This is a genomic window from Vibrio marinisediminis (assembly GCF_014050145.1).
Lineage (GTDB): Bacteria > Pseudomonadota > Gammaproteobacteria > Enterobacterales > Vibrionaceae > Vibrio > Vibrio marinisediminis.
On sequence record NZ_JACFYF010000001.1, the window covers coordinates 346028 to 403698 of the forward strand.

Genomic DNA, 57671 nt, shown 5'->3' on the forward strand with positions numbered 1-57671 from the left:
TAACATTATCAAACAACAATCATGCCTCACTAATGGGGATCATTATTTGCCCATCGCTACCAGAAAACATGAGCAAATATGAAGAGGTGTATGAAAAGTCACTGCTTGAAAACCTAGATTCTGAAGTTAAGCAATGTGTAAGCAAAAACAACCAAGACGACAGGCGAGTCTTCCCAATTAAGATTGCCAGCGGGGATAAACCTGCCATCAAGGTAATCAAAACCGTTCTCAATGATGGCTGTGATTTGTTGATTAAAGATGCAGAGCCACTTAACGAAGGTAGCGAAGGCTTCAAAGCATTAGACATGAAACTACTTCGAAAAAGCCCCTGTGCCATTTGGTTGAACCGCCCAAGCCCAAAAGATCACGCTAAAAAGAGAGTGGCGGTCGCTATTGACCCGATAGTGGAAGGTCCTGAAGGGAAAAAACTGGCTCTACAACTGCTTGAGGTCTCCCGATCTATAGCAGATAGTTGTGATAGCCAGTTGCACGTTATCTCATGCTGGGAATACGAGCTTGAGAACTACTTAAGAGATCATTCTTGGATTCAAGTTGACGAAGAAAGACTCAACGCTGAAATTGAATCGGTCAGATCAAATCACCGAGAAATTTTGGACTCATTGATTATTGAATCGGGGATCTCTGGAGAGATAACCGTTCACCACATTAATGGTCGAGCAGACGATGAAATTCCACAGTGCGTCGCCAACTTAGAGATTGATATTCTTGCTATGGGTACGATTGCGCGTACTGGTATTAAAGGGCTGGTGATGGGTAATACTGCTGAAAACGTTCTGCAGTCGATCAAATGCTCACTCGTAGCACTCAAACCTGAAGGGTTTATCTCACCTATTCATTAGTGTTGCGCACGTTAGGGGCGTTGATATCGTCGCCCCTATATATATCACTAACATGCAATTTTTCTCACCATTCTCACTGGCGATCTTATAGTTGCATATGTAAAATAACCACCACGGACCACCGAAGGTGCTTTCACTTTCATAAAAAACAAGGAGGTATGCTATGTCTATGTGGTGTTCAATCAACCCACGTCTATTTGGTATTACAGCTCGCTCAAGAGTTTCAGCTATCGCACTGCGATAATCTCGACTTGAGCGAACCTTTACCTTTCGACAAATAGCGTCACCCGAGTACTGCTCCTCAAGCTCGAAGAATTATTGTCAGTTCTGACAACGGCTTTTTACGCCTAAAATTCTTGAGAACATTATGAGTACTTTTTTAACTGCACAATCCTTAACACTAGCCCACACTTCTAACGCTCTATTCACAGAACTTAACTTCACCATTAATCGTGGTGATCGTATCGGTTTAATTGGTCACAATGGCTGCGGTAAAAGCTCGCTACTAAAACTTCTTTGCCACCAAATCGAACCAAGCCATGGGCGTGTTGCTACGGCAAATCACTGCTTGATGCGTTATGTAGAGCAACACATTCCTCACCATATCTACTCAACCAGTATTCTTTCAGCGGTTGCGGAAACATTGGCAGAAGAGGACATTTGGCAAGCCGAATTGCTGCTTGAAGAACTAGGGTTTACCGCGCAAGAATGGAAATTACCCGTTGCACAATGCAGCGGCGGGCAGCAAATGCGGCTGTTACTGGCTCGAGCGATCATACATCAACCCGATTTATTACTGCTCGACGAACCGAGTAACCACCTAGACTTACCCTCACTTCTTTGGTTGCAGCGATTTCTCAGTAAATGGAAAGGCTCGTTTATATTGGTTTCACACGACCAGACCTTACTCGACTCTGTCACCAACAAAACTTGGGTGTTGCGTGACCAAACATTGCACCATTTCAACTTACCCTGTACAGCCGCACGTTCCAGCTTGAAACAACAAGATGAAGCCGATAAGCAGCGACACTTCAGCGAACAAAAAGAAATTGACCGCATAGATAAGAGTGCTAAACGTCTAGCGTTATGGGGGAAAATTTATGATAACGAAGATTTGGCCCGTAAAGCGAAAACTATGGCGAGTAGGAAAGAGCGCCTTCAAGAGGAACAGACAGAACTGAGTCAAACTGCCCCTTGGCGATTAGCTCTAAAAGGAGAAGCACTTGCGGCAAATCGACTAGTCGATATCGCCCCATTTTCAGTGACACCAAAATCAGGAGACATCACCTTATTTGAAATGACAGAAAAGCAGATAAAGAGTGGTGATCGCATCGCTATTCTTGGCGAAAATGGAGGCGGTAAATCCAGCTTACTTAACCAGTTATTCTCTCGCTATTCTGGTGCTTCACTTTCATCGGTTACTTTTCATGACCGTTGTCGATTGGGTTATTACGACCAATCATTAAATCAATTGCAAGACAGTGATTCCATTGTTGATGCTCTACTCGCTTTCTCATCACTCAATAGTGAACAGTGCAAGCGAGCATTGATAAGTGCTGGTTTCGAATACGCAAGGCATTCTCAAGTTGTGGCATCACTCAGTGGCGGCGAACGCGCCCGTTTACTCTTTGTCGGCTTAACGTTAGCTCGTTACCACTTGCTGTTTCTTGATGAGCCCACCAACCATCTCGACATGGAAGGGAAAGAAGAGTTAATCACAACGCTTAATAACTTTGGTGGCGCCGCGCTACTGGTTAGTCATGATCGCAGTTTAATTGAACAAAGTTGTAATCGTTTTTGGCTGATTCAACAAGGAAAACTGACTGAACACCTTTCAGTGGACGAAGCATATACACAAATTGAAAATGGGTATCGACGATATCGCTCTATCAGCGATGAGGACAATATCACCTCGCCCTCTCAATCTCGTCATTTAGAGAGCAAAGAACTATTTCAGTGCAAACCTAATAGCACCACAAACGAAGATCATCTGCTGGAGCGTCTAGTTGAATTAGAAAGTTTGCTTGAAGATGATCTTAAACGCCGACCTAAACGCCAAAAAGTCGCTCTTCAACAGAAATGGCGTGAGGAAATTTCCATCATAACCGAAAAACTCTAACGTTTTTCATGCCGAGGCAATGCCAACTGCCTCGGCTTAACTGCACAATTAAATAGCCATACGGTCCTATTTATCCATCAAGCACAGACATGCCCAAATCGCACCGATTGAATAAAATTCGCATAGTCACTGCGAAAGCCGTAAAATGCGCGCCTATTTTAGTACGTAAGAGACAACACGTGACACGCGATCAATTTGAGTTATTAGCCCCAGGTGGCGACCTAGATTCAATAAAAGCCGCTATTGCAGCTGGCGCAGACGCTATATATTGCGGGCTCGACCGCTTCAATGCGCGCAACCGAGCTACCAATCTAACGCTAGATAACTTAAATGGTGTGTTAACCCTTGCCCACCAACACAGTTGCAAGATTTTCCTTACTCTCAATGTATTGATCTTAGAAAGCGAAATTCCAGCGATTGTGCGCCTATTGAGCCAATTAAACACCACTAGCATTGACGGTGTGATTGTGCAGGACTTAGGGCTTGCCTACATCCTTAAGCATCATTTTCCTGAGTTAGATGTGCATGCATCAACCCAGCTCAATACTCACAATGAAGGGCAGATCTTATTTCTCAATCAGCTCACAGCTAGCCGCGTAAATCTCTCTCGTGAACTGAACATCAATGAAATTCAGCATCTTGCTCAATTTGGTAAACCGCATAACGTGCAAATGGAAGTGTTTGTCCACGGCTCTTACTGCATTGGCTTTTCAGGCATCTGTTATATAAGCTCTGCGCGCAATGGGGCTTCTGGCAACCGCGGGCGTTGCAGCCAACCCTGTCGTGATCAATATGAAACGACCAAAACAGGCAATCAATACCCGCTAAATATGAAGGACAACTCCGCCTTTGGTGACCTTGAAGCTCTAGCAGAAGCTGGGGTTTACTCATTAAAAGTGGAAGGACGCATTAAGAAATCACACTACGTCTACACTGTTGTCGACAATTGGCGCAAACAGATTGACCGCCTATGTGATGGCGAAACACTGTCTACTGATACCAGTGAACTTTACACCGTCTTTAACCGAGATTTCTCCAATGCATTCTTGCAAGGTGAATTTGGCAAGGCGATGTATATTGATAACCCCCGCGATCACGCAGTAAAGCACTTCTCTACCATCTACCAATGCCAAAGTGTCGAAGATGTTCAACAAGTAAAGAAGAAGCTCTATGACGATAAAACTGCCATTATTGAGAACGTGGCGCAAAAGACAGAACATTTCGATGTCACCGGTAGGCACGCCAACGGCAGCAGTTTGAAGGGCGCTATTGATGTGCCAACACTACCCTCACTTGCCACCCCTCCGGTACGAAATGGAGCAGCGACACTATCAGTGTTAATCTCATCCGTTGACGATCTCTCCTTATGCGAAGAGCAAGGCGTTGAAGTTTACTACCAAATGCCGATGGGGCTTAACGATGAGTGGCAACACTTAGTTACGCTGTTTGAGGCAAACCCAAAATTAAAGCCTTGGTTCCCAGCGATTTTGATTGGTGACGATTTCCAAGCCGCCTATCATTTTCTCGCCGCTATCAAGCCATCTACATTGATCACCAATAACGCAGGTGTGGGCATATTCGCCAAACAACTTGGTCTCAATTGGGTGGCGGGCCCGCAAATGAATACGACCAACTCTTACGCTTTAAAATGTTTACAAGAAGAGTTTTCTGCTAGCGGTGCATTTATCTCTAACGAATTGAATATGAAGCAAATGCGACATATCAAACGCCCAGCATCTATGCGTAGTTTTTACAGTATTTACCACCCAAATACATTACTTACCAGCCGCCAATGCTTATTCCAGCAAACGGAAGGCTGTAAGAAAATAAAAGTGAACAAAGGTTGTTTAAAGCGCTGTAGTAAACGCACTTCAATTATCAATCTGAAAGATAACCCGTACGTTGTTCAAAAACAGCGTGGTAGCCATAATGCTATCTATAGTGAACACAACGTGCTGAACTTGCAGGTGCTTAAAGATTTGCCGGATCTGTTTACCGATCTATTAATCGATTTACGCGATATTCAAACTGAAACTTCAATTTCAGCCACTAAACAAGAACTTGTGACTGAATTTGTGGCATTACTGAATCACCCAGCTGAAAACACAGTTGAAAAACTGCATCAGTTAATTCACCCCACCGCCAACGCGCAGTATTTAAAAGGACTGTAGCCCCGCTTTTTGCTTATAACCAACGACTTAGCAAGAGTACGAAACGTGCTCTTGCTGAGAGTGTACGTTGCGAGTAATCACAATAGCGGTGCTTTATCGACTCTGTTCGCCCCCAGAATAAGCTAATATTATTAACCAAACCATTGTCACAAAATTTAACTGTACACATATCACCTTTACCAAGAAGTATTTATCTTAGTTGACGGGGCAATAAGCCTCATATTGAAAGGAAAATACTATGTTTATTTGGTCAATTGCTGGTTTAGTTATCTTTTTTGCTACTCAATTTTTTACTCCATCCTCAACTATCACTACAAAACAAGTGCTATGCGCAATAATGTCATGCGTGCTTGGTCCACTAATGCTCATCGCCGTTGTCGGCTCACAAGTGAATGCGAACATTTGGTTGAAGCGTTCCATCTCTGCTTAATTTAATACCTAATTAAATCGTGTAGAGAATTCATTCAAACGACCTCTCTACACAAATCACCCTCACTGTTTAAAAGATCTAAGCCTATTGTTAGGATCAGTCTATAATCACCACTTCAATAAATGACTGTGGATAGACAATGAACCAAGCTCCAACCAAGATTACCTTCTTTGAGTTTCTGACACCTCTTATCACCTCTGGTAAGAAAACTATCACCATTCGCGATGAAGTGGAAAGCCACTACGTTCCCGGCACACAAGTGGAAGTGTTTACCTTAGAAACAGATAGAAAAGTGTGTGAAATAAAAATCTTGTCTGTAGAGCCGTTACTATTTAATGACATCAACGAGTTCCATGCAGAACAAGAAGCATTGCCATTAGATGAGTTAAAACGCCTCATTGCCGAAATTTATCCAAACTTGGATCAGCTTTACATGATCAGCTACGAGTTAGTGTGATCAAAAAAAGAGGCATGATTGCCTCTTTTTTTAATGGGGTAACAACTTTTTAATCACTATTTCTAACGTGACTATTTGTATAGCTAGCTACCGATTAAATCACCACTGATTGAACAACTACTTAAACCAAAAACGTTCTGCCTGAGCAAAATGACGCCTTCTCGACATCGCGGTAAAAAATACCGTAATCATCAATGGAAGATACCAAATCAACACATCAACAATCCCGTTCGGAGCAAGACTTGGTAGACTGAGTGTGTTTGCAAAAAATTGGCTATCAACAAACACAATCAAAGCGGGTAATGCGTAGTATAAGAACCCACAGAAAGCACCAAGTATGACATACTGTACGACGCTAATCAGACCTGTAAACGTGTTGAGAATTAAGCGAAATATAATTGCAAATACAATACTCAATGTGATCGATTGAAGCAGAGATATGAGTTGTGTAACATCAATAAAACCTGCGCTTGTCAGGTACTCACGAAAACTTGGAAGTTCACTCAAAATTGCGAGAAGAAGCTCGCTAGAATGAGAAATGTACCATTGATTCGAGAAAACCAAGTCATAACTACCAAAAATTAGTAGACCTATCACTAATGCGCTGATTCCACACACGAGTTTATACATGGCTGCCTCTATTTATTCAAAGAACCCATTTACGCGGTCTATCAATAAGCCTGAAAAAAGCGCAATATCCAAGCCTTTCAATCTAAAGTTTTAACCTAGCCCCCATTTCTTTCCGCTATGATTCATTACTCGGTTTGAAAAGCGGGATTAATCGCCCTTTAATAATGAGTCTCTAAATTCATTTACCGTCTCTTTAACCGCACCAATTTGTCAGGAGATACAATGACCTTACCTACGCTTTATATTTTCTCAGGATTACCCGGTAGTGGAAAATCGACACTTGCCAAAGAACTGGCCAAGCAGATTAACGCAACCTACCTACGTATTGATACTGTCGAACAAGGGTTAAGAGATCTGTGTCAGTATAGAGTAGAAGGTGAAGGCTATCGACTTAGCTACCGCATCATCAGCGATAATTTGAAGTTGGGATTAAGTGCTATCGCGGATTGTTGCAACCCCATAGAACTGACACGCGAAGAGTGGCAACAAGTGGCTGTTGAAACCGGCGCACGTTATATCAATATCGAAATAATCTGCAGCGACGAGACTGAACACAAAATTCGAGTCGAACAACGGATAGCTGAAGTTGCAAACCTCAAGTTACCAACGTGGCAGGATGTGGTCAAACGTGAATACCACCCATGGCAAACACCCGTAGTTCGCATTGATACGGCAGGAAAATCCATTCAATCGAGCATCAATGAACTGCGACAGAAATTGAATGGTTAATTTAGCTTTTCAGCCATTGCTTAATCGCAGATTTTCCAGCTTCAAAGCCCAATTGATACGCCATTTCAAGTGATCTCACATCTCGACTTAAGCGCTTCAATTTGAAATTCTCTGGTGGGCATATTTGCACTATTTCCACGCCTACCGGCGGGTTTGCGATCAACTCGAGCGATTGATTATACCGTTGTGAACGGGTAAGCATCGGCGTAATAAGATTCGGCGTATCGCGCAGTAGATACTTGAGTAGCGGTTTAAACTTATCGTTACTTTTACGGTAGCTCGCAGGTCGACTGCGTAAAACCATAATCCTAGTCGCACCTCGTCTTATCGCTTCAGCGACTGGAAGCGCATCAGCAACACCACCATCAACATAACGAATTCCATCAAGTTCAACACCTTGTCGATACATAATAGGTAACGCACTGGATGCTTTCATTGTTTCGGCTAATAAATCGGTGTTAGGCGTTAGGTACTCAGCCCTGCCCGTATTTTGCCGAGTAACCACAAGAAAAAACGGTCGCGGGTCAGCATTGAGCGCCGACTTATCAATACCCAACTCATCAAGCGTGATCTGCCACATCCAATCAAGATCCATCAAGTCTCCGCCACGAATGTATTGTGGTAGGTTGATAAACTCTTTTCGTCGGCTGTAATCAAGATAGATTTTCAGATTTCTCTTGGGCATATTGGCTAAAAAAGCGGCTAAGTTACTTGCCCCTGCCGATACCCCCCAAAAGCTATCAAAGGCTGAAAAGTCTTGCTCTAGAAAATAGTCCAACACACCACATGAGAAGACGCCACGCATAGCGCCACCTTCCACTATTAATGCTCGTTGACCTATTTGCTCGACTGTATCCATACACCTTCTACCCACATATCATTTCCCAACCACACTATACCAACTCACTATAGCAATGGAGCCATTAGCTAATCTAAGTGGTGATTCACACTTACTCATTATATTGATAGAAAATATCGTGTTACAGCCGTGACTCATCCACCCAAGACTGATACTGTTTAATTTCTATTCACTTTTCTGCGGCAATGGAATGTTTGAGCAAGTCATTGGAATACTGTTTCCCGTTTTTGCATTGGTGCTTGTCGGCTATTCCGTCGGACGCTGGATCCGTCCTGATTTTAAAGCGATTAACCGCATTAATATGGATACCTTCACTCCAGCATTAGTGTTCTCATCACTGGTTGCAATGCCGCTTGATACAGAGCAAGTGCCGCTGCTTAGCGCAGCGTTAATCGCTGTTTTGGTTCCTGGGATTGTGATGATTCCGATTTGCAAACTAATGAAGATTGAATATAAGGCTTGGGCACCACCGCATATGTTCCGCAACAGTGGTAACCTAGCCATTCCACTGTTCACTTACACTTTTGGCGAATCTGCACTCGCCTCTGCGGTTTTACTGTTTGTCGTATCCGCTTGTACTCATGTCAGTTTAGGTTTGGCAGTCCTTAGCAATGGCAACCCTTTCAAACAAGTGATTCGGATGCCCGTTTTTCTTGCTACTGCCGCCGCTTTGACTATCAACCTCTCTGGGCTTGTTGTCTGGTCTCCTCTATATGAAGCGACCAAACTGCTTGGTCAGGCTGCTGTACCCGTGATGCTGCTATCTCTCGGCGCACAAATGTGTAACATGCGACTGGCAGGACTAAAGGTTGGTGTTATCTGCACCGCTCAATCTTTACTTACTGGAGCCATTGCGTTTGGTCTGATTTACGTCTTTATTCCATTACCCACCATGCAGTTACAAATGTTGGTACTGTTTGCCATGCTGCCGCCAGCAGTGATGAATTACCTATTTGCCGAGCGATTTCACATCGCACCAGACCAAGTAGCTTCCATGGTTTTGTTTGGTAATTTTTTTAGCATCCTCACATTACCTATTTTGCTTTGGTTTGCGCTATCACTTTAAAGAGGCTCTTCAGGGTTAGTTAGTAGTGACTCACCTGTATGCTCCAATGCTCTCTCATCTTGTGGGTTACGAAGGTTGCAACTTTCCAGAGATAAACAACCACACCCAATACATCCATCGAGATCATTTTGCAGCGCTTTTAACTGCAAAATTCTGTGTTCTAACTGTTCACGCCATTGGGTTGCCATGGCTTCCCACTCATTTTTCGTGGGGGCTTTATGCTTAGGTAGTGCTTCAAATGCTTGAGTAATTTCTTCCAGCGATAAGCCAACCTGTTGCGCCGCTTTGATTACTGAAACGCGACGAATAACACTTCGGTCATAGCGCCGTTGATTGCCTTGATTTCGCCAACTGCTAATTAGCCCTTTTTGCTCATAGAAATGTAGCGTTGAAACTTTTACTCCCGCTCTTTCAGCGACTTGCCCTACCGACATATCCATAGTTACGCCTCCTTTAAAATGAATCAATCATAACATTGCACAAACCGCTTTACCTCAATGTAACTTGAGGTTTTAAGCTATAAGCAACAGAAGATCAGAAATCTACAAGGAAGTTCCAATTATGAAAAAAAACCTTCCCTACTTAAGTGCCCGTTTTTTTGATGGCATCTCATCGGGGTTATTTATGATGGCGTTACCGTGGTTGATCCTAAAAACACCCAATATGGGCACATTTGTCGCACTGACTGCACTCACTTGTACCGTTACGTCTTTTATCATGACTCCCTTCATTTCCACTTTAGTTGACCGACACTCACGTAAAGCTATTTTACTATTGGTCCAAATCGTTCAATCTAGTACCGCAGCACTTGTTGCTGCACTGTTTTGGTTTGATGTCGGCAATGTATGGGCATTAGCCGCCGCGCAGTTGATATTTTGGGTATCAAGCAATTTAGCTTGGTTGACAAATAACGCGTTTACCCAAGAAAACTTTGAGCGCCATGAATATGCAAAAATTTCAAGTTATCAAGAAATTATTTTGCAAAGCACGACCCTTGGGGCTGGAGCTTTAGGAGTCGTACTATTGCAGGTGTGGGATGTTCCACAGTTTGCCCTATTTGCAGCCTCAGCATCTGGACTATCCGTACTTTGTTATATATTTACCCCTTATCGCCGTCAATTGAGAGAGACACAAAATAGCGTCTCCTTCATTAAGCAAGTCATTGAAATAAAATCCATTTTCACCAGCAATACAATACTTTATTCCATTTTGATGTTGTCAAGTTTAACTTACCCTTTGTTAACGCTGCTTGGAAACTTAATGCCTATTGTTTTTTCGGAACGAGGTGTGTCTGGGGAATGGTATGCTGGCTATAACGTGGCATTTGGCTTAGGTTCATTACTAACTGGCTTATTGCTTTCAAAGCTGCTGTCTCTCGGTAACCACTTAAACATCATTTGTGTAACCATGTTCGCAGTTAGCATTGCATTGTTCGGCATTAGCCTTGCCCCGCACCCCATGTTTATTCTTATCTTTACCCTCACCTTTGGGTTCTTTAATGCTCTTAATCGTATCGCTCGTACAAATTGGATGCACATTATCGTACCTATCAATATAAGAGGACGAGTAGAAGGTGGTATCGCTATGTTTACGACCACTTGCCAAAGCGTATTTTATGTCTTGGTTGCCTTACTCAGTCATTTTCAATGGAGCGATTTAGGTTTCACTTTAGGAGCATCAGTTTCTCTAATAGCGGCGAGCATACTACTCATATTGAAAAAACAATATATGTCGCATTATTCAACCCCAGTGAATGGCTGAATGGCCTCTCTAGACAACTTACTTAGGGCAAGCAAGTAGCGAAACCTCATGTAATAAAACAAGGTTAACGATAAGTTAATCGCATTTAATCATTGAGTTACATCGAATTTGCGAGCCATAACTAACGTTGAATCAATCACATATACCTAGCACCTTGGTTTGAATAAAATATGACGGAACATACAAAAGTTTACTAGCCAACCTTGTATTCACATAGAAAAGGCAATTCATGTCTAAACGCGTGCTTTTTTATTCCCAATATCTATTGATACTGTCGCTATTGGCTACAGTGAGCTTTAGTATAAAAGCGGAAACCAGCGCGATCCAACCCGATGGCTATCTCGATGGTCAAGGCGGAGAAATTGCCACGCTGGCACATCTTCGTTGGCTAAGTGAAAACCCCGCCGCTTGGGATGAAGATTGGGTGCAAACCGCCGACATTGATGCTACTGAGACGAAAGAGTGGAATAGTGGGAAAGGATTTAGACCGATTGGTGACGACAGCAGAGGTTCTACATCTAGAGTACGATTTGAAGGTAAGTATGACGGACAAGGACACTCGGTTTTAAACTTATACATTGACTATGACCGCTATGATTATATCGGTTTTTTTGGTCACACATATCGTGCATCCATCAGCAACCTTAAATTAGACAATATTGCTGTATACGGTAAAAAATACGTTGCTGGTCTAATCGGATATGCACGGGAAAGTAACATTCATGCCATTGAAGTAACGGGGATGGTATTTGGTCTTGATTATGCGGGAGGTGTCGTCGGTCAATCCTCTACCTCGACAATCTCATCGGTAAAAAGTGAGGTAAACCTACCTGGGTATGGACTAGTTGGTGGCATTGTTGGGCGACAGGATAGAACCACAGTTATAAACTCTTTCGCCGGTGGTAACATTTCCTCTGGAAAAGCTAAACGTGGTGGCGGTATCGCTGGCTATGTATCAAATTCTATTATAAAGAATAGTTACTCTAATACTCAGATAATCAGTAGTGATCCCAGTTCAGGCTTGTATGGTAAAGAGTACAATGCAACCATCGAAAATAGCTATTTTGATTGTGAGTTAGGTGGTTATACGCCTAATGATAATGACTGCACAACACCAGATTTGCCATCGTTTGGCAGACCCCATGCATTCTTTACCCAAGCCGCAAACTTCCCCAGTTGGGATATCACGAGTGCATGGGCGAAAGGTGTTTGGCAGCTAAAAGATAATAGCCCGCTCGAACTTGCACCAGAAGCGATCCCAATATTTACCCACCCTACATCAATGTTACCAAACTACGTTGCAAAAGAAGACGCACCATTTCAACTTCAAGTCACTGCAATCTCTGCCGAGAACAATCCATTACCTGTTGAATATAAATTAGAAGGGGCACCGAGTTGGCTCACTATTGATGATTCTGGATTACTCTCTGGCACACCAACTCACCTTCACGCAAACCAGACATCCCGCGTTGCTATTTTTGCTCAACAAGGTGCCACTTGGAACGCCTTACCTAGTGCTGATTTTGCAGTTGAAGCAACTAACGACAAGCCGACGGCTCACCCAATTACACTGTCATTAAAACAAGGCATAGTAACCGAACTGCCACTATCCAATTGGATTGTAGATGAAGAAAACGGTCCCTTTGAGTTCTCCATCAGCACAGCACCTAACCATGCTACGCTGCGCAACCTCGATGCTCACGGAAATATCACTCTAGAAACTCCCCTTAACTATTCCGGACCAGATTTGATTAACGTACTAGTTAAAGATGGAAAACATTCTGTTGCCCACACCATTACTCTCGACATTGGGGCAAAAAATATACCCAACGAATTCACTTACTATCTATTTGAAGATAGCAACCAAACCATCGATTTCCGCCTAATCGCGAACGGAGATCAAACACCAAGTGTTGAGATTTCTTCACATCCATCACATGGGGGGTTATCAGAAAATTCACCTCTCGAATATGTCTATCAACCTAATGAGCACTACTTTGGGCACGATAGTTTTACCGCTAAGGTGAATGGTCAAGCTGTAGTCGTTACCCTCGCTATTGTTCAAGTTGTAGACCCAATAACGACAAAACCGTTTTCTGTAAAAACAAATGAAGACCGTTCGATCTCGATTGATTTAAGTCATGTAATAGAAGACCCCGAACAACAACGACTGTCTTACAGCGAAGTCTCTGCGGATAACGGTGCCGTATCACAACTCACAGACTCAACATTTGTCTATACACCTAACGCCGAGTTTTCTGGGCAAGACACCATCACCTTTTCAGTCAATGACGCTCTACGCCCGAAAGTCTCTGCCAACATTGACGTCACGATATTGCCAATCAATGACCCTCCAATCGCGAAACTTGTTCATACATCAACTTATAATTACAAAAGTATTTATTTCAAAGACATCGCTAAAGATATCGACTCAAACAATCTATCTTTTGAAATTTCTAACGAGGCTAAACTAGGAACCATAACTAAATATGCAACATACTTTCGCTACTCAAGAACAAACAGCGAACAGACGGGACACGAAAATATCACCGTACGTGTTAGCGATGGTGAAAACCACATTGAAGTCCCCGTAACCCTCTATGTCACAACAGCGCCAGTTGAGCCCAAAGATTACGATGGACATTCAGGAACAATTACATCGTTGGCTGAGTTACGTTGGGTTAGCCGAAGCATCACAAGTATCGATAAGCATTGGAAATTAGGTGCCAATATCGATGCGAGTGAAAGCCGATATTGGAACTTTCAAAGTGACAATCTTCGCCCAGACAGACCACAAAAAGCGGCAGGTTTCCGACCGATAGCAAACGGACAAGGTCGTTTTTTTACTGGCACATTTAATGGCAATAATTACGCGATCTCCAACCTCTATATGTATCGATTTGCCGCACAGAGTTCTGGGATTTTTGATAGTGTAGAAAATGCCACGATTGAAAATCTACATTTAAATAATGTTGATATAGAAGCGCAGACAATTACAGGCGGACTCACCTCGCGAGCCATCAACTCGACAATTAGAAATGTGCATATAACCGGGAAAATACAAGGCGCAACTCTTGTTGGAGGTATTGTCGCAGACTCAAAAAACTCTCAATTGGAAGATGTGAGCTTTAGTGGGGAAATTGTTGGGGCATTTCAGGTTGGCGGTATTGTCGCTAATCTAAATCAGAGCAATATAAATCATGCTGCCGTCAACGTAACTCTCAATGGCAACAGCTACATGGGTGGTATTGCTTCAACGGCTAGCAACGCGACACTCTCCCACCTCAATGTGACATCAACCATCAAAGGCTATAACTATGTAGGCGGAATTGCCGGCACTATAACCGATTCAAATATTAATCAAGCGGTCTCCAACGCAATAATCTCAGGCCAAAAATTCATTGGTGGTGTCGTTGGAACCACTGCATACACTAGCAAAATCTCCAACAGCTATGTTATAGGTCCTGTTACCGGAAACGAACAGGTTGCAGGTATCATCGGTAGGGCAAACATCTATAACGGAATTTACCCCACCATTGAAAACAGTTACTCAACAGCGAAAATCACAGCGAATAAATATCACAGTAGTTTGTCTTTCGGTAGCGCGAACATCGAACACGCTTTCTACGATTGCCAAGTCGGCTACCTTGATTGCTCCCAAGAAGGGGCAAAAACCACCGCTGAATTGCAAACTATAAACACCTTCCTTGATGCAAATTGGCAACATGCTGATGCATGGAATCAAGGCGTTTGGCTACTGGAAAACGGGCAATATCCAAGACTTCGTCAGCACCCTGTGCCGCTGTTCACCTCCCCTAGCCAAGCGATTGAGCAAATTTCTCTTCCTGAGGGAAGCGCACTCAATCAAAGTATTACCGCTACGCCAGCAATCGCGAATGAACCGCTAAAGTACACACTGTCTGCCAATGCACCGAACTGGTTAACACTGGATGAAAAGCGCGGGCTGCTGTCGGGGAATCCGCTGGAAGCGGATATTGGTGAAAGTAACGATGTAATAATTACCGTCAACCAAGGTGAATTATCTAATGCTCTACCTCCCTTTGATTTACGCGTAGAAAACATTAACTACCCACCCACAGCCGCTACTAGCGCGATGCTGGTTAATGAGGGTGCAGGTCAAACGATTAACTTAGCGGCACTGATCAATGATAGGGACAGCGAAGACAGCCATACCTTTTTCGTTCAACTACCCACCAGCGGTAAAGCCGTCACTACGGTAACAACGCAAGGCATCGCCACCTATACTACCACCGACCCCGATTATGTCGGCGTAGACGAGTTTTACTACTCGGTCACCGATGGCAACAGCCCCCCGGTGAGTGCCAAAGTCAGCGTCATCATCAATAATATCAATGATGCGCCAATCGCTAATGACCACCATATTGAGACGCTACAAGACAGCAGCGTCACACTTGATTTGAACACCATTATCATCGACCCAGATCCGGATGATCGCCATCGGTTCTCTGTAAGCCAGCCAAGCAGCGGGGCGGGAACCGTAACATTAACAGGCAATATGGCAACTTTTACCACTCGTGGTGAGCACTTAGGTCGCGACAGTTTCCAATACTGGGTCACTGACGGTCACAACCAAACCGCGACTGCAGTAGTGGATGTAAGCGTAACCAACGTCAATGACGCACCAAAAATTTCTGGTACTCCCGACACGCTTATCGGAGTAAATAAACACTATTCATTTATCCCAACGGTAATGGACCCAGACCGTAACGACACTCATCGATTCACCATTACCAACAAACCCATTTGGGCATCCTTTAACCGCTCCACTGGGCAGTTAACGGGGACCCCTACTGAAGAAGAGCGCGGGGAGGTAACGGACAACATCACAATTAAAGTCACCGACCAAGCAGGTCTTTCAGACACATTGCCGAGCTTTACTCTCAGTGTAGAAGAAGCGAAACCCATCGCTGTTGATGATGTATTCACATTGATATCCAATGAGGCAGAGCATTACACTCTGTCAGTGCTCAAGAATGATAGTCACTCTAGCGATTTACCTATCTCAATCCAATCCGCCAATAGCAATGATGGTGTCCTTAAGGTCGAGAATGGGCAAATAGTTATTGTACTTGAAGCACCTTTGTCATCGGTCGAAATCGCTTATGTCATTGAAGATGAGCTGGAACAAACAGACTTGGCTCAAGTCATACTAAATATCAATCGCGACGCCGAGCAAAATAAACCTGAAATTCAAGAGCCTGCGGATATCACAGTGTATGCCAACTCGTTGTTTACCCGTGTACAACTCACACCACCGACGGCAAATGACTATCAAGGGAATCCACTCCCTGCCAAACTTCTTGATAATTACACGCCACTGCTGTCAGGTAGACATTATGTGCGCTGGCTAGTCGAAGATAGTCAAGGCAATGACCGCATCGAAACGCAATCCATTGATGTATTTCCTACAGTATCATTTCCCGCTGACGTTACGATCTCAAGCAATAATACCAGCTTCAAAGTTCCCTTCATTCTCAGTGGAGAGGCACCCTACTACCCAATATATGTACCGTATCAAGTAAGCACTCATTCAAATTCAGGTGTTCACCTTTCAGAATCAGGTATTGTAAGCATTCTCGAGGGAACAACCGCCTATTTAGATCTTGCGGTTAGTGCTTCCCCTACGCTAGAGCCAACGCCAGTGATGACCATCACTCTCGATACTGAGCATCCGGATAGGCGCTTAAACATCGGCAGTAAGAATACCTTTACTCTGTCGACTCAAGACCAGGCTCAGCCTCCAAAAGTAACGTCTCGGGTTTATCAAAATGGGCAACAACGCCGTTGGGTGGAGAATGATCACCTTGTTACGTTTAAAACGATAGCAAACAATAATGCCCCCAACATTAGTTACCACTATGATTGGAACTATCAAAACGTCACTGTAATTAGTGAAAATGGAGACGAATTGGTGGTTGACCCAAGCCAACTCACCGAGGGTATCCATAAATTTATGGTCACGGTGACTCGTACCGATGCACCGTCGGTACCAACACCACATGACATTTACTTCGAAATAGGAACGCTTGAACCACTGTCACCTAGCCAAGACAGTGATGGTGACCTGATACCCGACAAACAAGAAACCCACGCGGATGATGACCTAGATGGGATCCCAAATTACCTAGATGCCTCCTCCGTCTGTCAAACCATACCTGCATATGCCGAGATTAAGCACCGCTATTTGGCGGAAGTAGAAGCTGGACTTTGCTTACGAAAAGGCACAACTGTCGCTAATTCAATATCAAGCGGGTTAATCATCCCTGCTGCTCCAGATAACCACCACCAATACATTGGTGGTGTGTATGACTTTGTTATTTCAGGCTTGACCGCCCCCGGTCAAATCACCAATGTCGTGCTACCACAAAAATTATCGATTCCGAGTAACGCTATTTATCGCAAATATCTAAACAGCGTATGGCAAGACTTTGTCGATGACATCAATGGTGAAACTGTCGACCAGACCCTACCAAACGGTGCTGTCAGTTCGACTCGTGGTGAAAATGGATATTGCCCGCCACCAGCAACACCTAACACTGAAGGTTCGCCATGGCAATACGGCTTACAGACTGGTGACTGGTGCGTACAACTGTCAATTCGAGATGGTGGCAGTAACGATGCTGATGATTTGGTCAATGGTGTGATCAACGACCCAAGCGGATCGGCCGCACCAATGTCTTTGAACCGAGCTCCTATCGCCAAAAATGACCTATTTGTGGTTGATCGTAATGAAGTATTCATGCCGCTAGAGGTACTTACGAACGACACCGATCCAGATGGTGATCATCTAACAATTACAGATGCCACCATTTTATCAGGGCTAGCCGATGTTCAGATCGATCATCAGCAGCTTTTGTTCAGCACCACCGAAGATGTGATTGGACAAGTGACCATTTTGTATACAGTCTCTGATGGACACTTACCCGCCACAGCTTCTGTCACGGTCAATATTGAGAGTGCAACCAAGCGACGCAGCGGAGGGTCGTTGCCCCTGATTGCCTTATTGGGGTTATGTATCATCGCCGTTTGGCGATACAAGCAAGGACAACATTGGTAAAAAAAACCAACCTCTTTCGAGGTTGGCTTATCCTCTACCACTTCTAGGCTGGGGGTTAAGGAGCGGGTAGATGATGTTTAAAAACTCAATTTATCAAAAATTTAGATACGACCAAATTTGAAACACTCTGCCATATAAACCGAGCAAATCGGCGACCAAACAGAAGTGTGGAGTTTTCCATCATTTGACTATATCAACGCAATCCTAACCTATCCAAACAAGCGGATGGTTGCAAAACTACAGACAATTGTAAGAGCTCTCTTACAAAAATGTTTATTCACAAGCATCAAATTAACTCGCTAATCGTTGAGAAAATAACCACGACTGGCATCATATTTCTAGCAAGCACAATGGATGGTTGGATAGCTGATGAATGCAAAACAAATTTTAGTCGTGGACGACAATCAAGAACTACGCGAAGCATTAAGTGATTATCTAGGTAAAGCGGGTTTTGATGTTCTAGGCGCTGAAAACGGTACCGCCATGTGGCGAGTTCTTCAATCGCATCAACCTGATCTTATTATTCTCGATATTATGATGCCCGGAGATGATGGCTTTACGCTATGCCAGCAAATTCGTCGCTCCTCTAATGTACCCATTATCATGTTAACCGCGGTCACAGAAGAAGCTGACCGAGTTGCCGGATTGGAAATGGGCGCGGACGACTACATCACTAAGTCTTTTAGCCCTCGAGAATTGCTTGCCCGTATTAAAACTATTCTGCGTCGCAGTATTACCAGCCATAGCGCCAAGTTAGCACGCAAAGTGCGTTTTGAAGATTGGTTACTTGATACCGTCACCCGTCAGCTCACTCATACGCCAAGTGACACCATCAAACAACTCAGTGGCGCCGATCTCTCACTACTTGGTCTGTTCATCTCTAATGCCGAATCCATCCTTTCACGAGATCATATCGCCCGTGAAATATGGGGAAGAGATGCCGATCCATTTGAACGGGGTATTGATGTTCAAATTAGCCGACTTCGTCACCATCTCGATGATAAAGACCGCTCTCTCATTTTAACAGTGCGAAACAAAGGCTACATGCTCACCGCTGGTGTTCAATATGAAGGTTAAAGGTTTAACCAATTCACTTGCGATGCGCACCAGTCTATTTTTGCTGTGTGTCATCATCCTTGCCCAATTCCTCGCGGGGCTAATTTGGTATCAACACAGTAGCGAGAAAGACAAAGAAGGGTTAACCACAACCGTCAATAGCTTAGCGCTGAGTGCCTCCTCAACCATTGCTTTTTTTCAAACTCTACCACCTGAGTATCGCCATTTAGTGCTTAATCAGCTACGAAGCATGGGGGGAACTCGATTCTTCGTCTCTCTCAATAACCATCAAATTCCTGTTGCCCCTTTACCCGCCAGTGACAGAAAAACGATGGTCATTGAAGAGGTTGAGAGTGTGCTTCACCACGAGTTACAAGATGCGCCGGACATTCAAGTGGAGTTTACTCGCCGAGACAAACTCAAAGTCTTCAACAAAGAGCTCTCTATTGACGAACTCCCGATGCTTTGGGGGCATTACTCTCTCTCCTATGGCGATCTTAACCCACCGATTTTAGTTATTCAGGTTAAAGTCGATGAACACGCTTGGTTCTATCTCGCTGCGGTACTACCTGCTCCCTATATCAATCTCGAAACCAGTTATTTTCAAATTCGTGAATGGTTTACTTTACTGCTTTCGGCACTGCTACTACTTATTTGCACATGGTTTGTTGTTCAGCGTGAAATTCGCCCAATTAGACAGCTGGCAAAGGCCGCCACGCTCATGTCAAGTCGATTAAAAGTACCAGAAGTAAAAGAAGAAGGCAGCGCCGAACTAAAGGCCGCAGTGCATGCCTTTAATAAAATGAACCGTCGTATTGATAGCCATATTAAAGACCGCGAAATGCTGTTTAGCTCAATTTCTCATGATCTAAAAACACCGATCGCCTGCTTAAAACTGCGCGCCGAAATGCTTGATGATGATACCGAACGAGAACGTTTTACACGCATCGCTAACGATCTCGACCTGATGGTGAAAGGCGCATTGCAATGTATTAAAGAAACCGATATTCATGAAGATATCGAGCCGATTGATCTCGAACAGCTGATCAACCATGTTACCAGTGCGATTGATCCAAAAAGTGAACGTATCACCATACACAAGACCAAAGTTCATCCCTATGCGGGTAAACCTTTAGCAATCAAACGCTGCATTCAAAACTTAGTCGATAACGCGGTCAAATATGGTGATAAAGCCGACATCTATCTACAACAAAGCCTCGATTCAGTCACAATAAAAATAGAAGACTATGGTCGCTCTCTCGATCCCCATGATTTAGACAAACTCGTTCAACCCTATTATCGAGGACACAGCGTTCAAGAAGGCAATGGGCTTGGTCTGACGATTTCACAAAGTATTGTTAAAGCTCATGGTGGTCAGCTCATACTCGAGATGACTGAACGGGGCGGACTCTGTGCCACGCTTGCATTCCCAAGAGATTAGTTATGAGAAAAACATCATTATTCATCATTCTCGCTAGCCTATCCGCCACCTGCTGGGGCGATGTTGAAATCCTTCATTGGTGGACTTCAAAAGGTGAGCAGAAAGCACTAGATTCTTTAGAGCATCACCTTCTACAACAAGGTATTACTCTAAATCACTCATCAATACTTGGCGGTGGTGGTGACACCGCAATGACGGTGTTACAGGCTAGGGCATTGGCAGGCAACACTCCTGACATTGCACAAATAGAAGGTCCCAGCATTAAAGCCTGGGATGAAGTCGGCATTGTCCACACCATCAACGAAACCGCAAAAAAATATCGCTGGGATGAGCACTTATACTCACTCACCATCGACATCAATAAGACAAGCAATGGCTATATTGCTCTGCCTATTACCTTACATCGCTTAAACTGGTTGTGGGTTAACCACACATTACTTGACCAGCTAGAACTCACCGTACCAAAAACATGGCCAGAAATGTTCCAAGCAATGGAAAAAGCCAAGCAAAAGAATATGATCCCACTCGCCATTGGCGAGGAAGCTTGGCAAATCGCAATGCTTTTTGAAAGTTTGGTTCTCGCAACCGGTGGTGTCGATTTTTACTACAATGCTCTGGTTGAGCTACAACGTGACCATATTGATAGTGAGCAAATGCGTTTAGCGCTGCGCCAACTACGCAAAATTTCCAGCTTAATTGAAGCACAGCATCCAAATCAAAAATGGGATACTGCAACCCAAGCGCTGATAGAAAATAAAGCACTATTCCAATTAGGTGGAGACTGGATATTAGGCGATTTACTCGCATCTGATGTGAACGTCCCTCAAGAGATAGGTTGTTACCCCGCACCACAATCACACAATGCCTTTCTCTACAATATGGATAGTTTCATCTTTATGGATGCTTCTGATTTTACTCAGCAGCAAGCGCTACAAGTTGCTGATGCTCTCGCTGATAAAAACTTTCAAGCCAAATTCAACCGTATTAAAGGCTCTATCCCCGTTCATACCGATATCAGTCTATCGGGCTTCAATCCTTGTCAGATCCAATCTCATCATGATTTTATCCAAGCGACTGAAAAAGGCTTAGCCGTGCCTAGCATGACCGACTCAATGGCCGTCAATCCGGTCGCTCAACAAGCGATTAACTCTGAGATATTTCGTTACTACCGCAATTCAGATGTTTCAGAAGATGAGGTGATAAAGCGTATCATCTCAATTGCTAAGAGCACTTAAAAGATGAGTATCCTTACAACTAAAGCAGAGTTTCGCTTCTAGCGAAAATAGCAACTAGGTGGATACAAAAAAGCCCAACGCCTTGGTTGACGTTGGGCTTGGATTATTCAAGCGCTACTAAGTTTCACATTTAACCAGAGAGCTTGTCATCAGCTTATTCTACTGATGGTGATAATGTCATATTGCTATACTCTGTTTTCGGCTCATTAATATATAAGCTCTTAAGCAAACGCTCTGACTGTGGGCTCCATTTACTGAAATAATCATTGCTAGCAAACGGACTATCACTATCATTACTGTGTTTTGCAAAACCTAAACTGTGTGAGAATTCATGGCTAACTGTTTCAGCATCCCAATTACACTTACCCTCAGTGTTACCATTACCTAGGTTAATCCAACTTAGACCGGTATCTTTAATAAATTGAGTCTCTGGGTCGATGCTAAGGCGCGTGTCACCCTCATAAGGTCTAGTCGTAGCATTGGCACAATAGCCCGCATAATCATTATTAATTACTACAGCAGTATCAAATGAGATCACAAAGCCGCTGGTAGTAATTCCTGCGTCTTGCAGATCTTGGGTAAATTGCGCAGTCGTTATATTCCCATTAGGTTGATTTGGTTTAGCGGGATCTTCATATTTTTTAGTATCAAATGTGACAAATTTCGGCTCATTAAAGAAATCGCCCAATGTACCTTCAAGTATAGCGATACCGTCTGTAACCTTAACCATATTTGCAGCTAGTTCAGATTCATTGCCAACAACATAGATGTCATACTTTACGCCATTGCGCTCCTCAGGTTTTTTCCAGCGCGCAATCCCTGATTGAAGATAAGAGTCAAAAGCATCCATCTGGTTCATGAATTCCAGCAATGTCTTAACCTCGCTGTCATTCAATGGCTGTTGCTTCACTTTGTCAAAAAATGCCATGCCCTTCTCTTGCTCTTTGAAGAAGTACTTAGCTGAATAATCGCCAGTTTCATTGACAATCAACATGTCATCTTGTCCACCAGTGACGGTAAACTCTATTTGTTCATATTCGCCATCTTCTTCAATGCTGATCACATACTTGCCAGTCTGATCATTGAAAGAGTAATCCGCTGTAAACGGCTCATTCGAACCACACTCTTCCATGATAAACTGATTACCCGTTGTAAATGTCACCCTATCGCATTGCCAGAAAGTGCCCGCTGTAAAGTTGTCTGATTTATCATCATAAACGCTGACATACTCATTACCGGGAATGAATCGTGCTTCGTTTGGTCGGTCGTTGTTGAGATTCGACAATAGTATTTCAGCCTTAGCTTGATCTGTGCTTTGCAGCCAAACGTTTTTACTATTACCAGTGCCCGTATGAACCAGTAATTGCACATCAGCGCTTTCATAGGCGATGTCTAACAGTTGGTCTTCTTTAGCATCCATAGCAAACACTAAAGTGCCATCCGCATTCATTTGGTAGCTACCGATAACCCCATTATTAAGGTCTTCAATGTTGCCGTTTTCCAGTTTGCGGTTTAGGGCGTCGTACTTAAATCCGCTTTTATTCCACTGCATCCAATATAGTGGCATGCCTTCATAATTCGCAAAACCCACTCCAGGCTCAGGTAGACTCTCATCTTTTTCTATCGTCAGAGTAAATGAAACAGATGCGGTGCTTTGATTTTCATCATCAATTGCCACAACCTTAATATGGTGAGTACCAATTTGCATAGACGAGCCAACAATCGAAGCGTTTTCAACGGTGATTCTTGCTGGGGCATCTGACAATTGATAGCGATTTTCGCCACCATCTGGATCAGGACCAAAAATAGTAGTGAGATCAATTGGCGTAATCTCTACGCCTTGCTTAACCGTTTGTGCTGGTATGGTTGGGTTCAAAACCGGTGGTAGCGCATTGTCAATAGTAATGGTGACTGTGACTTTGCTTGAGTAGCTGTCTCGGTCTTTGGCATACAGGTGGATCTCAAATGACCCAGCTTGTTCAACAGTGCCCGAGATAATTCCACTCTGCTCGTTGAGCACCAGCCCCTTTGGTAGTGGAGAATTAGGGTCCAAATAGTAAGTCAAATCATCACTTTCAGGATCGCTAAACCAATCAACTACAGAAATAGATGTACTAGCGTCGCCATATTCTAAAACAATATTTTCTGGAGCAGGATTGACTACCTCCGGCGCTTTATTGCCTTCAACTGTCAACGTTAGTGTGACAACCTTTGAACGACCTTTGTTTGCATCGATAACCACAGTATTAATGGTGAAAACGCCAGTAGTCGTCGGTGTGCCGCTAAACGTCGCTGTAGCGGAGTTAAAAGAGATGCCCGCTGGGATCCCTGAATGTTGATAAGTTAAATTGGTGCCAGTTGCAGTTAATGAAACCGGAACCATTGCGCTGTGTTGCTGCACTGTTTGTTCGGTCACCGTTGCAACCAAAGTCGGGCGAGAAGGCTCAGTTACCGTGCCATCAGAGCCAATGGCAATATAGTTTTCATTTAACTCTGTCTCATCAAAGGCTGCAACCGTGGTAGTTATCCCCTCTAACGTATCGATAGGGTTCGCAAGCTCACTAATTGATGGGTTATCAAATAAGGTTTCACCAATAAGGGTGACTTTTTTAAGGGCGAGATCACTCGGTGCACCTTCAGAACTTGCAATATAGTCGCCATAAATGGCGGACAATTCCAAACCAAGATCTGCCATTGCATCAGCAATTAGACTGTCTGCCGCCTCATTAGTCTTTCCATCTGCTATCAAGCGCATTTTGAAATCGGTAAATGGGTTGGCAGTCTCACTGCCGGCAGGTGCTTGCAAAGTAACAATATCCGCTACAGGACCGCGCTGAGCGTCAATAGAGTCACCGGTAGTCACTACGCATAAATTCGCTGTTTTGTACTCTATGGCTAACTTAGCGATGCCCGCGCTATCTGTAGTGCCGATCACTTCAGACTCACAGACGCCATCAAGGTCAACGTCAGCTGTAATATTTACCTGTGACAAATAACCATCTAAAACCCTGAATGTATAATCAGATGATGATATTTCATCGCTATTGTCACCACCACATCCAACTAATGCCAATGCCACAGACGCAGTGAGTAAACTTATTTTTTTCATTGTAATGCTCATAAAACTTTAACTTACACCCAACATAAAAGGTGCAATACTGAATAAACTATTAATAATTTACGCATGAAATGCGGTAAAGGTCAGAATTTATCATGTCAGGCGCATGATAATTTGTGACAGCCCTCGCCTTTTATATATTCAGCTCTAATTTATGATTTTATTGGTTTTTTTTACCGCAATGACAGGTTGTTTAATGAACAAAAGTGCATTCGAGGAGGTTAACTATCCGAAACCAGAAGCATTTGGATTTGGGAGAGGAGATTTTGTCGGAAGTATTCATTATTGACAAAATCAAAAGCGAGTTAAGAAAGTCTCTTAGATAAAACACTACCACTATTAGAGTTTGCATGGACTCATGATTAATCTACTCAATAGATTAATCGCTCATTGTGGAAGACCAAAAATGCCATCGTTAAATACCACGCGCACTGAAAGCTCAGGATTAATAACGATGGCTTAAACCTCTCTAAAATTATTTTTCTAACGATAACCCTACGTTTTCTAAACGCTGTTTAAAGGCATCAATGCTTTCAGCGTGATACGTTGGCGAGCCGTTAAAATAACGCGGCTTCTCTGGGGCTAAAGCGTTTTTAAACGCTTTTTCTTGCTCAAGATCATCATGGTAAACTGTGACTCGGTTAGGAATATCCTGCTTAAATGTCGCCATCATGTTCTCCTTTCATTTGGCTTTCCGTTACATTTAAGCGTAGATAACTCAACTAAAGAGTCAAAGCCTCAAGCGCTCGGTCTCTCCACTGTAATCGCGAATACCTATCGATAACCTTCGTTTTTTTAACGGCTTAGGCTTAATAACTCCAAAAAAGAAAACTTACCCTTTGTGATCTCTATTACACCAACCTAATGCAATAGTTATGGATAATTGAACTGTGCTACGGTTTGTGAACGATTCCGCATTCAACTTTTCCAAACACGCGCTCTCACAGCAAATCGATGACGCAAAAAGTAAGGTTATTCGAACTGGATCACTTTTTGTAAGAGAATTTATTAGGTACTGCACAAATTTTTGTCACAAATAATGCCCTATAGTTCATTATCCAATGACATAAATATAAATGATGCGAATAATGCCAACCAAAAAAAAGATCTGTTAACAACTCTAGGGCTTTGGCGCATCAAGAAGAATGGTGTTCATCAACAAACATGACAACAATAATTTCTCGCCCATATCCATTGGGAGCCACCCTGTGTGAACAGGGATGCAACTTCGCAATATACGCACCAGATTGTGAAGAACTTTACTTAGCGCTATTCGACCCCGAAGGGCAGTATGTCACATACCAATTGACCCAAGAATATGCAGGTATCAAGCATATTTTCATGGAAAATATCACTGCTGGTCAGCGATATGGCTACATCACTACGATTAAAGGGCAAGAGCATTACCTCGCAGACCCATACGCCAAAGCTCTCGAACAACCACTGCATTACCAACCGCCATTCAGTGCGAAGAAAAGCTTTCAACTAGCCAAATGTCTTGTGACCGATGATCACTTCGACTGGCAGGGCGTCACTTCCCCGCGAAGAGCCAAAAATGAAATGGTCCTGTTCGAAACGCACGTTAAAGGTGTTAGCAAACTCAACCTCGAAGTCGAAGAATCGTACCGAGGTCGATATTTAGGCTTAGTCAGTGAAGCGATGCTGAATTTTTATAAACAGCAGAACATTAATACCATTCAACTACTGCCTGTGGCAGCCTGCATGCACGAACCACATCTGCTGGAGATGAATAAGGTCAATTATTGGGGGTACAACCCATATCTATTTATGGTGCCCGACCCTCGCTATGCTGACAAAGATGCGGTTATAGAACTGAAGACAGCCATCAGAGAGCTGCATCGAAATGGCATCGAAGTTATCCTAGATGTTGTTTATAACCATACTGCGGAAGCGGGACCCGATGGCCCTATATTTAACCTAAAAGCACTCGATAAAAACTATTACCTCAAGCATGGGCAACATTTTGCAAACTACACGGGGTGTGGCAACACGGTCGATCTCGCTTTTCAACCCGCACTGAACATCGTAATGGACACGTTGCGCTATTGGGTCAACGAATACCATGTCGATGGCTTCCGCTTCGATCTTGCAGCGACGCTTGGACGTGAAGGTGAAAACTTCAATCCTAACAGTGGTTTTTTCAAAGCCATTGCACAAGACCCGGTACTGCAGCAAACCAAACTGATTGCTGAACCTTGGGATATCGGTCCGAATGGCTATCAAGTTGGGCACTTTCCCTTCGGTTGGAGTGAATGTAACGACCGCTTGCGCGATATCAGCCGCAGCTTTTGGCGAGGCGATCAAGGCTACCTCACTGAACTCGCCACTCGTATTATGGGCTCACGCGATCTCTACAGTGCCTCAAATTGGCCTTACCGACTAACAGTGAACTATGTCACCTATCACGACGGTTTTTGTTTACAGGATCTTGTTTCCTACAAATCGAAACATAACGAAGCCAATGGTGAGCAAAATCGAGATGGGCACGGTGACAACCGCTCAGCCAACTACGGTATAGAAGGACCAACAGATGATCCTTTGATCATCGCTATCCGAGAAAAGCAAAAACGCAATTTAATGACAACGCTACTCTTCTCGTTTGGTATCCCTCATATCTTAATGGCTGATGTACTGTCTCATAGCCAAAAAGGCAACAATAACGCCTACTGCCAAGACAATGAAATCAGTTGGTTAAATTGGCAGTTAGATGAAAACAAACAAGAGTTTAGAACATGGCTAGCACAGCTAATTACAGCTCGACAAGAAATTATGTTGCCATTTATTCGTGCTTTCAGTGGGGATAGCCGTAATAGTAATCGAGTTTACTGGCGTCAACTTGATGGCAGTGCAATCAGCCACGACGACTGGAACCAGCTAACTGCTGTTGGTCTGCATATGGGGATAGGAGAAGATGGCGACCAACTTTTTTATGGTATTAACCAAACTGATGCGCCGGCTCGTTTTAGTTTACCAAGCAAAACCGACCAAGAGTGGTTGATGGTTTGTAACACCAGCTCCACTGAAATGAACCAGCCCGTTGAACGCAAGCAAATTGTTCTTGAACCAACCTCCATCGCCATTTTTTATAGCTCATCAACAATTCAAACAGAGTAACGCTTAAAAGCACGCATCGAGTTGTCATACTCAACTCGATGCTATAAAGCGAGTATATCTGCATTGCCTATCTAATCAAATAGCTTTAAAATACGACACATATCACAATAATTCTAAATAAGTTGGCAATTTCTAACATGGCTTTACCTAAGTTCGTCACACGGACACTTAGACCGTACGTTATACTGTTATCTATTAGTATGTTATACCTCGCGTATGTTCAACTGCAAACTTCAGAACAAAATGCCCATTCCCAGTCACTTGCTAATCTTAATACGGCAGCACATTTAGTCTCATCTCAAGTTGAAGCCGCATCGAGCAAGTTATTCTTGCTCGATGATGCACAATCACTGACTGAATTTGATAACACAGCAAAACGCATTTTAAAGCATTCTCCTATTTATGCTGATATCGTTCACGTCAACCTTGAAACCGGACAATACCGCTCCGCATTGCTCAACCCAACGACGGCAGAGAAAGATTCCGATATTGTATGGACACCGTTGATAAAGTTTTCGCCACACATCGCCATCTCGTCTCTGTATGAAAAGTCACCCGGGTATTGGGTATTTGCCGTAAGATACATACCCAATGCATCAGAGCAGCTTTGGCTAGAGTTCGACTTGAAGCACGCGACTCAAAGTTTACGCGGCTTACGCACTCTGGACGAAGGCTATGTCTTTGTCATTGATAAACATACAGGACGATTGATCTTCCATCCCGATCCCAATCGTATCGGGACACCTTCAATCAGCTACCATAGCGGGATCAGCGAATTGGTTGAGTCTGGTACTAAGTTTGCGGAGTATGAATACTACTATCGCGACCAATTTAAAGTGTCGGTATTTGATGCTGACAATGGCTTCGATTGGGTGTTTATTTCAGGCACCGATCGCTCCGACATCTTAGCGGCATCGTATCAATTTGGCTTAGCAGCAGTTTTTATTGTTTCCCTACTTTACCTTGCGATTGCTATTAGCTATTTAACCAAGCAATTGAGCTTAGCACTTGCCGAACTCAATGGTCAGTCAGATCTGGCTGGATTTAAGCACCAATTACGCTACACCTTAGATCGCTTCATTCCGCATCAAGGCATTCAATTCTGCTTGTATAACAGCCAGCATGGGCATTACTCAACGTTGGATTTTCACGGCAACGGACGTGTTGTCATGGAAGATAAAGCACTAGCCAACCGTTTTTCAGCGGGAAAAATTAGCTACTTAAGTAAATCGGATGCCGATCCACTGGCTCAGAAATTACAAATTCACTCGAATCACTATGTGATTCCGCTGCATAGCCAAGGTGACCTGATCGCCATCATTTATATACAAGCATGGTTACCGAGTTGTGGCAGTATTTTGCGCATGATTCGCAATTATACCGAAGTTGCACTGAGCAACTTGTTGTTGCGTAAGAAATTACTACGTATCGATGTCATGACCAAGCTAGACAGCCAACACACGATGAATGCCTCGATCGATTGCCATCAAAATTCCGATCATGTGTTTTTCGCCCAGTTAGAGATAGATTTCTTCGAGCAAATTTTGAACCATCATGGAACACAGTGCGCCGACAAAATCATTTTAGCGACGGCGGAACTGATGCAAATCTGTTTTCCAAAACCTCGGGCGATCAGCCTGTCTCGCGACGGACTAAACAAATTCTGCATACTATTCCATGCACATGATGCCGATGATGCACTCAATAAATGCGAAGAATTGAGAGTTCTCGTTGAGAAAAACCCTGTCAAGCTAGGCGAAATTAGTATTCCATACACTGTCAGCATCGGCGGTGGCGTGGTAGAAAGCGCTCACCAAGAAACGCTAAATACCGTAGAAAAAGCACTCTATAAAGCAAAAGGCGCAGGTCGTAATCAAGTCAGCTTTAACGCCTACAATAGCTAGCACCTCGATCTATCACACCTCGTCAGTGAAATTCGTAAAAGGAGGCTTTGCCTCCTTTTTATTGTCGTGACACAAGCCCCACCCCATCCACACTCTGGGCTAATTCCCTTGGCGGGAAGGTCGTAGACTGCGACAATGAACATTCATCGCTTGCTCAAGGATTCAGTATGACTGAACAGAAACTCTCCACCTCCCAATTGGCTAAAAAACGAGGCATCAATGCAAAGCAGCTTTTTAGCGATCTTAAACGAGCAGGTTATATCAACCGTGGAGAAGATGGCTGGGTACTGACAGAGATAGGCGCTAAATTTGGTGGTGAGTATAGACAACACACCAAGTTTGGTAAGTTCATTGTTTGGCCTGATAACCTGTTAATTGATGACACTCTCAGTAGCGGTAAGCAGCTTAGCGCTACCCAACTTGGCGAGCGATTAAACCTGAATGCGAAGCGAGTGAATCAATTACTTAGTGAGTTAGGTTGGATCAAAAAGAATGAACAAGGATGGCAAGTGACCCCCGCAGGGTTAACTCATGGGGCACAGCAAAAAACCGATAGAGAGAGTCAGCAACTATTCGTACTTTGGCATGACACCATTACCCGTAATAAACGCCTCAAGCAGACGGTGATTGAATATCTAGGGCAAGATGCCAATGCAAAATCCACCGACAAATCCTTCTCCAGCTTTCAGCAAAAATTTGCAGCCAAGCACCGAACATTAGATGGGCATTACGTTCGCTCTCGCGCTGAGCTGATCATCGATAATTGGCTCTATATGAACGGTATTGTACACGCCTACGATAGGCAACTTCCGATTGAAGAAGATCAACTGAGTGATTTCTATCTGCCTAGCGGGAAAGTCTACTTGCAGTATTGGGGAGATGATAATGGTCCGGCGAGCGAGCGGGATATCGAACGTATCAAGCAACTTTATCAACAGCATCAGTTCTCACTGATAGAAATTTTTTCCGATGACATTGAAAAGCTCGATCACGTGCTACCAAGTCGGTTACGAGAGTTCGGTATTAAAGCTTACTAGTCTTGGTTAATTCTAGTAAACCGAGCTAACACAAACAAAAACGCCGCATTAAATGCGGCGTTATTTCATCTAACCAGTCAATCATTAACGACGTAATGAGTAACGAGCTGCCGCCGCTTCTTCTTTCGAAACCACGGTTTTACCAATAGGCGCGAGTGAAATCACCGCCAACTTAAGGTGCTGAAGCGCAAACGGAATACCAATGATGGTAACAAAGCAGGCAACCGCAGAAAGAATATGACCAATCGCTAGCCAAATACCCGCAAGTAAGAACCAGATAACGTTACCTACCACACCCAATGGGCTGGTACCTATGTCCATTTCATTGGTCAATTCATCACGTGAAATGGCCTCTTGTCCGAATGGGAAGAACGAAAAATTCCCCATAACAAAACAGGCTCTACCCCATGGAATACCGACGATGCTGATGAATGCAAGTAAGCCAAATAGCCACCACATCAACCCCATAACTACACCACCGCAAATAAACCAAATGATGTTCCCTAGTGTGCGCATATATTAAGACCCTCTTTGTAAAAACTGGCAATAAAAGTAGAGAGTGACTATACCCAAGCAATCAATAAAACACTTTATGCTGTTTGAATATGACAGTATTCATATTTTACATGAACCTAGTATGAATCAAACCACGCTTAGACCTTGCCAAACTGCCGTCGCACCACTCAATGAGCATAGCAGCAACGCTCCGATACGGATCTTTTCTTTGGGTAATGCCCCGGTTGTCGCCAGCGCTAATTGATAGCCAAGCCAAGCGGCTGGGATCAATGGAATCGTGATCCATACATGGTGAAGAGTGAGAAAGCCAGCCGGAGCTTGAACAATCAAAGAGATGACCGAACTAAACACAAAAAACGCTGACAAATTACCACGTAACTGGTTCGCCTCTTGATGCTGTAATAACAGCGCCATTGGTGGACCACCTATGGCAGAACTGGTGCCGAAAAATCCGGAAAAGAAACCCGCTATACCCATCCGTATTGGTGTCGGCTCTATACGAAATGGCAGCATACTGACGACAACGGCAAGCAGTACCAAAATACCTAACCACAGCGCTAAAACATCACTAGACACCATCACTAACAATAGCCCGCCAGCAATGGAACCCGGTACGCGCCCTACAAGCGCCATTTTTAGCCCACCGATCTCAACATTGCTTCGGTATTTGTAAGCGTTAAGAATAGAAATAAATAGCGCCACCATCACGATGGGTGAAGGCACGTAAACTGGAGAAACAAGGAAAAGAAGAGGTGCTGCTACGATCGCCAAGCCAAAGCCAATCGAGGTTTGGACGAAAGCACCAACAAAAATCAGAAACGCAGCGATAAGCGCTTCCGATGTGACCCATTCAGAGAACATGGATAAGATCCAACTACAGAAAAGAAGAAAGCCGAGTATAACTCAGCTCTCTTTTAGTCAGTTAATAATAAATTGGTTAGCAATTATGCAGCCGCTAAACGAGCCACTGGCTTATCATTGATAGGGATATGAATCAAAGCCGCCAAAAATGCTAGTACAACAGTAGACCACCAAATAGGGTCATAACTGCCATAATAATCGTAAATTCGACCGCCGACCCATGCACCTAAGAAGCTCCCTACTTGGTGAGTAAAGAAAACCAAACCATAAAGAGTTGAAAGGTAACGCGCACCAAAAATCTGGCGAACCAAACCCGATGTTAGCGGTACGGTACCTAACCAACAAAAGCCAATAGCACCACCAAAGATGGCTGCTGTATTTTCAGTAATAGGTAATGTAACAAAACACGCAATCACAACGGTACGCATCAAATACAAGGCCGTCATAACATAACGCTTGTTGAACTTATCACCCATTACGCCCCAAAAATAAGAGCCAAAAATATTGAAAATACCCACATAAGCCAATGCCATCGCTGCGCTCGAAGCAGGTAAATGTTTATCGGCAAGATAACTCGGTAAGTGCGTAGCAATAAACATCACATGGAAGCCACACACAAAGAAACCAGCGTGGATCAACCAATAACCTTTGTGGTGGAACGCTTCTTTGATCGCTTGTGTTAACGTTAAGTCGTCGTGCGCATGGCTCGTGCTAACCGCATTCACCTTTTGTGAGGTTTTCATAAACAGGCTGAGTGCCATCATCACCGTACAAAGCACGGCAAAGGCTTGCAAAGCTTGCTGCCAGCCAAAATCCGTCATCAACCATTGCGCACCAGGAATCACAGCAAACATGCCAAACGACCCTGCCGCCGTGGTTAAACCAAAGGCTTTTGCTGCATGTTCGGCTGGAACAACCTTAGCCACTGCACCTAAAACAATCACATAACTGGTGGCACTTAAACCTAAGCCGACCAAAGCACCTAGCGATACATACAGCATGCTCGCTTCGCTGGTAATCGAGGTTAAATACAGACCCAACGCATAAGAAAGTGCACCTAAAAAGATAATGCGTTTAGAACCAAATTTGTCTGCCGCCATGCCAATAAATGGCTGAAATACGCCAAATAAGAGGTTTTGCAAAGCAATAGCAAAACTAAAAAATTCACGCCCAGTGCCGAAATGCTCTGAGATGGGCATCATAAAGATACCGAAAGATTGGCGGATACCTAAGCTGGTGATCAAAACACCGATCCCAAGCCATACCAATAATGGAAAACGAAAAATACTCATAACAACCTTAGTGATGATGTGGATGAGAAGAATGTTCTTCTACACCACTTTGTTGATGACAACCCATATCAACCGCTTGCTGTGCCAATAGCTCTAACAACGGTTCGCAGTGATGCACCGCAACCAAGGTCACACCTAACAGCAACACCATTCTGGTTAGCTGAGCAGTCAAAGATTGAGAGAACATACTGTGTCCTAAAATTAAAAGAGCGCGGAGTGTATGGCGCGGCTGACGAAACACCTAATGAAATTTAGTCAGCTAATTTATGCATATTTTGCATATCAAGATTAGCTAGGTAGTAGTTTGCGCATACTCTTTAGCTTTCACTAAGTCAAAACCTTCATCAATCCATCCGGTGATGCCGCCTATCATTTTCTTCACTGGTCTGCCCAATTTAGCCAATCTTATCGCGGCTTTTTCAGTGCCATTGCAGTGTGGTCCGGCACAATAAACAACAAACAATGTCTCAATTGGGTAGCTTGTCAGCGTCTTCTCATTGAGTCGGCTATGAGCAATATTCACCGCCCCTTCAATATGTCCGTTTTCAAATAGCTCGTAACCTCGCACATCCAGTAACACAAAATCTTGCCTGTGATTGCTGATTGCATGGTGCACATCCCAACAATCGGTCTCGAACTCAAGCAAACGGCTAAAATGCGCTAGAGCTTGCGCGCTTGGGGCTGCGGGAACCCTTGAAACTGAACTTGACATAACATCTCCTTACTATTGTTAGCTTTGAAGTTTCCTTTTCAACATCATTATTGGTAGTTGAGCGTTATTTGACCATTGGCTTTCAAGTCAATACTCGCTAACATCAAGCCAACATCAAGAGAGTGCTGCAAAGCACATAGAGGCATAAGACCTTAGTTACAATAAGAGTGGGGTTTTATGCTTAGTGAAGGAGGACAACATTGAACTCAAATAGCCCACGCGTAGCAATATTGTCTCACGCAGACATTTCTTTCTTCGAACTTGGCTGCGCCGTTGAATTGTTTGCCCTGCCTAGACCTGAATTTGAGCACTGGTATCAAACGGATATTGTCAATTTAGATGATCGCCCAATTACCACGACGGGTTCAATCGTCATGCACACTCAGCATGTCGATGATCTTGAGCGCTACGATATGCTGGTCGTGCCAAGCTGGCCAACCCAACCCACTTCCATCGACAACCACCTGCGCCAGCAGATCACCCTATTTGCAGCTCAAAACAAACGCATTCTTTCATTTTGCTCCGGTGCCTTTCTTCTAGCCGAACTAGGGCTTCTTGAGGGTAAGCAAGCCACGACTCACTGGGCATTTGAGCACAAGTTTCGCCAACGATTTCCGCAAGTTAATTACGCCAGCAATGTACTGTATGTCTTTGATGACAAGCTTGGCTGTTCGGCAGGTAGTGCGGCAGGGCTCGATCTCGGCTTGGCTGTAATTAGAGAGGATTTTGGCTATACCATCGCCAACCAAGTGGCAAAACGGTTAGTTGTTTCAGCGCATCGTAGTGGTGGGCAAGCGCAATTTGTGGATACACCTATGCTGCAAGTACCCAACCAGTTTTCACAAGCACTCGACTGGGCAAAAGCAAATTTAACTAAACCGATTCACATCGATACGTTGGCGAGTAAAGCCAATATGTCACGGCGTACCTTTGACCGGAAGTTTCGTAGTAGTATGAACATCACCCCGCAAGAGTGGCTAATTAAGCAAAGAACCGAATTAGCAAAAGGTTTGCTAGAAAGCGAAGAGATCAACATTGAACAATTAGCCCAAAAGGCAGGGTTTAATAATGCCGTCAGCATGCGGCATCATTTCAAGCGCATTGTGGGGGTTTCGCCTAAGCAATACCGAACTCAATTTAACAGTGGCTAACTGGTCCCCACTTAGCACAAATGTTTAAATGCCATCTACACTTAGTGACATGTAAACAAACATTAGTAATGGTGGCACTATGGCGCAGTTAACTATCGTCGCAAATATTGTGGCAAAGCCAGATAAAGTTGAACTGGTAAAGAGTGAACTCATTAGCCTGATCGCTTTTACTCGAAATGAAAATGGCTGTGTAAACTACGATTTGCATCAAGATAACGCGAATCCAGCCATGTTTATTTTCTATGAAAATTGGTTAAGTCGCGAACTATGGCAAAAGCACATGTCTAATTCTCACATCGCTAAATATCTCAGTGCAACCGAAGGGGCGGTAGACAGCTTTATCGTCCACGAAATGACAAAAATTGGTTAGCAGAAGCAATTTTGTTAGCAAAAGCAAAAAGCCCTATCATCATGACAGGGCTTGAAAACATCACAGTTTTAGAGCTTAACTAGACGTTAAGCACCTTCTCTTTTATCACCATGATTACACCATTATTGATGTTGCTAGGCGCACTAAAACGAGCCAATTTCTTAACTTCTGGATGAGCGTTTTCAACAGCGTAAGAGTGGTAACTCGACTTAAGCATTTCCACATCATTAAAGTAATCACCAAAACTCATGGTTTGTTCATGGGTGAAACCCAAAGTTTGTTGCAAGTGCTCAATAGCCGCACCTTTAGATGCCTCAGCATTCATCACATCAAGCCAGATACGGGCACTGACGACCACTTGGTTAGTGTCGCCAAATTTAGCATTTAATAGCGGGTAAACATGCTTTTCTGTGCTATCAAAATGACAGATAGCAATTTTAATAAACTCATCATCTACTTTAAGCAGGTCTTCCACATACTGACATTCGTGGTAGTACTTTTTAAGTTCTGTCAGTGCTTCAACATCTTGTGTTTCGATGTAAGCCGATTGCTTACCACACAGTACAATGAATGCCCCTTCAATTTGACGAGCTTCCGTAATGATCCCCTCAACGACGTCATTACCGAGTGGGCAACAATAGAGCTCCTTGCCTTGGTGCATCACCAATGTGCCATTCTCAGCGATGTACATTATTTCATCTTTAATTGGTCCAAAAGTTTGCTGCAAGCTCGCGTATTGACGACCTGATGCTGCTGCAAAAATGATCCCTCTTTCCGTCAACTGTCGGTAAATATCATAAAACTCAGGGGATAACTGAGAAGACTCATTGAGTAAGGTGCCATCCATATCGGAAGCAATAAATTTAATCGGCTGTAGAGACATTATTCGATACTTTTATAAACGCAGAACCAAGAGGTTGCTTGATCTCATTACGATTGTAAACCCCTAAAGGCGGAGAGACTTTTGCAAACTATATCCGCATTTATTTTCAATTCGGCATTGTTTCCAAAGCCCGCCATAGGTTTTTCTTTCAGAGCTAATATTTCCAGACCAACATTCTATGCCGGAACGAAAAATACTAAGTTAGCCCTACAGCGCTGGGAATAAGCCACACAATATGGATAATGGCTCAAATAGTTATATCACGCAGCATGGTAAGGCAATCTATCATCGTCTTAGCTGTACAAACAGTGATTGAAAGGAATGACATGAACGCAACACAATTTCTCAATGAGCTTAATGCTCACTACCTAACAATTCACCGCACTAAAGAAGATTTCTTTTGGGACACCTATATGGGAATCAGTGACGATCACCAAGGTGCAGCTCAGGCGCAAACGCAATGGACTCAGTTTTTAAGCAGCACAGATAACCTTAGCCAAGTAAAACACTATCTGGCGCTGGTAGACGAGCTAAATGACGAGCACGAAAAACAAGCGACCAAGCATGCGCTCAATGGTTGGCTCACCGTTTTTGAAACTCACGGTATTGAAGACCCGACCACTGCGCAACAGCAAGCAGAGTTGATTCAATTCGAATCTGAGCTGTTTAAAGCGAAGCAAAACCACCCAATGCAATATACCGACGACAGCGGCGAGTCAGTGGAAGGTTCACTGCCTGTTCTCGCTTCGGCAATTCGTACCAGCGACAACGAAAATACGCGCCAATCGGCTCATCAGGCATTACTACAGCTAGAGCAGTGGCTGCTCAATAACGGATTCCTTGAGTTAGTAAAACGCCGTAATCGTTTTGCTCGTTCACTCGGCTACGCCAACTATTTTGACTACTCTGTGCAAAAAACCGAACACATGAGTAGCAATGAGCTGTTTACCATTCTGGAAGATTTTGAGCAACGCACGCGCAGTGGGCATTTAGACGCACTGGCTAACCTAGCCGCTGAAAAAGGTCAATCTGCACTAGCAGGACACAATTTTGTCTATGCCTACTCTGGCGATGCGATGCGCGATCTCGATCCGTATGTGCCATTTTCGCAATCACTACGCCATTGGATCGCTTCATTTGGTCGACTTAACATCGACTATTCTGGTGCAGAGCTCACTCTTGACTTGCTCGACCGCAAAGGTAAATACCAAAACGGTTTTTGCCACGGTCCTATTCCATCGTTTTACGATCAAGGAAGCTGGATCGCAGCGAAAGTAAACTTCACCAGCAACGCCAAACCTGACCAAATAGGCAGTGGCTATAGTGGTATCAATACCTTCTTTCATGAAGGGGGGCATGCGGCTCACTTTGCCAACATCAAGCAAAACTCACCGTGTTTTTCTATCGAGTTTGCACCGACATCAATGGCGTATGCTGAAACTCAATCAATGTTCTGCGATAGCTTATTAAATGACGCTGATTGGCTGAAGCTTTATGCACTTAATAGCCAAGGTGAAGCCGTACCTGATAGCATCATTGAGGCGATCACCACCAGCAAGCAGCCATTTAAGGCTTATGAAGAGCGTTCTATTTTAGTGGTGCCTTATTTTGAGCGTGCACTTTACCAATTAGGTGACGATGAATTGCAACCTGAACGTATCACAGCTCTTGCCCGCGCAATGGAAAAACAGATCCTAGGTTTAGATTGCGGTCCTCGCCCATTGATGGCAATTCCTCACTTACTCTCCGATGAGTCAGCGTGTTCATACCAAGGTTACTTACTTGCCCATATGGCGGTATATCAAACTCGAGCCTATTTCTTAGGTCAGTTTGGCTACTTAACCGACAATCCAAAAATTGGACCACTATTGTGTGAACATTATTGGAAGCCGGGGAATAGCATCACCCACAATGACACTATCAAGAGCCTGACTGGCGAAGGGTTTAATGCCAAGTATCTGGCTGACGAATGTAACCTTACCGCTGAGCAAGCATGGCAAACCCAGCAACAGAAAATTGCAGCGCTAAACACTCGTAGCCAGCAAGAACCTGCAGCGTTGAATGCCAAGATAACCGTGGTTGATGGTGCAAAAGAGCTAGCGACTAATGCCAATTCCAATGCCGAAATGTGTCAGCAATTTGAGCGCTACATAGAGCAAACTTACGGCTGTTGATTTAAGTGGCACACAAGTTAGTGATGGGTCTCAGACCGTTCATCAATAGCCAGTAGAGCCCCCCCCAAAGCCGCTTCCACGCGGCTTTTTTTATTAACATCAAAAGCTCAAATATGAAGCATATTCAACCTGGATAAAGGTTAAGTACTCCACCTATGTCATGAGGAAATCGATTATTTCACTTGAATAGCTATTCATTACTTGTTGATTGATACACTCAGGCCTATGATAGCGACGATCAAAGAAGTGAGTGATTGTATGAATTGTCAGTGGATTAAACAGTGCCGTGTGTTGAGCGTAATGCTTAGCTTGCTGCTTGCCTGTTTGTTTGCTGGCGCAGGTTATGCGGGTACTATTGAAGCACCAAGCGCATCAGCCCCTATTGTAAAACCACTGCTCACCCAGCCGATTGATGTTGCAAGCCACCAGCCTCAGAAAGAATCTTCTGATGCCGCTCGGCAAATAGAGGTGGAGCAGCGCTCTCCAGCAAAATCACTCTCCCCTAATCTAACTTCAATATTACGTAATGGCTCATTTATTCCTGAGCGCATGTACGAATCAGAACCCACTTATGAGCTCGTCGTAGATTTCGCAGAGGTCCATGCCAATACGCTGGTTTGGCGCGTTTATCTCACGCTCGACAATTGGTATGACTGGACACTGCACCCACCCTCGACAATGCACCGCATAGCTGGTTGGAAAGAGTCAAACATTCTTTATCGGTTTATCAGTCAAGCCGACGCCTAACATTCTTCTTTCCCTTTATCGTGCTCTTAAGTGAGCTCGAAGTGTCACTGCTGCGCGTTTAAAAAAGTGCCTCGCGTGACGACTACAACTCATGTTGGCGTATGCCAACGAGAAGAATGTTATGCATAAAAACAAAACCAATCGAACCGTGCTGAACCGTTACGCAGCATGGAAATACGTGGTGCTCATCACCACTATCATCATCATGCTGTTAAGTGCGCTACCATCGTGGTTTGGCGAAGACGCAGCGGTGATCATCAACCACAAAACCTCACCACTCTCTGTTGTCACAGTAAAACAGCAGCTAGAAGCTCATGGCATGGATGTTAAACGCATTGACCAACGAGACGGTGAAACCACCATAGTATTGGCAAGCACAAGCGAGCAAAACCGCGCCAAAACATTTTTGGCTGACTTCACTCCTGAAGATGACGTGGTCACACTCGCTATGGTTCCAGCTGCGCCAAGTTGGTTGCTAGAAATGGGCTTTAAACCGATCAAACTCGGTCTCGACTTACGAGGCGGTGTTCAGTTTCTACTGGACGTCGACATGAACCAAGTTTATCAATCACATGCTCAACAAGCCGAAGAAGCGATCAAAGGTTACGCTCGTGAGCAGCGTTTCCGTGGTGTTCGTGTCGATGTTAGCCGTGACGCTAATCTGTACATCAAAGCGCCGAATGAAAAAGCGTTGGATTCATTACGTCAGTACGTTCGTGAGCAATACCCTCAATGGCAAGTACGCGGTGAAGGCGACCTAGGGCTAAAAATGGCGCTGGTTGATTCAGAGAAACAAACGCTAACCAGCCTAACCGTACAGCAAAACCTGCAAACAATGCGCAGCCGTATTGAAGAACTGGGTATTACTGAAGCCGCTGTACAGCGCCAAGGTGAACACCGCATTCGTATCGAGCTACCGGGTGTACAAGACCCTGCGGCAGCGAAGAACGTAATTGGTGCCACTGCCAGCCTTGCATTCTACGAAGTAAAACCTGAGCGCTCTGTTGGCACTATCATGATCCCTGACCAAAGTGGTCGTCCTATTCACGTAGTGCGTAAACCCGTACTTAGTGGCGAACACATTGTTGACGCTCGTGCTGGGATGGGTGAAATGGGCATGCCAGAGGTAAACATATCTCTCGATTCCACTGGCGGCAAAATGATGTCTGATTTTTCAGGCAAACACATCGGCAAACCAATGGCGACGGGCTATAGCGAATACAGCCGAGATAACGAAGGTAACGTCGAACAATCCAACACCATTATCAGTGTCGCGACGATTCAATCTCAACTAGGCAATCGCTTTAGAATTACTGGTGTCGGTCAACTGAATGAAGCGCAAGATTTAGCCTTATTGCTCCGTGCAGGCTCGCTAACTGCACCAGTAACAATTGTAGAAGAACGCACCATTGGTCCATCTCTGGGCGCTGAAAACATCGAAAACGGTTTTGCCGCACTGGCTCTTGGCTTGAGTTTGACCTTGCTATTTATGGCCGTTTGGTACCGTAAGTTGGGTTGGGTGGCGAACTTTGCCTTGTTGATCAACATGGTGATGCTACTCGGCTTGATCGCGCTGCTGCCAGGTGCCGTACTTACCCTACCGGGTATTGCAGGTTTGGTATTAACCATAGGTATGGCGGTCGATACTAACGTGCTGATCTTTGAACGTATCAAAGAAAAGCTTCGCGAAGGGCGTAGCCTTGCTCAATCGATTGACCTTGGTTTTAGCAGCGCATTCGCGACAATCCTCGACTCAAACATCACTACCCTTATTTCGGCAGGTACGCTATACGCCATTGGTAATGGTCCAATCCAAGGCTTTGCCTTAACTCTCGGTCTTGGTCTGTTGACCAGTATGTTCACTGGCATTTTTGCCTCTCGCGCAGTGATCAACATTATTTGGGGTAAAGATTCACGTCGTGGTGTGAGGGTATAACTATGTTAACTTTAAGCAAACTAACTAAATGGCGTCACGCAGGTAGCCTGCTTTCTTGCCTATTAATCATCGCCTCCCTCTTTGTTCTAGTAACGAAAGGACTTAACTTTGGTCTCGACTTTACTGGCGGTATGATCAGCGAAGTGCGCTTAGACAGCACACTAACCGCTCCGCAGATCCAGCAAAAGTTGGAAGCCGCCTTGCACCAACCAGTATCAGTGGTAGCTACCGGAGATGAAGGTCAATGGATGCTACGCTACGCAGCACCAGAAAACCTACAACAGCAGCCAGAGATCAAACCGCTGCTAGAGAGCTTTTCGAATAAAGTTGAGATGATTAACGTCAGCTTAGTGGGACCGCAAGTTGGTCAAGAATTGGCAGAACAAGGCGGCTTAGCAGTGTTGATCACCCTGTTGGTTATTTTAGGCTACTTAAGCTTCCGCTTTGAATGGCGTTTGGCATCAGGTGCATTAATGGCATTAATGCACGATGTGGTACTCCTATTGGGCTTCTTTGCCTTCACTGGGTTGGAGTTTAACCTTACTGTATTGGCGGCACTACTTGCCGTGCTAGGTTACTCATTGAATGACTCGATCATCATTTCAGACCGCATACGCGAGCTACTTAAAGCCAATGTGACGCTGCCGATTGCAGAGTTAAATAACCAAGCGATCCTCAATACGCTGTCACGAACCTTGATCACTTCAGGCACAACCCTGATCTCTGTCGTGTCACTATGGCTACTTGGTGGTGAACCACTCTACGGCTTCTCAATAACCATGTTTATCGGTATTGTTGCGGGTACATGGTCAACCATGACAATAGCCACCATTATTCCTGAAATGGCGAAGCTTGGACCTCAGCATTATGCACCCGAAGCAATTTCGGATGCACCATAGACCACTTGAGATTACAGCTTCATAAAATAGATACCCTCACCTGTTAGAGGGTATAAAGTGCGAAGTAAAACAGACCCACAATCGGGTCTGTTTTTTTATCTAAGAAATAGCTTGGACAACAATTTTTTCAACGGAATTTGATGTTCCATCAACCAAGTTGATCTAGGTAGCCATGCAGGACTAGTCAGTACCGTTTTGGCTTTAGAAAAGGTACGAAAACCTTCAATGCCATGATAATGCCCCATCCCAGAGTGACCCACCCCACCAAACGGAGCATCTTTAGCAGAAACATGCATTAAAGTGTCATTGATGCACAACCCGCCACTATGAGTTTGGGTACGCACTTGCTCTATCAATTTTTTATCTTTGCTCATCAAGTAAAGCGCTAAAGGTCTTGGTCTGTTTTCAATGTACTCAAAAACTTGGTGGATATGTCGGTAACCCACAATGGGTAATACCGGTCCGAAGATCTCCTCTTGCATCACGACCATGCCATCACTCAAATTGGTTAGTAAATGAGGCAGCATAGTTCGCTCATGAAGAGACTTGGCTTTGATGGTATGAACCGTTGCGCCTTTCTGCTGCGCATCATCAACATAACTGGCTAAGCGATCAAACTGCGCTTGGTTAATAATTTGAGTGAGCGGCTTACCGCTATCAATAAAGATCTCTCGATAACGATTCAAATAGCGCTCAATAAATTGAGCCTCAAGCTCCTGCGGTAACAACACATAATCGGGAGCGACACAGATTTGCCCTGCATTGATCGATTTCGCCATCAACACCGAATCCACGGCTTTATCGATATCCGCATCGGGTGCAATAATGACTGGTGATTTTCCACCTAGCTCCAACGTAACTGGGGTTAAATTTCGTGCTGCTTGCTCTGCGACTAATGTGCCCACTTTGGTTGACCCAGTGAATAAGAGATGGTCGAAAGGCAATTGTGAAAAGTACTGAGCGATCTCAACATCACCTTCCACCACAAACACATATGACTCTACAAAAGAAAGAATTTGGCTAAGAATTTGGTTGGTATTCGGCGTATGTTCACTGAGTTTAACCATCACCCGGTTACCGGCAGCAATGGCAGTCGCGATAGGACCAATACTCAAAAATATCGGGAAGTTCCAAGGCACGATTACCCCGACGACACCGAGCGGCTGATAAATAACTTCCAGTTTAGACGGAGCCAACATTAACCCTGCTCGGCGCTTAGAAGGCTTCATCCAACGCTTCAGATGCTTAATGGTGTAGTTGATATGCTCTACCGCAGGCAGCAAATCACAAATGGTGCTATCAAATTCGCTACGATAACCATAATCATCGCAGAGTGCTTTTTCCAACTCTGGCTGAAACTTCAGCAAAGCAAGTTTCAGCTTCTCTAGCCGTGCTTGGCGTGCCTCAATGCTAGCGTAGGGTTCTGTTTGATATAACGCCCCCATCTCCTCAAACAGAGCTTCTAACTCTGATTGCGACTTAACATGCGCTTTTTGCCAACGATTAAGATCGACCACTTTCTCCATTGCTTACTTTACCTTCACAAATGAACAAAATAAGGGTAGCCATTTTTTTTAGAAAAATCACTGGCGCTCTACTATCCAGCTACCTTTACAAGGACCATTGGTTAAATACCAACGCCCTTCAATCCGGTTGCCAGAAGCTTGACCAGTAAAACGATAATCCCATTGTCGATTGGTGGCATATAGGGTCAATCCCCCTTGCTCATCAATCCAACCTTTCAAAGAGGTTCCATTATAAGTCAGTGTTAGCCGAACCAAACCCTCTTTGACGTTTCCCGTGATCGTTGTACGTTCACAAAGGTTGTTACCAGTGACGTCAACTCGCTTACCAACCCATTCGCCATCAAACTCCTTGGCAACGTCAAAGCCTGGTTGATCAGGTAATTTAGGAAAGCGTTCCGCATTGCTAGAACCGAATAAACCGAATTGGTTACCAACAATCATAAATAACCCAAACCCGATTGCGGTCGCTATCACCACTGCTTTTTTCATTGTCGCCACCTCTTTGATCTCATTGGATTATTACTTTACCAATAGAAAAAAAGGATAAAACATCTCCAGCGTGATGACTGCCGCATTCAATCAAAAATTAAGTGCCAATGCGCATTTAGCATTACAGCGAGTGGATTCACAGGCACCGAAAACGCCCTTACAGCAAGCGTCTTCTTAACCCTGACTTCTCTAGGATCCGCGTCGTGATTTCCTCAACTGACAATGCCGAAGTATTGATGTATGGGATCGCTTCACGTCGAAACAGTGATTCCACACTCGACAGTTCAGCAAGGCACTGCTCTGTGCTGGCATACTCACTCCCCGCCAATCGGTTCTCACGGATTTGCGTGAGTCGCTCAGGATCAATAGTTAAACCAAACAGTTTATGGCGATGAATCTCAAATTCAGGCAATAACCTTAAGCGCTTAATATCTTCTTCGATAAACGGGTAATTCACCACGCGCAAACCAAACTGCATCGCCATGTAAAGACTGGTTGGCGTTTTGCCACTGCGCGATACACCCAGCAGAATAATATCGGCTTTCTCTAACCCTTTTAGGGTGATGCCATCATCATGTGCCAAGGTATATTCAATTGCCGCAATGCGGTCAAAATAGGTGTCAGAATCTTTGCCAACGCTGCGTGAGCGTTGCAGCTTAGGAACAGGCGCCATCTGAGTATCGTTTTGCACTTTTTGCACCAGACTTTCGATCACATCATAACAATGCGCTGGTGAATCAAGCAGCATCGCTTTCAATTCAGGTAATACGATAGAAAAGAACACCAGCGGCTGTTGACCAGTTCTGAGATACGATGCTTCTACCTCTTTTAACAATTTTGCTAGTTTTTCTTCGCTCTCAACAAATGGGAATGTTTTTTCATTTGCAGTAAATGGAAATTGACCCAGAACAACATGCCCTAACGTCTCACATGTTATGGCAGTTCCGTCAGAAACATAGAATACATCACGACTTTGACTATTGTTTTGCATGTTTTATTTAAACTTTCAAAATTATTTGATTAGGATAGGGGCATAATACAAAAAAATGACCCGAGCAAACTATTACGCCGACCACAGCTTTGAACATTTGTTAAAATTTTTTCAGCTCCGACGTAAACGTTTGCCATAAAAACCCCTACACAAAAAGCTGCATTCTGGAGAAAGACATGCAAAACAATACTCTTTGGTTCAATGGCCTATCCATGGAAGATGTTGATAAGGTTGGAGGTAAAAACGCATCACTCGGTGAAATGGTGTCTAACCTTTCTAAAGCCGGCGTTTCAGTACCTAACGGTTTCGCCACAACCTCTTATGCCTTTAACCAGTTTCTTGACCATGAAGGTCTCGACGAGCGTATTCATCTACTACTTGATGAGCTAGACGTCAGCGATGTTGATGCTCTACGAAAAACTGGCGCAACAATCCGCCAATGGGTTTTAGATGCTCCTTTCCCAGCCGATCTTGAAAAAGACATTCGCGAGAATTACCAAGAACTGACAGCCGACAAGCCTGAACTGTCGGTTGCAGTTCGCTCTTCTGCAACTGCGGAAGATTTACCAGATGCTTCATTTGCCGGGCAACAAGAAACTTTCCTAAACGTGAAAGGTATTGATGCGGTATTGGAAGCAACGAAACACGTTTACGCGTCACTGTTTAACGACCGTGCTATTTCATACCGTGTCCACCAAGGCTTTGACCACCGTGGCATCTCGCTATCTGCGGGCATTCAATGCATGGTGCGCTCAGACAAAGCCTCATCTGGCGTTATGTTTACCCTAGATACTGAGTCAGGCTTTGATCAAGTCGTGTTCATCACCTCTTCTTGGGGCTTGGGTGAGATGGTCGTGCAAGGCGCGGTTAACCCAGATGAGTTTTACGTTCACAAGCCAATGCTTGAAGCGGGTCAGCATCCAATCGTTAAGAAAACCTTTGGTTCAAAATTGATCAAAATGATCTACTCACCAAACCCAGAAATTGGTAAGCAGGTTGATATCGTTGATACCGATGAGCAAGAGCGCAACCAGTTCTCTCTCAACGATGAAGAGATCAAAGAGCTAGCAAAACAAGCAATGATCATCGAGAAGCACTACCAGCGTCCGATGGATATTGAATGGGCAAAAGACGGTATTGATGGCCAAATCTACATCGTCCAAGCGCGCCCAGAAACTGTATGTTCGCAAAGCAACAAAAACGTAATTGAACGTTACGAGCTAAACAACAAAGCAGACGTACTGATCGAAGGTCGTGCTATCGGTCAACGTATCGGCAGCGGTCCTGTTCGTCGTGTCGATTCTTTAGACCAAATGTCATTGGTTCAAGCAGGCGACATCTTAGTTACTGACATGACTGACCCAGATTGGGAACCAGTGATGAAGAAAGCGGCGGCAATTGTTACTAACCGTGGCGGTCGTACTTGTCACGCTGCAATCATCGCCCGTGAACTTGGCATTCCAGCAATTGTTGGCTGTGGCAACGCGACTGAACTACTGGCTGATGGCGCAACCGTCACGGTTTCTTGTGCTGAAGGCGAGACTGGCTACGTTTACCAAGGCGAGTTGGAATTTGAAGTAAAACGTTCTTCCGTTGATGAGCTGCCACTGCTACCAACCAAAGTAATGATGAACGTGGGTAACCCAGACCGTGCATTCGACTTCGCGCAAATCCCGAACGAAGGTGTGGGCTTGGCTCGTTTAGAATTCATCATCAACAAAATGATTGGTATTCACCCGAAAGCACTGCTGAACTTCGACGCGCAAAGTGACGAGCTAAAAGCTGAAATCACCCAACGTATTCGCGGTTACAAAGACCCTGTTGATTTCTACGTCAGCAAACTAACGGAAGGTATTTCAACCATCGCAGCGGCTTTCTGGCCTAAGCGCGTGATTGTACGTATGTCTGACTTTAAGTCGAACGAGTACAGCAACCTTATCGGCGGTAAAGATTACGAACCACATGAAGAGAACCCAATGCTTGGTTTCCGTGGTGCTTCTCGTTACATCTCGCCAGATTTCGAAGAGTGTTTCGAGCTTGAAACGCGCGCTCTTAAGCGTGTACGCAACGAGATGGGCTTGAAGAACGTAGAAATCATGATCCCGTTTGTTCGTACTACCGACGAAGCGGCTTCTGTTATCGACCTACTGGCTAAATTCGACCTACGCCGTGGCGACCAAGGTTTGAAAGTCATCATGATGTGTGAGCTGCCTTCAAACGCTATCCTAGCGGAAGAGTTCCTCAAGCACTTTGATGGCTTCTCTATCGGTTCAAACGACATGACTCAGTTGACACTTGGTCTAGACCGTGACTCTGGCGATGTCGCTTACCTATTTGATGAGCGTAACCCAGCAGTGAAAGCGATGTTGAAGATGGCCATTGACGCTGCAACTAAAGCTGGCAAGTACATCGGTATTTGTGGTCAAGGTCCTTCAGATCACGATGACTTAGCGCAATGGCTAATGGAGCAAGGCATCAACTCAGTGTCACTAAACCCAGATACTGTGATTGATACTTGGTTGAAGCTAAGCAAAGTGAATAACAAGTAATATCGCTAAGTGATGACTGACGTATTAGCTTAAGCTGACACAACTCAATACAAAGCCCCTGCATCGTCAGGGGCTTTTTGTTCGTTCATTATTGAACGATTGTTTTTAAACCAAATATAGAGCTATCTGTATGAGATAATTCTCCATTATTGTCATATATGAATTTTCTGATTTCACCTTTTGAGTCATACGATTCTATAGGTTTTCCTGTGTTGCCATAAACAATTGTAACTTCCGTTCCGTCGTATCCGATGAGGCCCGTATTTTCTCGTGCAATGATCAATCGATTGAAATCAATAGCGATATTGTCTGATGTTTTTAATACTCTTGTTATGTCAGCAGAGTTTTTTAGGTACTTAGATATAACCGACACATCATCGCTTATACGACCATCATTAAACTTAATTATTGATGTATGCTCGTTTTGAATTATTTGAGTTCCATCAGAAAAAAAAGTTAGCCCGTTTTCTAAGATTATATTTGTGTCCGCTTTAGTTGGAAAACTCAACAAGCCACAACTAAGCACTGTATTTATTATTAATTGTACTAAAAGCTTCCTTCTATTCATGTTTTACTCCTTATCATTCAGTCTCCTGGACCTTCATTTCACACTTCTCTCAGCGGATAATCATAGTTTTATCAATGTGGCGTTCTACTCTGGTAGAGGGATCCCCCCCTCTGAAACTTTCCATACATGACACTTAACCCCTGATAAATTTGCAATTAACACAAAACATCGCTTTGTATTTACATTGCCGATGAGTACGTAATTTGATAGCTACAAATCAATCTTCTTGACTACTGTTTAGGAACAATCTTGGATAATGTTTGAGATTGTTGGTCGTTTAATACAAGTTTACTGAATGAGAATCAATACCATCAATTGTATTTTCCAGCGAGGATCTAAATAGCAAGCCTCCCACCCATTCTTTATTTGCACTCGATTTTCAATTCAGTGATAAGACTCGAAACAGACGACTTTCTTTTGCTTCATGATCCTACAACGTCTGTTTTTATGGAGAGCTGTATATGCGTATGCTGAAAATTGAAACTTTTGTCTATCAAAGTGGTGAACTTGTTGATGCGGTATCTGTGCCTTCAACATTAGCAAAGACGTTGATTAAACTATTGCCCAAAAACTTTGCGTCCCAATTTGAGGAAAATAGCGAACAATTAGAGGCATTAATGTCCGCCATTTCTGCCCCAGAATTTACTGGGACGATCCTCGATATTACCGATAAAAAAGAAAACGAAAGAGTCGTTATTTCGATTTCTTAACAAGAACTACTTGATCATCGATACAACAACATGATAAATCGACGCCTTCAGCTTAAAGACATTAGGTACATATGGCCGTTTTAGAAATACTCACCGCACCAGATCCAAGGCTCAAAATTAAGGCTGAGAAGGTGCAAGACATTGAATCAATACAAACTCTTATCGACGACATGTTGGATACGCTATACGCCACCGACAATGGTATTGGCTTGGCTTCCACTCAAGTCGGTCGAAAAGAGGCGGTAGTGATCATTGATCTTTCAGAAGATCGCAATGACCCATTGGTTCTGATTAACCCTGAAGTCGTGAGCGGCAGCAACAAAGAGCTTGGTCAAGAAGGGTGTTTGTCTGTTCCTGATTACTATGCCGATGTAGAACGTTACACCTCTGTCGTTGTGACCGCACTCGATCGCCAAGGTAACCCAATTACTATTGAAAATGATGAGTTTCTTGCTATCGCAATGCAGCATGAGATTGACCACTTATCTGGTAATTTGTTTATTGATTATCTATCACCACTCAAGCGCCAAATGGCGATGAAGAAAGTCAAAAAACACTTAAAAGCCAACGCGTAACCGCGACAAAGCTATCAGCTATAAGTGCTCCTTAAGCCCCTTTTAACAAGGGGCTTTGTTTTATCTGTTTCTCAAAACATTCTTTGAAATCGCACTCTTTAGCGTGATTTTCCTCCGCTCCCAAACCTCAAGCTGTTTTTTTTCTTTCGAATTCACCTAGAATCTGGCTATACGCATACAAATAGATACGTTTGTTAGAAAGGTCTGGAAACACGATGAAGAAACAAATTTCGATTGCTATTGTGAGTGCTCTTGCCTGTTCATCTGCCTTTGCCGATTTTGGCAAGGTCACCGCCACGCTTGATACTTTAGGCGACACAATCTCGGATGGTGCCAAAGAAGCTTGGGACAGTACCAAAAGCTTTTCAAAACAAGCTTGGCAAGACTTATCACACTGGTCCTCTGACGCTATCAATACGTTAGGTGAATGGACCGATGCCAGCGTAGAGAAAAGCAAAGAGTGGCTCAATGCTGCTGAGGAAAAAATTGACGAACTCATTGAAGGCGATACCCCTGAAGAAGCCAGACAAGCTATCGATTTAATGGCCGAAACGGCGCTAGTGAAACTTTTTAACCAACAACCAAGCGCTAAAACCTTGTACGACAGCGCCTATGGCTACGCGGTTTTCGATTCACGAAAGTTCTCATTAATGTTTCACACCAACGCAGGCTCAGGCGTGGCAGTTGAGCGCGAGAGCGACAAACGTACCTACATGCGCATGTTTGGTGTTGGTGTCGCACTGGGTATTGGAGGCAAGTTCTACCAGCAAGTGGTGCTATTTGACTCTAAACAAGCATTCGATGGCTTTGTTGAAAAAGGTTGGGAAGCCGCAAGTGAAGCCTCGGTTGTCGCTGGAGACGAAGGTGAAGAGCTGGGCGCGCACTTTAACGGTGGCGTTGCAGTTTATCAGTTAGACCCTAAAGGGTTGCTAATTGACGCTAACGTTTCTGGGTCAAAATATTGGGTTAATGAAGAACTAACCAACTCACAATAAGGTACGCATAACGAGAAATGTTAGCGTTGCTTGAAACGACAATTCAAAGATAAGGAGATCAAATAGGCATGTCAGGAATCACCGAACTCGACCAACTACTCAAATCAATGCACCCTGCATTGTTGCAACCAGAGTTTGTCTTTTGCACCGTGTCAGGTGACTTAAGCCAATATGTTTTACTCAAGCCAATCGCGACATTTATCGAAGCAGAAGGCCTCACATTGGTACTGGAAAAGTCCGTTGCTGAGAGCGCTGGGTTATCATTTGAGGGTGCTTTTAAACAAATCACCCTCACGGTACATTCCAGCCTTGAAGCTGTTGGCTTAACGGCAGCAGTTTCAACCAAACTTGCCGAAAAAGGCATCAGTGCCAACGTGATTGCGGCCTATTACCACGACCATATTTTTGTCCAATCAGCGAAGGCACAAGCGGCACTGGAAGCACTACAAGAGTTTTCAGCTTAAAACTCAAGCTAGGTTTAACTTGCGCACCTATCTCACGGCAACATTCTGGTGCGCTCTCAACGACTCCTACCGAATCATCTGCTTTTTCTATCGACTCTAATTCAAGTTCTTGATTGCTTTGATGAATAGAAGCTCAATTGGCGCAATTGGTATATAAACTGTCGTTATTTGCACTGTGGGAACAGCATTTTTTCAGTAACTTATAGCCCCTTAATTGCTGAAAGGATATCAGAACCATGGCCTTGACCACTCAGGCTATCCAACTCATTTCTATTTGAAAGGTTTAAGAGCCCCATATTATGAAATACCTCCTTCCTGTTGTTATCTCATCCGTTTTTATTGCTGCTCCTGTTTTGGGTGCATTGGCACCAGAACGCGGCTTCAGTGGCAATGTCACCGTGTTAACTGGGGTGACATCAAACACCAGCAATTTAAATGTTGAGCAAGACAGAATACAAAGTGAGTCTGATTTGGCTTCCTCTGGTAGCGGGGAAGTCGATGCTGTTGCTGGTTTGTTAGGGGCAGTCCAATATACATTTGGGGATTCACTCAATAAGCAATTCTTTATGGGAACGTCGAGGGACGATATTGTCACCGGTTCATTAGCCTTTGAAATTGGTTATCGACAGCAATTAGCCAACGGCACAATAATTGACGTGGCAGTACTGCCAACGCTGATTTCAGGAGACGTATGGGATGACCCGTACGCGATCAATGAAGAGAGAAAAGAGACCGACCTAACTGGCAATGTTCTTCGCCTGCAAGTTTCTAACGTGGCAGGATCAAACTTTGATATTGACATGGCAGCCGGTCAATCTGATGTCGACAACGAACTATCTGGGACAAAGGGGACAAACCTTACCGAGCAAGATCAGGAACTGTTAAAAAGAGAACGAGAATATTTCTACTTTAAAACGGGCTACCGCTATTTCCTAGAAGATCACAAAGCACTTCTTATTCCTTCATTAAATGTATTTACCTCTGATTCCGAAGGCGAAGCACTCTCATTTGTCAGTTTCGGTGGTGAAGTAAGCTATGCACGTCAAATCAACAAACACGGCTTTGTGTTGACGGCAAGCGTAGCGAAACGAGATTATGATGCGGAGAATCCAATTTTTAATCAAACTCGAAAAGACAAAGAGTATGGTGTTTTTTTAGCGTATGAGTATGCTGGAATCATGGGCTATGAAAATTGGTCTTTTGTTTCTTTAGTCGGTGCCAATACAACTCAGTCAAACATCGACTATTACACTGCCGAACAGTATGTCGTTTCTTTGGGTTTAGATTATAAATTCTAACTTCGAACCTTAGACTTACCATTGCTAATGACGGCTAATGAGTCAGTCCAATCCACAACCATCAAGTACTTTCTACGAGCAAGAGTGATCGGTGCGATAATCTCGCCAATATTGGAGAAGAAAATCTCTTTTATCTTGCTCTTTGGTACGTTTTCTCGCTATCTATGGTTATTGCGTATAGAAATAACTGAACGGACGCACTAGCTAGCGAGTATTTATGGCAACGGACTACAGTACCCAACTCCCCATTTTTTGGTTCAACATTCTAGATTCAGCGATACAAGATAAGATCGAAAACAGTGCAGATATATGGGGGGGAGACATTCAATACGCCGCGTTATGCGCAGCTGATTCGATCTCAGTATACCAAGTCGAGCTCGCGGTTACTCAGTACTATCAGCGCTATGGTGCTGATCTTGTTGATCTCCTCAACCGCGCTGGTGACGCTTTTGATGAACTGGAAATAGGCGCACCAGTACTCGCCATTCTCACCGCACCCACACTCGGTTCTTTTTGCGACTTGTTATGTCGATACTCAGTCCATATTCACCCGTTGTTAAAAATTTTCAGTCGAGAGACAGAAAAGGGAGAATTAGAACTCTGGGTCGTCACCCATGAGTTTGCTGATGAAATCACCTTAGCGATTCATTTGAGTCTAGGGCTCTATTTAAGCGTTATCCTCAAGCTTATTCGACGCTATTTAAAAGCCCCAAAGCTATGTTTGCCTGTGCATATCAATAAGATCACCATAGGGGAAGAAGTGACTGCAGTATTCGAACAAGTATTCAATATTGAACTCAAGCAAGGTTACCCAGCTAGATACTTTCTCTTCAGCAAGGAACTTATCGACAAAGTACACCGCCAAACGAACCCCGAACTCCACGAACAGCTGAAAATATTGGCAGAAAAACAAACTACAAATACATTAGAAAATAGTATTATTTTCAAAGTTAATGACGTATTTAAACGCAAACAAGTAACCGATATCACCTTAGAGAAGGTGGCTCTAGAACTCTATATGAGTGCCCGAACGTTAAATCGAAAACTACAACAACAAGGCGTCAGTTTTCGACGCCTTTATGACAAGTACCGCTTAGAACAAAGCCTGAAAATGCTCAATCAACAAAATGCGAGCGTCACCCACATCGCCCACGAAATGGGATTTTCTGACTCAAGCGCCTTTAGTCGAGCATTTAAACGTTGGACTGGCGACTCACCAAAGAAAATTGGCTAACCTATCAAGCATTTAAACTAACCGACCACAGAGTTGTGTGACTTCACCTAGCTTGGTTTCAATTATTCCTTATCACAATACGCCTCCCCTTTGATTCTCAACAGAGAGAATCGAAGATTAATGCTACTGGTAAGTACCGCGAATCGGATAATGGTTTGCTGGATTACGGATAAACCCAATGCCCGACAATAGGGTTTTCAGATCAGGTCGAGCGAAAGGTGCATTTGAAATATCGACGATTTGCACTTGCCCTTGATCATTCACAACGAACAAACCCGGTTCGGCAAATGGATGATCGGTTTCTTGCTCAGAGCGAGGGTTAGAAATATACACGCCGAGTACTTTCATCTGCTCTACCGTTAAGCCATAAGCAATAGGGAATTGGAGTGTAAGATCCGCCATATGGGCACTCAACTGAGCATGGCTGTCTGCCGAAGCGGCAACCACATCAACACCCATCTCTATGAACTGCTCACGTAAGGTTTCAAGCTCTTTCAAATAACGAGTACACAGTGGGCAATGTTTACCACGGTAGATCACCACTAGCCGCCAGCTGGCGCCATCTTGAGGTTGTCCAAGCTTGATGGTTGAACCCTCAAGAGTTGCTAACTCAATATCAGGAAAGATCTCGCCCGCTTTAAATTTTGTTGTCATCATCTGCTCCTCCGTTGCTAGCCCTTATTCAACAGCCAGCAAACGACGATTGGCTCTCTATATACTGCAATAAAGCATAGCTTAAGTTTGAAAGCCAATACTCAAATACCCAGTGACACCGACATCTGCGGTATCACTGTTACCAAAGATTAAACGTACTGGTAACTCCCATCTGTTTTGTCACGCTTACCTACATATCTGTCTTCAAATTTAGGCGACCAAACAGCGCTTGCTTCTTGGTTCTGGTTCCAATCAAAAGCAGTCATGCGATGGTTCATCTTCCAGATCCCGTCACGTCGCTCAAACTTGTACCAATGGCGCCCACCTAAAATGCCTTCTTTATCTACGCCATCTTCTTCATGTACGTGGTATGCCCACACGTAGCTTTCAGCAGTTGCAGTATCACCATCAACATTGATCAAAACGTTACTAATACGGTGCTGAGTAATTTTGAGTGCTTTAAAGCCTTCCATAGCTGGGTCAACAAAGGCATGGGCGTTATCATTGTAGAAAAACAAATCAGGGAAAATGGGATCTTGATGATCTTCAATCGCATCTTCCCAATAAGTCGATTTCATTAGCTCTGCATCCATACGGTCTAGAGAGCGTGCATGTTGGAAGATCACCTCAGTGATGTCTTGCTTATCCAGCATAATTTGTAGTTTTTGTTGCATGTTCATAAGTCACTCCTCGTTGTGTTGGGATGTATCTTAGACACAAACAAAAACGACTAAAACTATGCTAGAGTTCATACCAACTATGCGTTTTTGGAATAATTGATGTTAATATGGACCAACTAAGTGCAATGCGCGCGTTTGTTCGAGTGGTACAAACGGGTAGCTTCTCCGCGACAGGCAGAGAGATGAATTCCTCTCAAACCACCATCAGTAAGAAAGTCGCCGCGCTAGAGAAGTTAATTGGCGTAAAGCTACTTACTCGCAGTAGCCGCGATCATACTCTGACCCCATCTGGTGCTTTGTATTACCAAACTTGTGTCGATATTTTAAATGAACTCGACGAAGCTGAAGCAAAAGCGCGCTCGGAAGTCGCCCTACCACAAGGCGTAATCCGTATAGCGGCTCCCATTGCCTTTGGGCGTCTAGTTATCGCCCCACTCATAGCTGAATTTTTTTCGCACTATCCTGAGATTAAAGTGGATCTATCGTTGAGTGATAAGCACATCGATATGATCAGCGAAGGCATAGATGTGGCGATTCGAGCACGAAAACTCGAAGATTCTTCGCTTATTGCCAGGCACCTTTTTGATAACCACATGCTATTGCTCGCCTCTCCTGATTATTTAGCCAAACATGGCGAACCTCAGCATCCAGATGAACTAAAACAACATAACTGTTTGGTTTATTCGCAACTGCAATCGATCAATGTGTGGCATTTCAATCGTCAAGACACCCAATATTCTGTGCCCGTAAATGGCAATTTTAAAAGTGATAATGGCGATGTACTGCTCGAGGTTGCATTAACAGGGATGGGGTTGGTTCAAATGCCGATTTGGATGGTGAAAGAACACCTAGACTCAGGGCGCTTACAGCAAGTTTTGTCCGACTTTGCAGGGCAGAACTTACCATTTAACGCCATCTACCCGCAAAATCGCTATGTACCACTTAAAGTGAGATGCTTTGTCGACTTTTTAAAACAAAAACTGTCTAGCGAACAAGCATAAAAAGGACAATCACATCACTTGTAAGGTACCTTTTAAGCCAACCAAGCGTGTAAAGTGCTGCTCTAACTCTTTCGCAAGCTCAGCAGCATTCTGCTCAATGTAATAACTATTCACTTCAGAAAAAGTACCTTGGTATGAGCCTACAAAATTCTCAAATTTAGGGATATTGATTGGTTCAAAGACAAACTGCGTTTGAGTGAAGTTACCTGTTGAGATAATGACATCATCATCGACGACGATGAATTTCAAATGCACATCTTGGTTGACAAAGTATTGGCACAGTAACTGACCTTTTATTCGTGCAATGAACTCTAAGAAACTCTTTTTGTTTGATGGCACTCGCGTAGGGACTCGCTTACCCGAAACTCGTACAAAATATTTCGGATATCGCCCTCCGTTAGACTCCTCCTCTAAGGTTTCATCCACGTAAGTCTGCGATAGGATCTGAATATTCAAATTGCCATTTGATGCTCTCATCGCGTGTTTAAGCTCATCATCAAATGTATTGATATGCTGGGCACAGAGAATCACTCGTCGTTTAGCAGACGCAATTTTCTGCTTAATGATGGCTTCAATATCTCGATTCGAGTTTGGCAAAAATGGCGCGGTAAAATGTACCTTTCTAGATGCACTTTCAGGGGATGACGCTGCGCTGATGACTTGTTGATCTACCGGTTCAAATTGCTCTCGGTAATGAGAGTAGTTTGTCTCAACATTTAAGTTCACTCCACTAATGTGCTTTGATCTCGCCATCAGTTGCTGATAGAAAAACTGGCTATATGCATAATCATCAGCGCTGTTTTTAACAATCAAACACAACTCTTCTTTGACTAAATCTCTCAGTGCCAAATTTGACGAAGTCAGTACGCTATAACTAGCCCCATCTCGCATTTGAATCAACATACTTTTGATATGAAGACTAAATGGCACTCTGCCTCTAGAAAATTCTTTCACTGATGCAGAGCGTAGATACACATGGTCAAAGATGTGAAAATTCATGCCATTACCGACTTGGCAATGTTGATATATTCTCTGCGCAAAATCGGCTTTGCTGCGCGATGTCTGCATTGGAATACAAGATGCGTTAGTGAAGAAGGAGTAGAAATCGTTGCTACTCGCCGCTGTAAGGTCATAGCCTTCAAGAGGAATAGAGACCACATTCACTGTTACCCCCGAGCTTGCTAATTTTCGCAATTCATTCGCCAAAATCAGATTATTGAACAGGTAGCACGAAACCGTGATCTCTTCGAACTCATCACTATATTTATTAAAAAACTTAACCAGCTTAT

General features: G+C 43.9%; 46 protein-coding genes (2 of these 46 running past the window's edge). 28 read left to right on the forward strand and 18 right to left on the reverse strand.

What is annotated here, in order from left to right; translation table 11 throughout:
- The 4 genes from H2O73_RS01640 to yqfB all read left to right on the forward strand — a co-directional run.
- Nucleotides 1-860: the 3' portion of a universal stress protein gene (locus H2O73_RS01640; protein WP_182105863.1), read on the forward strand. The gene continues 73 nt to the left of window position 1, outside the view; only the last 860 of its 933 coding nucleotides appear in the window; the start codon falls outside the window, past its left edge; the stop codon is at nucleotides 858-860.
- Between the two features lie 367 nt (nucleotides 861-1227).
- Nucleotides 1228-2979 (forward strand): ABC-F family ATP-binding cassette domain-containing protein, encoded by a 1752-nt coding sequence (locus tag H2O73_RS01645; RefSeq protein WP_182105864.1) that lies wholly within the window; start codon nucleotides 1228-1230, stop codon nucleotides 2977-2979.
- Nucleotides 2980-3158: 179 nt separating this feature from the next.
- Nucleotides 3159-5150, forward strand: a complete 1992-nt coding sequence (locus tag H2O73_RS01650; protein ID WP_182105868.1) for a U32 family peptidase — start codon at nucleotides 3159-3161, stop codon at nucleotides 5148-5150.
- 569 nt (nucleotides 5151-5719) lie between these two features.
- The gene (gene yqfB / locus H2O73_RS01655; protein WP_182105870.1) at nucleotides 5720-6037 is read left to right on the forward strand and encodes a N(4)-acetylcytidine aminohydrolase; all 318 of its coding nucleotides are present in this window, start codon (nucleotides 5720-5722) and stop codon (nucleotides 6035-6037) included.
- Nucleotides 6038-6154: 117 nt separating this feature from the next.
- Here the strand turns inward: yqfB and H2O73_RS01660 are convergent, their stop codons facing one another.
- Nucleotides 6155-6667 (reverse strand): hypothetical protein, encoded by a 513-nt coding sequence (locus H2O73_RS01660; protein WP_182105872.1) that lies wholly within the window; start codon nucleotides 6665-6667, stop codon nucleotides 6155-6157.
- 222 nt (nucleotides 6668-6889) lie between these two features.
- On the opposite strand from H2O73_RS01660, the gene H2O73_RS01665 reads away from it, so the two are divergent.
- Nucleotides 6890-7396, forward strand: a complete 507-nt coding sequence (locus H2O73_RS01665; RefSeq protein WP_182105874.1) for a P-loop nucleotide/nucleoside kinase family protein — start codon at nucleotides 6890-6892, stop codon at nucleotides 7394-7396.
- Between the two features lies 1 nt (nucleotide 7397).
- Here the strand turns inward: H2O73_RS01665 and H2O73_RS01670 are convergent, their stop codons facing one another.
- Nucleotides 7398-8255, reverse strand: coding sequence for a patatin-like phospholipase family protein (locus H2O73_RS01670; RefSeq protein WP_182105876.1), 858 nt, complete (start codon nucleotides 8253-8255; stop codon nucleotides 7398-7400).
- A 190-nt stretch (nucleotides 8256-8445) separates the two neighbouring features.
- Here H2O73_RS01670 and H2O73_RS01675 point away from each other — a divergent pair, with 190 nt between their 5' ends.
- Nucleotides 8446-9321, forward strand: coding sequence for an AEC family transporter (locus tag H2O73_RS01675; protein WP_182105878.1), 876 nt, complete (start codon nucleotides 8446-8448; stop codon nucleotides 9319-9321).
- Here the strand turns inward: H2O73_RS01675 and soxR are convergent.
- Complete coding sequence (gene soxR, locus H2O73_RS01680) at nucleotides 9318-9761, reverse strand: redox-sensitive transcriptional activator SoxR (RefSeq protein ID WP_182105880.1); 444 nt, start codon at nucleotides 9759-9761, stop codon at nucleotides 9318-9320. The genes H2O73_RS01675 and soxR overlap by 4 nt on opposite strands.
- Nucleotides 9762-9879: 118 nt before the next feature.
- Between soxR and H2O73_RS01685 the strand changes: the two genes are divergently transcribed.
- The 5 genes from H2O73_RS01685 to H2O73_RS01705 all read left to right on the forward strand — a co-directional run bounded on the left by H2O73_RS01685 (nucleotide 9880) and on the right by H2O73_RS01705 (nucleotide 21913).
- A complete protein-coding gene (locus H2O73_RS01685; RefSeq protein ID WP_438696037.1) occupies nucleotides 9880-11082 on the forward strand; it encodes an MFS transporter in 1203 nt (400 codons plus the stop codon).
- A 229-nt stretch (nucleotides 11083-11311) separates the two neighbouring features.
- The gene (locus H2O73_RS01690) at nucleotides 11312-18181 is read left to right on the forward strand and encodes an Ig-like domain-containing protein (protein ID WP_182105884.1); all 6870 of its coding nucleotides are present in this window, start codon (nucleotides 11312-11314) and stop codon (nucleotides 18179-18181) included.
- A gap of 369 nt (nucleotides 18182-18550) precedes the next feature.
- The gene (locus tag H2O73_RS01695; RefSeq protein WP_182105886.1) at nucleotides 18551-19258 is read left to right on the forward strand and encodes a response regulator transcription factor; all 708 of its coding nucleotides are present in this window, start codon (nucleotides 18551-18553) and stop codon (nucleotides 19256-19258) included.
- Nucleotides 19248-20678 (forward strand): ATP-binding protein, encoded by a 1431-nt coding sequence (locus H2O73_RS01700; protein WP_182105888.1) that lies wholly within the window; start codon nucleotides 19248-19250, stop codon nucleotides 20676-20678. Before H2O73_RS01695 ends, H2O73_RS01700 begins: the two co-directional genes overlap by 11 nt.
- Before the next feature lie 2 nt (nucleotides 20679-20680).
- Complete coding sequence (locus H2O73_RS01705) at nucleotides 20681-21913, forward strand: ABC transporter substrate-binding protein (RefSeq protein ID WP_182105890.1); 1233 nt, start codon at nucleotides 20681-20683, stop codon at nucleotides 21911-21913.
- A 154-nt stretch (nucleotides 21914-22067) separates the two neighbouring features.
- On the opposite strand, the gene H2O73_RS01710 is transcribed toward H2O73_RS01705, so the two are convergent.
- Complete coding sequence (locus H2O73_RS01710; RefSeq protein WP_182105892.1) at nucleotides 22068-25022, reverse strand: Ig domain-containing protein; 2955 nt, start codon at nucleotides 25020-25022, stop codon at nucleotides 22068-22070.
- 484 nt (nucleotides 25023-25506) lie between these two features.
- Nucleotides 25507-25701: a hypothetical protein gene (locus H2O73_RS01715; RefSeq protein ID WP_182105894.1), complete on the reverse strand. Its 195-nt coding sequence runs from the start codon at nucleotides 25699-25701 to the stop codon at nucleotides 25507-25509.
- 494 nt (nucleotides 25702-26195) lie between these two features.
- Between H2O73_RS01715 and glgX the strand changes: the two genes are divergently transcribed.
- The 3 genes from glgX (at nucleotide 26196) to H2O73_RS01730 (ending at nucleotide 31107) form a co-directional block, all read left to right on the forward strand.
- On the forward strand, nucleotides 26196-28166 hold the full coding sequence (gene glgX, locus H2O73_RS01720) for a glycogen debranching protein GlgX (protein ID WP_182105896.1): 1971 nt from the start codon (nucleotides 26196-26198) through the stop codon (nucleotides 28164-28166).
- A 200-nt stretch (nucleotides 28167-28366) separates the two neighbouring features.
- Entirely contained in the window at nucleotides 28367-30070 is a 1704-nt protein-coding gene (locus tag H2O73_RS01725; RefSeq protein ID WP_182106904.1) for a sensor domain-containing diguanylate cyclase, read from the forward strand.
- A 167-nt stretch (nucleotides 30071-30237) separates the two neighbouring features.
- Nucleotides 30238-31107 carry a glycerol kinase gene (locus H2O73_RS01730; protein WP_182105898.1) on the forward strand — a complete coding sequence of 290 codons (870 nt, stop codon included), beginning with the start codon at nucleotides 30238-30240 and terminating at the stop codon, nucleotides 31105-31107.
- An 84-nt stretch (nucleotides 31108-31191) separates the two neighbouring features.
- Here H2O73_RS01730 and H2O73_RS01735 read toward each other — a convergent pair whose 3' ends face one another.
- The 5 genes from H2O73_RS01735 to H2O73_RS01755 form a co-directional block, all read right to left on the reverse strand.
- Nucleotides 31192-31623, reverse strand: coding sequence for a YccF domain-containing protein (locus tag H2O73_RS01735; protein WP_182105900.1), 432 nt, complete (start codon nucleotides 31621-31623; stop codon nucleotides 31192-31194).
- Nucleotides 31624-31749: 126 nt separating this feature from the next.
- Nucleotides 31750-32484, reverse strand: a complete 735-nt coding sequence (locus tag H2O73_RS01740) for a sulfite exporter TauE/SafE family protein (RefSeq protein ID WP_182105902.1) — start codon at nucleotides 32482-32484, stop codon at nucleotides 31750-31752.
- Nucleotides 32485-32567: 83 nt separating this feature from the next.
- The gene (locus tag H2O73_RS01745; protein WP_182105904.1) at nucleotides 32568-33776 is read right to left on the reverse strand and encodes an MFS transporter; all 1209 of its coding nucleotides are present in this window, start codon (nucleotides 33774-33776) and stop codon (nucleotides 32568-32570) included.
- 7 nt (nucleotides 33777-33783) lie between these two features.
- On the reverse strand, nucleotides 33784-33963 hold the full coding sequence (locus H2O73_RS01750) for a hypothetical protein (RefSeq protein ID WP_182105906.1): 180 nt from the start codon (nucleotides 33961-33963) through the stop codon (nucleotides 33784-33786).
- Between the two features lie 105 nt (nucleotides 33964-34068).
- Entirely contained in the window at nucleotides 34069-34488 is a 420-nt protein-coding gene (locus H2O73_RS01755) for a rhodanese-like domain-containing protein (RefSeq protein WP_182105908.1), read from the reverse strand.
- 200 nt (nucleotides 34489-34688) lie between these two features.
- On the opposite strand from H2O73_RS01755, the gene H2O73_RS01760 reads away from it, so the two are divergent.
- Together H2O73_RS01760 and H2O73_RS01765 are read left to right on the forward strand one after the other, a co-directional pair.
- Nucleotides 34689-35639 carry a helix-turn-helix domain-containing protein gene (locus H2O73_RS01760; protein WP_182105910.1) on the forward strand — a complete coding sequence of 317 codons (951 nt, stop codon included), beginning with the start codon at nucleotides 34689-34691 and terminating at the stop codon, nucleotides 35637-35639.
- Nucleotides 35640-35718: 79 nt separating this feature from the next.
- Nucleotides 35719-36009, forward strand: a complete 291-nt coding sequence (locus H2O73_RS01765; RefSeq protein ID WP_182105912.1) for a putative quinol monooxygenase — start codon at nucleotides 35719-35721, stop codon at nucleotides 36007-36009.
- A 79-nt stretch (nucleotides 36010-36088) separates the two neighbouring features.
- Here the strand turns inward: H2O73_RS01765 and H2O73_RS01770 are convergent, their stop codons facing one another.
- The gene (locus H2O73_RS01770; protein WP_182105914.1) at nucleotides 36089-36892 is read right to left on the reverse strand and encodes a Cof-type HAD-IIB family hydrolase; all 804 of its coding nucleotides are present in this window, start codon (nucleotides 36890-36892) and stop codon (nucleotides 36089-36091) included.
- 326 nt (nucleotides 36893-37218) lie between these two features.
- On the opposite strand from H2O73_RS01770, the gene H2O73_RS01775 reads away from it, so the two are divergent.
- From H2O73_RS01775 to secF, 4 genes are all read left to right on the forward strand, one after another.
- Nucleotides 37219-39066, forward strand: coding sequence for a M3 family metallopeptidase (locus H2O73_RS01775; RefSeq protein WP_182105916.1), 1848 nt, complete (start codon nucleotides 37219-37221; stop codon nucleotides 39064-39066).
- Between the two features lie 258 nt (nucleotides 39067-39324).
- A complete protein-coding gene (locus H2O73_RS01780) occupies nucleotides 39325-39813 on the forward strand; it encodes a hypothetical protein (protein WP_246335812.1) in 489 nt (162 codons plus the stop codon).
- A 121-nt stretch (nucleotides 39814-39934) separates the two neighbouring features.
- Nucleotides 39935-41749: a protein translocase subunit SecD gene (secD, locus tag H2O73_RS01785; protein ID WP_182105918.1), complete on the forward strand. Its 1815-nt coding sequence runs from the start codon at nucleotides 39935-39937 to the stop codon at nucleotides 41747-41749.
- Between the two features lie 2 nt (nucleotides 41750-41751).
- Nucleotides 41752-42648: a protein translocase subunit SecF gene (gene secF / locus H2O73_RS01790; protein WP_182105920.1), complete on the forward strand. Its 897-nt coding sequence runs from the start codon at nucleotides 41752-41754 to the stop codon at nucleotides 42646-42648.
- A gap of 95 nt (nucleotides 42649-42743) precedes the next feature.
- On the opposite strand, the gene H2O73_RS01795 is transcribed toward secF, so the two are convergent.
- From H2O73_RS01795 to ppsR, 3 genes are all read right to left on the reverse strand, one after another.
- On the reverse strand, nucleotides 42744-44174 hold the full coding sequence (locus H2O73_RS01795) for a coniferyl aldehyde dehydrogenase (protein ID WP_182105922.1): 1431 nt from the start codon (nucleotides 44172-44174) through the stop codon (nucleotides 42744-42746).
- Nucleotides 44175-44231: 57 nt separating this feature from the next.
- Nucleotides 44232-44663: a hypothetical protein gene (locus tag H2O73_RS01800; RefSeq protein ID WP_182105924.1), complete on the reverse strand. Its 432-nt coding sequence runs from the start codon at nucleotides 44661-44663 to the stop codon at nucleotides 44232-44234.
- 157 nt (nucleotides 44664-44820) lie between these two features.
- Nucleotides 44821-45654 carry a posphoenolpyruvate synthetase regulatory kinase/phosphorylase PpsR gene (ppsR, locus tag H2O73_RS01805; protein ID WP_182105926.1) on the reverse strand — a complete coding sequence of 278 codons (834 nt, stop codon included), beginning with the start codon at nucleotides 45652-45654 and terminating at the stop codon, nucleotides 44821-44823.
- 176 nt (nucleotides 45655-45830) lie between these two features.
- Between ppsR and ppsA the strand changes: the two genes are divergently transcribed.
- Entirely contained in the window at nucleotides 45831-48203 is a 2373-nt protein-coding gene (gene ppsA, locus H2O73_RS01810) for a phosphoenolpyruvate synthase (protein ID WP_182105928.1), read from the forward strand.
- A gap of 88 nt (nucleotides 48204-48291) precedes the next feature.
- On the opposite strand, the gene H2O73_RS01815 is transcribed toward ppsA, so the two are convergent.
- A complete protein-coding gene (locus tag H2O73_RS01815) occupies nucleotides 48292-48771 on the reverse strand; it encodes a hypothetical protein (protein ID WP_182105930.1) in 480 nt (159 codons plus the stop codon).
- A gap of 461 nt (nucleotides 48772-49232) precedes the next feature.
- On the opposite strand from H2O73_RS01815, the gene H2O73_RS01820 reads away from it, so the two are divergent.
- From H2O73_RS01820 to H2O73_RS01845, 6 genes are all read left to right on the forward strand, one after another.
- On the forward strand, nucleotides 49233-49481 hold the full coding sequence (locus tag H2O73_RS01820) for a hypothetical protein (protein ID WP_182105932.1): 249 nt from the start codon (nucleotides 49233-49235) through the stop codon (nucleotides 49479-49481).
- A gap of 71 nt (nucleotides 49482-49552) precedes the next feature.
- Nucleotides 49553-50056, forward strand: a complete 504-nt coding sequence (def, locus tag H2O73_RS01825; RefSeq protein WP_182105934.1) for a peptide deformylase — start codon at nucleotides 49553-49555, stop codon at nucleotides 50054-50056.
- A 215-nt stretch (nucleotides 50057-50271) separates the two neighbouring features.
- On the forward strand, nucleotides 50272-51051 hold the full coding sequence (locus tag H2O73_RS01830) for a lipid-binding SYLF domain-containing protein (RefSeq protein WP_182105936.1): 780 nt from the start codon (nucleotides 50272-50274) through the stop codon (nucleotides 51049-51051).
- A gap of 68 nt (nucleotides 51052-51119) precedes the next feature.
- The gene (locus H2O73_RS01835) at nucleotides 51120-51515 is read left to right on the forward strand and encodes an ACT domain-containing protein (protein ID WP_182105938.1); all 396 of its coding nucleotides are present in this window, start codon (nucleotides 51120-51122) and stop codon (nucleotides 51513-51515) included.
- A gap of 299 nt (nucleotides 51516-51814) precedes the next feature.
- Nucleotides 51815-52813, forward strand: coding sequence for a DUF2860 family protein (locus tag H2O73_RS01840; RefSeq protein ID WP_182105940.1), 999 nt, complete (start codon nucleotides 51815-51817; stop codon nucleotides 52811-52813).
- Nucleotides 52814-53030: 217 nt separating this feature from the next.
- Complete coding sequence (locus H2O73_RS01845; protein ID WP_182105942.1) at nucleotides 53031-54047, forward strand: helix-turn-helix transcriptional regulator; 1017 nt, start codon at nucleotides 53031-53033, stop codon at nucleotides 54045-54047.
- Between the two features lie 123 nt (nucleotides 54048-54170).
- On the opposite strand, the gene H2O73_RS01850 is transcribed toward H2O73_RS01845, so the two are convergent.
- A complete protein-coding gene (locus tag H2O73_RS01850; RefSeq protein WP_182105944.1) occupies nucleotides 54171-54704 on the reverse strand; it encodes a peroxiredoxin-like family protein in 534 nt (177 codons plus the stop codon).
- Nucleotides 54705-54850: 146 nt separating this feature from the next.
- Complete coding sequence (locus H2O73_RS01855) at nucleotides 54851-55381, reverse strand: nuclear transport factor 2 family protein (protein WP_182105946.1); 531 nt, start codon at nucleotides 55379-55381, stop codon at nucleotides 54851-54853.
- 107 nt (nucleotides 55382-55488) lie between these two features.
- Here H2O73_RS01855 and H2O73_RS01860 point away from each other — a divergent pair, with 107 nt between their 5' ends.
- On the forward strand, nucleotides 55489-56382 hold the full coding sequence (locus H2O73_RS01860) for a LysR family transcriptional regulator (protein WP_182105948.1): 894 nt from the start codon (nucleotides 55489-55491) through the stop codon (nucleotides 56380-56382).
- Between the two features lie 9 nt (nucleotides 56383-56391).
- Here the strand turns inward: H2O73_RS01860 and H2O73_RS01865 are convergent, their stop codons facing one another.
- Nucleotides 56392-57671, reverse strand: partial view of a hypothetical protein gene (locus H2O73_RS01865; RefSeq protein WP_182105950.1) — the 3' portion only. 100 nt of this gene lie beyond the right edge of the window; only the last 1280 of its 1380 coding nucleotides appear in the window; its start codon lies beyond the right edge, outside the window — the gene reads right to left on this strand; it ends in the stop codon at nucleotides 56392-56394.

Excerpts from the sequence above, each read along its gene's own strand:
- H2O73_RS01670 (WP_182105876.1), bottom strand. The coding sequence starts at position 8,255 with ATGGATACAGTCGAGCAAATAGGTCAACGAGCATTAATAGTGGAAGGT.
- H2O73_RS01800 (WP_182105924.1), bottom strand. The coding sequence starts at position 44,663 with ATGAAAAAAGCAGTGGTGATAGCGACCGCAATCGGGTTTGGGTTATTT.
- H2O73_RS01700 (WP_182105888.1), top strand. The coding sequence starts at position 19,248 with ATGAAGGTTAAAGGTTTAACCAATTCACTTGCGATGCGCACCAGTCTA.
- H2O73_RS01710 (WP_182105892.1), bottom strand. The coding sequence starts at position 25,022 with ATGAAAAAAATAAGTTTACTCACTGCGTCTGTGGCATTGGCATTAGTT.
- yqfB (WP_182105870.1), top strand. The coding sequence starts at position 5,720 with ATGAACCAAGCTCCAACCAAGATTACCTTCTTTGAGTTTCTGACACCT.
- soxR (WP_182105880.1), bottom strand. The coding sequence starts at position 9,761 with ATGGATATGTCGGTAGGGCAAGTCGCTGAAAGAGCGGGAGTAAAAGTT.
- H2O73_RS01770 (WP_182105914.1), bottom strand. The coding sequence starts at position 36,892 with ATGTCTCTACAGCCGATTAAATTTATTGCTTCCGATATGGATGGCACC.
- H2O73_RS01780 (WP_246335812.1), top strand. The coding sequence starts at position 39,325 with ATGAATTGTCAGTGGATTAAACAGTGCCGTGTGTTGAGCGTAATGCTT.
- glgX (WP_182105896.1), top strand. The coding sequence starts at position 26,196 with ATGACAACAATAATTTCTCGCCCATATCCATTGGGAGCCACCCTGTGT.
- H2O73_RS01820 (WP_182105932.1), top strand. The coding sequence starts at position 49,233 with ATGCGTATGCTGAAAATTGAAACTTTTGTCTATCAAAGTGGTGAACTT.
- H2O73_RS01755 (WP_182105908.1), bottom strand. The coding sequence starts at position 34,488 with ATGTCAAGTTCAGTTTCAAGGGTTCCCGCAGCCCCAAGCGCGCAAGCT.
- H2O73_RS01665 (WP_182105874.1), top strand. The coding sequence starts at position 6,890 with ATGACCTTACCTACGCTTTATATTTTCTCAGGATTACCCGGTAGTGGA.
- H2O73_RS01695 (WP_182105886.1), top strand. The coding sequence starts at position 18,551 with ATGAATGCAAAACAAATTTTAGTCGTGGACGACAATCAAGAACTACGC.
- H2O73_RS01705 (WP_182105890.1), top strand. The coding sequence starts at position 20,681 with ATGAGAAAAACATCATTATTCATCATTCTCGCTAGCCTATCCGCCACC.
- H2O73_RS01860 (WP_182105948.1), top strand. The coding sequence starts at position 55,489 with ATGGACCAACTAAGTGCAATGCGCGCGTTTGTTCGAGTGGTACAAACG.
- H2O73_RS01690 (WP_182105884.1), top strand. The coding sequence starts at position 11,312 with ATGTCTAAACGCGTGCTTTTTTATTCCCAATATCTATTGATACTGTCG.
- ppsA (WP_182105928.1), top strand. The coding sequence starts at position 45,831 with ATGCAAAACAATACTCTTTGGTTCAATGGCCTATCCATGGAAGATGTT.
- H2O73_RS01765 (WP_182105912.1), top strand. The coding sequence starts at position 35,719 with ATGGCGCAGTTAACTATCGTCGCAAATATTGTGGCAAAGCCAGATAAA.
- H2O73_RS01725 (WP_182106904.1), top strand. The coding sequence starts at position 28,367 with ATGTTATACCTCGCGTATGTTCAACTGCAAACTTCAGAACAAAATGCC.
- H2O73_RS01745 (WP_182105904.1), bottom strand. The coding sequence starts at position 33,776 with ATGAGTATTTTTCGTTTTCCATTATTGGTATGGCTTGGGATCGGTGTT.
- H2O73_RS01660 (WP_182105872.1), bottom strand. The coding sequence starts at position 6,667 with ATGTATAAACTCGTGTGTGGAATCAGCGCATTAGTGATAGGTCTACTA.
- ppsR (WP_182105926.1), bottom strand. The coding sequence starts at position 45,654 with ATGCAAAACAATAGTCAAAGTCGTGATGTATTCTATGTTTCTGACGGA.
- H2O73_RS01675 (WP_182105878.1), top strand. The coding sequence starts at position 8,446 with ATGTTTGAGCAAGTCATTGGAATACTGTTTCCCGTTTTTGCATTGGTG.
- H2O73_RS01850 (WP_182105944.1), bottom strand. The coding sequence starts at position 54,704 with ATGATGACAACAAAATTTAAAGCGGGCGAGATCTTTCCTGATATTGAG.
- secD (WP_182105918.1), top strand. The coding sequence starts at position 39,935 with ATGCATAAAAACAAAACCAATCGAACCGTGCTGAACCGTTACGCAGCA.
- H2O73_RS01740 (WP_182105902.1), bottom strand. The coding sequence starts at position 32,484 with ATGTTCTCTGAATGGGTCACATCGGAAGCGCTTATCGCTGCGTTTCTG.
- H2O73_RS01735 (WP_182105900.1), bottom strand. The coding sequence starts at position 31,623 with ATGCGCACACTAGGGAACATCATTTGGTTTATTTGCGGTGGTGTAGTT.
- H2O73_RS01840 (WP_182105940.1), top strand. The coding sequence starts at position 51,815 with ATGAAATACCTCCTTCCTGTTGTTATCTCATCCGTTTTTATTGCTGCT.
- H2O73_RS01775 (WP_182105916.1), top strand. The coding sequence starts at position 37,219 with ATGAACGCAACACAATTTCTCAATGAGCTTAATGCTCACTACCTAACA.
- H2O73_RS01730 (WP_182105898.1), top strand. The coding sequence starts at position 30,238 with ATGACTGAACAGAAACTCTCCACCTCCCAATTGGCTAAAAAACGAGGC.
- H2O73_RS01845 (WP_182105942.1), top strand. The coding sequence starts at position 53,031 with ATGGCAACGGACTACAGTACCCAACTCCCCATTTTTTGGTTCAACATT.
- H2O73_RS01645 (WP_182105864.1), top strand. The coding sequence starts at position 1,228 with ATGAGTACTTTTTTAACTGCACAATCCTTAACACTAGCCCACACTTCT.
- H2O73_RS01830 (WP_182105936.1), top strand. The coding sequence starts at position 50,272 with ATGAAGAAACAAATTTCGATTGCTATTGTGAGTGCTCTTGCCTGTTCA.
- def (WP_182105934.1), top strand. The coding sequence starts at position 49,553 with ATGGCCGTTTTAGAAATACTCACCGCACCAGATCCAAGGCTCAAAATT.
- H2O73_RS01715 (WP_182105894.1), bottom strand. The coding sequence starts at position 25,701 with ATGGCGACATTTAAGCAGGATATTCCTAACCGAGTCACAGTTTACCAT.
- H2O73_RS01855 (WP_182105946.1), bottom strand. The coding sequence starts at position 55,381 with ATGAACATGCAACAAAAACTACAAATTATGCTGGATAAGCAAGACATC.
- H2O73_RS01795 (WP_182105922.1), bottom strand. The coding sequence starts at position 44,174 with ATGGAGAAAGTGGTCGATCTTAATCGTTGGCAAAAAGCGCATGTTAAG.
- H2O73_RS01815 (WP_182105930.1), bottom strand. The coding sequence starts at position 48,771 with ATGAATAGAAGGAAGCTTTTAGTACAATTAATAATAAATACAGTGCTT.
- H2O73_RS01835 (WP_182105938.1), top strand. The coding sequence starts at position 51,120 with ATGTCAGGAATCACCGAACTCGACCAACTACTCAAATCAATGCACCCT.
- secF (WP_182105920.1), top strand. The coding sequence starts at position 41,752 with ATGTTAACTTTAAGCAAACTAACTAAATGGCGTCACGCAGGTAGCCTG.
- H2O73_RS01750 (WP_182105906.1), bottom strand. The coding sequence starts at position 33,963 with ATGTTCTCTCAATCTTTGACTGCTCAGCTAACCAGAATGGTGTTGCTG.